At 72.3% G+C, this 57671-nt stretch carries 47 protein-coding genes and 1 pseudogene; 16 read left to right on the top strand and 32 right to left on the bottom strand.

Annotated features, from left to right (window positions below; translation table 11 throughout):
* The 15 genes from ispG to DCW30_RS23085 all read right to left on the bottom strand — a co-directional run.
* Window positions 1-1102: flavodoxin-dependent (E)-4-hydroxy-3-methylbut-2-enyl-diphosphate synthase (ispG, locus tag DCW30_RS23015; protein ID WP_129299907.1), on the bottom strand; the 1102-nt coding region annotated here is incomplete at its 3' end.
* A gap of 6 nt (window positions 1103-1108) precedes the next feature.
* Complete coding sequence (hpnH, locus tag DCW30_RS23020; RefSeq protein ID WP_062783088.1) at window positions 1109-2131, bottom strand: adenosyl-hopene transferase HpnH; 1023 nt, start codon at window positions 2129-2131, stop codon at window positions 1109-1111.
* A 5-nt stretch (window positions 2132-2136) separates the two neighbouring features.
* The gene (locus DCW30_RS23025) at window positions 2137-2790 is read right to left on the bottom strand and encodes a phosphorylase family protein (RefSeq protein WP_076683129.1); all 654 of its coding nucleotides are present in this window, start codon (window positions 2788-2790) and stop codon (window positions 2137-2139) included.
* On the bottom strand, window positions 2790-4802 hold the full coding sequence (gene shc, locus DCW30_RS23030) for a squalene--hopene cyclase (RefSeq protein WP_076683131.1): 2013 nt from the start codon (window positions 4800-4802) through the stop codon (window positions 2790-2792). The genes DCW30_RS23025 and shc overlap by 1 nt, the downstream gene beginning before the upstream one ends.
* A 104-nt stretch (window positions 4803-4906) precedes the next feature.
* The gene (locus DCW30_RS23035; protein WP_076683133.1) at window positions 4907-6037 is read right to left on the bottom strand and encodes a polyprenyl synthetase family protein; all 1131 of its coding nucleotides are present in this window, start codon (window positions 6035-6037) and stop codon (window positions 4907-4909) included.
* Window positions 6034-7440: a hydroxysqualene dehydroxylase HpnE gene (gene hpnE, locus DCW30_RS23040; protein ID WP_076688593.1), complete on the bottom strand. Its 1407-nt coding sequence runs from the start codon at window positions 7438-7440 to the stop codon at window positions 6034-6036. Before hpnE ends, DCW30_RS23035 begins: the two co-directional genes overlap by 4 nt.
* A 124-nt stretch (window positions 7441-7564) precedes the next feature.
* Window positions 7565-8515, bottom strand: a complete 951-nt coding sequence (gene hpnD / locus DCW30_RS23045) for a presqualene diphosphate synthase HpnD (protein WP_076683135.1) — start codon at window positions 8513-8515, stop codon at window positions 7565-7567.
* Window positions 8512-9411, bottom strand: a complete 900-nt coding sequence (gene hpnC / locus DCW30_RS23050; RefSeq protein WP_076683137.1) for a squalene synthase HpnC — start codon at window positions 9409-9411, stop codon at window positions 8512-8514. Before hpnC ends, hpnD begins: the two co-directional genes overlap by 4 nt.
* A gap of 365 nt (window positions 9412-9776) precedes the next feature.
* Window positions 9777-10574, bottom strand: a complete 798-nt coding sequence (locus tag DCW30_RS23055) for an ABC transporter ATP-binding protein (protein WP_062783108.1) — start codon at window positions 10572-10574, stop codon at window positions 9777-9779.
* Window positions 10567-11505 carry an ABC transporter permease gene (locus DCW30_RS23060; protein WP_062783111.1) on the bottom strand — a complete coding sequence of 313 codons (939 nt, stop codon included), beginning with the start codon at window positions 11503-11505 and terminating at the stop codon, window positions 10567-10569. The genes DCW30_RS23055 and DCW30_RS23060 overlap by 8 nt, the downstream gene beginning before the upstream one ends.
* Window positions 11506-11600: 95 nt before the next feature.
* Window positions 11601-12473 (bottom strand): glycosyltransferase family 2 protein, encoded by an 873-nt coding sequence (locus DCW30_RS23065; protein WP_076688595.1) that lies wholly within the window; start codon window positions 12471-12473, stop codon window positions 11601-11603.
* Window positions 12474-12508: 35 nt separating this feature from the next.
* Window positions 12509-13288, bottom strand: a complete 780-nt coding sequence (locus tag DCW30_RS23070) for a CDP-alcohol phosphatidyltransferase family protein (RefSeq protein WP_076683139.1) — start codon at window positions 13286-13288, stop codon at window positions 12509-12511.
* Complete coding sequence (locus DCW30_RS23075) at window positions 13266-14330, bottom strand: iron-containing alcohol dehydrogenase family protein (protein WP_076683141.1); 1065 nt, start codon at window positions 14328-14330, stop codon at window positions 13266-13268. The genes DCW30_RS23070 and DCW30_RS23075 overlap by 23 nt, the downstream gene beginning before the upstream one ends.
* Window positions 14318-15055: a phosphocholine cytidylyltransferase family protein gene (locus DCW30_RS23080; protein WP_076683143.1), complete on the bottom strand. Its 738-nt coding sequence runs from the start codon at window positions 15053-15055 to the stop codon at window positions 14318-14320. Before DCW30_RS23080 ends, DCW30_RS23075 begins: the two co-directional genes overlap by 13 nt.
* Entirely contained in the window at window positions 15052-16860 is a 1809-nt protein-coding gene (locus DCW30_RS23085; RefSeq protein ID WP_076683145.1) for a DUF5941 domain-containing protein, read from the bottom strand. The genes DCW30_RS23080 and DCW30_RS23085 overlap by 4 nt, the downstream gene beginning before the upstream one ends.
* 277 nt (window positions 16861-17137) lie before the next feature.
* Here DCW30_RS23085 and galE point away from each other — a divergent pair, with 277 nt between their 5' ends.
* The 4 genes and pseudogenes from galE to idi all read left to right on the top strand — a co-directional run bounded on the left by galE (window position 17138) and on the right by idi (window position 21203).
* Entirely contained in the window at window positions 17138-18142 is a 1005-nt protein-coding gene (gene galE, locus DCW30_RS23090) for a UDP-glucose 4-epimerase GalE (protein WP_076683147.1), read from the top strand.
* 176 nt (window positions 18143-18318) lie between these two features.
* Window positions 18319-19251 carry a cation diffusion facilitator family transporter gene (locus tag DCW30_RS23095; RefSeq protein ID WP_076688597.1) on the top strand — a complete coding sequence of 311 codons (933 nt, stop codon included), beginning with the start codon at window positions 18319-18321 and terminating at the stop codon, window positions 19249-19251.
* A gap of 324 nt (window positions 19252-19575) precedes the next feature.
* Window positions 19576-20316: pseudogene (locus DCW30_RS23100) on the top strand (class I SAM-dependent methyltransferase); the annotation flags it as partial.
* A gap of 293 nt (window positions 20317-20609) precedes the next feature.
* Window positions 20610-21203, top strand: coding sequence for an isopentenyl-diphosphate Delta-isomerase (gene idi, locus DCW30_RS23105; protein WP_062783133.1), 594 nt, complete (start codon window positions 20610-20612; stop codon window positions 21201-21203).
* Window positions 21204-21222: 19 nt separating this feature from the next.
* Here the strand turns inward: idi and DCW30_RS23110 are convergent, their stop codons facing one another.
* The gene (locus DCW30_RS23110; protein ID WP_237283323.1) at window positions 21223-21813 is read right to left on the bottom strand and encodes an ATP-binding protein; all 591 of its coding nucleotides are present in this window, start codon (window positions 21811-21813) and stop codon (window positions 21223-21225) included.
* 187 nt (window positions 21814-22000) lie between these two features.
* Here DCW30_RS23110 and DCW30_RS23115 point away from each other — a divergent pair, with 187 nt between their 5' ends.
* Window positions 22001-22753, top strand: a complete 753-nt coding sequence (locus tag DCW30_RS23115; protein WP_076683149.1) for an enoyl-CoA hydratase/isomerase family protein — start codon at window positions 22001-22003, stop codon at window positions 22751-22753.
* Window positions 22754-22770: 17 nt separating this feature from the next.
* On the opposite strand, the gene DCW30_RS23120 is transcribed toward DCW30_RS23115, so the two are convergent.
* Together DCW30_RS23120 and DCW30_RS23125 are read right to left on the bottom strand one after the other, a co-directional pair.
* The gene (locus DCW30_RS23120) at window positions 22771-23403 is read right to left on the bottom strand and encodes a DJ-1/PfpI family protein (RefSeq protein WP_062783139.1); all 633 of its coding nucleotides are present in this window, start codon (window positions 23401-23403) and stop codon (window positions 22771-22773) included.
* 7 nt (window positions 23404-23410) lie between these two features.
* The gene (locus DCW30_RS23125; RefSeq protein ID WP_062783142.1) at window positions 23411-24427 is read right to left on the bottom strand and encodes a GlxA family transcriptional regulator; all 1017 of its coding nucleotides are present in this window, start codon (window positions 24425-24427) and stop codon (window positions 23411-23413) included.
* A gap of 156 nt (window positions 24428-24583) precedes the next feature.
* Here DCW30_RS23125 and DCW30_RS23130 point away from each other — a divergent pair, with 156 nt between their 5' ends.
* The 3 genes from DCW30_RS23130 (at window position 24584) to DCW30_RS23135 (ending at window position 28205) form a co-directional block, all read left to right on the top strand.
* Window positions 24584-25474, top strand: coding sequence for an SCO6745 family protein (locus DCW30_RS23130; protein WP_076683151.1), 891 nt, complete (start codon window positions 24584-24586; stop codon window positions 25472-25474).
* A gap of 89 nt (window positions 25475-25563) precedes the next feature.
* On the top strand, window positions 25564-25719 hold the full coding sequence (locus DCW30_RS36775; protein ID WP_162933547.1) for an LPFR motif small protein: 156 nt from the start codon (window positions 25564-25566) through the stop codon (window positions 25717-25719).
* A 74-nt stretch (window positions 25720-25793) separates the two neighbouring features.
* On the top strand, window positions 25794-28205 hold the full coding sequence (locus tag DCW30_RS23135) for a Tex family protein (protein ID WP_076683155.1): 2412 nt from the start codon (window positions 25794-25796) through the stop codon (window positions 28203-28205).
* Window positions 28206-28247: 42 nt separating this feature from the next.
* Here DCW30_RS23135 and DCW30_RS23140 read toward each other — a convergent pair whose 3' ends face one another.
* From DCW30_RS23140 to DCW30_RS23160, 5 genes are all read right to left on the bottom strand, one after another.
* Complete coding sequence (locus DCW30_RS23140; protein ID WP_076683157.1) at window positions 28248-29903, bottom strand: ABC-F family ATP-binding cassette domain-containing protein; 1656 nt, start codon at window positions 29901-29903, stop codon at window positions 28248-28250.
* Window positions 29904-30430: 527 nt separating this feature from the next.
* Entirely contained in the window at window positions 30431-31474 is a 1044-nt protein-coding gene (locus tag DCW30_RS23145) for an oxidoreductase (RefSeq protein WP_076683158.1), read from the bottom strand.
* Window positions 31475-31814: 340 nt separating this feature from the next.
* Complete coding sequence (locus tag DCW30_RS23150) at window positions 31815-33494, bottom strand: BCCT family transporter (RefSeq protein WP_103557587.1); 1680 nt, start codon at window positions 33492-33494, stop codon at window positions 31815-31817.
* Between the two features lie 164 nt (window positions 33495-33658).
* On the bottom strand, window positions 33659-34939 hold the full coding sequence (locus DCW30_RS23155; protein WP_076683162.1) for a M14 family metallopeptidase: 1281 nt from the start codon (window positions 34937-34939) through the stop codon (window positions 33659-33661).
* Complete coding sequence (locus tag DCW30_RS23160) at window positions 34936-36903, bottom strand: Xaa-Pro dipeptidyl-peptidase (protein ID WP_076683164.1); 1968 nt, start codon at window positions 36901-36903, stop codon at window positions 34936-34938. Before DCW30_RS23160 ends, DCW30_RS23155 begins: the two co-directional genes overlap by 4 nt.
* A 214-nt stretch (window positions 36904-37117) precedes the next feature.
* Here DCW30_RS23160 and DCW30_RS23165 point away from each other — a divergent pair, with 214 nt between their 5' ends.
* Window positions 37118-38641, top strand: coding sequence for a M1 family metallopeptidase (locus DCW30_RS23165; protein ID WP_076688599.1), 1524 nt, complete (start codon window positions 37118-37120; stop codon window positions 38639-38641).
* A gap of 100 nt (window positions 38642-38741) precedes the next feature.
* Here the strand turns inward: DCW30_RS23165 and DCW30_RS23170 are convergent, their stop codons facing one another.
* Together DCW30_RS23170 and DCW30_RS23175 are read right to left on the bottom strand one after the other, a co-directional pair.
* Complete coding sequence (locus DCW30_RS23170; RefSeq protein ID WP_062783173.1) at window positions 38742-40199, bottom strand: amino acid permease; 1458 nt, start codon at window positions 40197-40199, stop codon at window positions 38742-38744.
* Between the two features lie 160 nt (window positions 40200-40359).
* Window positions 40360-42165, bottom strand: a complete 1806-nt coding sequence (locus tag DCW30_RS23175; protein ID WP_076683166.1) for an AMP-dependent synthetase/ligase — start codon at window positions 42163-42165, stop codon at window positions 40360-40362.
* 158 nt (window positions 42166-42323) lie between these two features.
* On the opposite strand from DCW30_RS23175, the gene DCW30_RS23180 reads away from it, so the two are divergent.
* On the top strand, window positions 42324-43073 hold the full coding sequence (locus DCW30_RS23180; RefSeq protein WP_062783179.1) for a MerR family transcriptional regulator: 750 nt from the start codon (window positions 42324-42326) through the stop codon (window positions 43071-43073).
* A 27-nt stretch (window positions 43074-43100) separates the two neighbouring features.
* Here the strand turns inward: DCW30_RS23180 and DCW30_RS23185 are convergent, their stop codons facing one another.
* The 4 genes from DCW30_RS23185 to DCW30_RS23200 form a co-directional block, all read right to left on the bottom strand.
* Window positions 43101-45284: a 3-hydroxyacyl-CoA dehydrogenase NAD-binding domain-containing protein gene (locus tag DCW30_RS23185; protein WP_076683168.1), complete on the bottom strand. Its 2184-nt coding sequence runs from the start codon at window positions 45282-45284 to the stop codon at window positions 43101-43103.
* A gap of 222 nt (window positions 45285-45506) precedes the next feature.
* Window positions 45507-46721, bottom strand: coding sequence for an acetyl-CoA C-acetyltransferase (locus DCW30_RS23190; protein ID WP_062783186.1), 1215 nt, complete (start codon window positions 46719-46721; stop codon window positions 45507-45509).
* A 57-nt stretch (window positions 46722-46778) separates the two neighbouring features.
* Window positions 46779-47921, bottom strand: coding sequence for an acyl-CoA dehydrogenase family protein (locus DCW30_RS23195; RefSeq protein WP_076683170.1), 1143 nt, complete (start codon window positions 47919-47921; stop codon window positions 46779-46781).
* The gene (locus tag DCW30_RS23200; RefSeq protein WP_076683172.1) at window positions 47918-49090 is read right to left on the bottom strand and encodes a CaiB/BaiF CoA transferase family protein; all 1173 of its coding nucleotides are present in this window, start codon (window positions 49088-49090) and stop codon (window positions 47918-47920) included. Before DCW30_RS23200 ends, DCW30_RS23195 begins: the two co-directional genes overlap by 4 nt.
* A 151-nt stretch (window positions 49091-49241) precedes the next feature.
* Between DCW30_RS23200 and DCW30_RS23205 the strand changes: the two genes are divergently transcribed.
* Both DCW30_RS23205 and DCW30_RS23210 read left to right on the top strand, forming a co-directional pair.
* Window positions 49242-49691 (top strand): 2-thiouracil desulfurase family protein, encoded by a 450-nt coding sequence (locus tag DCW30_RS23205; RefSeq protein WP_076683174.1) that lies wholly within the window; start codon window positions 49242-49244, stop codon window positions 49689-49691.
* 84 nt (window positions 49692-49775) lie between these two features.
* Window positions 49776-50963: a saccharopine dehydrogenase family protein gene (locus tag DCW30_RS23210; RefSeq protein WP_076683176.1), complete on the top strand. Its 1188-nt coding sequence runs from the start codon at window positions 49776-49778 to the stop codon at window positions 50961-50963.
* Between the two features lie 53 nt (window positions 50964-51016).
* Here DCW30_RS23210 and DCW30_RS23215 read toward each other — a convergent pair whose 3' ends face one another.
* A complete protein-coding gene (locus tag DCW30_RS23215) occupies window positions 51017-52471 on the bottom strand; it encodes a glyceraldehyde-3-phosphate dehydrogenase (RefSeq protein ID WP_076683178.1) in 1455 nt (484 codons plus the stop codon).
* Between the two features lie 58 nt (window positions 52472-52529).
* A complete protein-coding gene (locus tag DCW30_RS23220) occupies window positions 52530-53252 on the bottom strand; it encodes an endonuclease V (protein ID WP_076683180.1) in 723 nt (240 codons plus the stop codon).
* A 150-nt stretch (window positions 53253-53402) separates the two neighbouring features.
* On the opposite strand from DCW30_RS23220, the gene DCW30_RS23225 reads away from it, so the two are divergent.
* The 3 genes from DCW30_RS23225 (at window position 53403) to DCW30_RS23235 (ending at window position 55771) form a co-directional block, all read left to right on the top strand.
* Window positions 53403-53918 carry a hypothetical protein gene (locus tag DCW30_RS23225; protein WP_062783204.1) on the top strand — a complete coding sequence of 172 codons (516 nt, stop codon included), beginning with the start codon at window positions 53403-53405 and terminating at the stop codon, window positions 53916-53918.
* A 75-nt stretch (window positions 53919-53993) separates the two neighbouring features.
* On the top strand, window positions 53994-55421 hold the full coding sequence (locus tag DCW30_RS23230; protein ID WP_076683182.1) for a flotillin family protein: 1428 nt from the start codon (window positions 53994-53996) through the stop codon (window positions 55419-55421).
* Window positions 55422-55471: 50 nt separating this feature from the next.
* Window positions 55472-55771 carry a YciI family protein gene (locus DCW30_RS23235; RefSeq protein ID WP_076683184.1) on the top strand — a complete coding sequence of 100 codons (300 nt, stop codon included), beginning with the start codon at window positions 55472-55474 and terminating at the stop codon, window positions 55769-55771.
* 16 nt (window positions 55772-55787) lie between these two features.
* Here DCW30_RS23235 and DCW30_RS23240 read toward each other — a convergent pair whose 3' ends face one another.
* The gene (locus tag DCW30_RS23240; RefSeq protein ID WP_205576575.1) at window positions 55788-56897 is read right to left on the bottom strand and encodes a WD40/YVTN/BNR-like repeat-containing protein; all 1110 of its coding nucleotides are present in this window, start codon (window positions 56895-56897) and stop codon (window positions 55788-55790) included.
* 214 nt (window positions 56898-57111) lie between these two features.
* Between DCW30_RS23240 and ssgD the strand changes: the two genes are divergently transcribed.
* The gene (gene ssgD / locus DCW30_RS23245) at window positions 57112-57528 is read left to right on the top strand and encodes a spore wall synthesis regulator SsgD (protein WP_076683188.1); all 417 of its coding nucleotides are present in this window, start codon (window positions 57112-57114) and stop codon (window positions 57526-57528) included.
* Window positions 57529-57671 lie beyond the last annotated feature (143 nt).

The following is a 57671-nucleotide window of genomic DNA, read 5'->3' on the forward strand; positions in this document are numbered from 1 at the left end:
TCATCGCCTCGTCGATCAGCGTCTCCACGATCTTCGACTCCGGGACGGTCTTGATGACCTCGCCCTTCACGAAGATCTGCCCCTTGCCGTTGCCCGACGCCACACCGAGGTCGGCCTCGCGGGCCTCGCCGGGGCCGTTCACCACACAGCCCATGACCGCGACCCGCAGCGGGACCTCCATGCCCTCAAGACCCGCCGTGACCTCCTCGGCCAGCTTGTAGACGTCCACCTGGGCCCGCCCGCACGAGGGGCAGGAGACGATCTCCAGGCGGCGCTGGCGCAGGTTCAGCGACTCCAGGATCTGGATGCCGACCTTGATCTCCTCCGCCGGCGGCGCGGAGAGCGAGACGCGGATCGTGTCGCCGATGCCCTCGCTCAGCAGCGCGCCGAAGGCGACCGCCGACTTGATCGTGCCCTGGAAGGCGGGGCCCGCCTCCGTCACGCCCAGGTGGAGGGGGTAGTCGCAGGCCGCCGCCAGCTGGCGGTAGGCGTTCACCATGACGACCGGGTCGCTGTGCTTCACCGAGATCTTGATGTCCCGGAAACCGTGCTCCTCGAAGAGCGAGGCCTCCCAGAGCGCGGACTCCACCAGCGCCTGGGGGGTCGCCCTGCCGTGCTTGTCCAAGAGCCGCCGGTCCAGCGAACCGGCGTTGACGCCGATCCGGATCGGCGTCCCGGCGGCCGACGCCGCCTTGGCGATCTCCCGTACGCGGCCGTCGAACTGCTTGATGTTGCCCGGGTTCACGCGCACCGCCGCGCACCCGGCGTCGATCGCCGCGAAGACGTACTTCGGCTGGAAGTGGATGTCGGCGATCACCGGGATCTGCGACTTCCGGGCGATCGTCGCCAGCGCGTCCGCGTCGTCCTGCGTCGGACACGCCACCCGTACGATCTGACAGCCCGAGGCCGTCAGCTCCGCGATCTGCTGCAGCGTCGCACCGATGTCCGACGTCCGCGTCGTCGTCATCGACTGCACCGACACCGGGGCGTCCCCGCCCACCGCCACCGGCCCCACCTCGACGCGCCGCGAGACGCGACGCCGCGCGACGGGCCGGGCCGGCAGCTCGGGAAGGCCCAGGGAAACGGGCTCTTCAGGGGTCACGACCCCTCACCCGCGGTTTCCGGAGACCGTCTCGCGGGCGGCGCGGAGGGACTCCTTGAGGGAGCCCATCGTGGCGAGGACGGCGGTCGGTTCGTAGCCGCAGTGCGCCATGCAGTTGGCGCAGCGCGGGTCCTTGCCGCGGCCGTACTTGTCCCAGTCGGTCTCCTCGATGAGTTCGCGGTACGTGGGGACGTACCCGTCGCTCATCAGATAGCAGGGGCGCTGCCAGCCGAAGAGGGAGTAGTTGGGGATCGCCCACGCGGTGCACGGGAAGTCCGCCTTGCCTTCGAGGAAGTCGAGGAAGAGCGGCGAGTGGTTCAGCCGCCAGCGCCGGCGGTTGCCGCCCGCGAAGGCCTTCCTGAACAGCTCGCGGGTCTGCTCGACGCCCAGGAAGTGCTCTTGGTCGGGGGCCTTCTCGTACGCGTAGGCGGGCGACAGCATCATCTCGTCGACCTGGAGGTCGTCGTTGAGGAAGTTCAGGACCTCGATGATGGTCTGCGGGGTGTCGGTGTTGAAGAACGTCGAATTGGTGGTGACGCGGAAACCGCGCCGCTTGGCCTCCTTGATGGCCTCCACCGCCTCGTCGAACACCCCCTCCTTCGCCACCGACTCGTCGTGCCGCTCGCGCATGCCGTCGATGTGCACGGCGAAGGCGAAATACGGCGAGGGCGTGAACTTGTCCATCTTCTTGCGCATCAGCATGGCATTGGTGCAGAGGAAGACGTACTTCTTCCTGGCCACCAACTGGCGCACGATCTCATCGATCTGAGGGTGCATCAGCGGCTCGCCGCCGGCGATCGACACCATCGGGGCGCCGGACTCCAGGACGGCGCCCACGGCCTGGGCCACGGGCATGCGCTGCTTCAGCACCCCGGCCGGGTGCTGGATCTTGCCGCAGCCCTCGCACTTGAGATTGCACGCGAAAAGCGGCTCCAGCTCGACGATCAAAGGGAACTTGTCACGCTTTCGAAGCTTCTGCTCGGCAAGATACGTCGCTACCTTGATGGACTGGCGCAGCGGCATGGCCATCTGGCTCACCTCCGGGGGAGCAAAGAAGAACGGTGCCATTCGAAGAAAGCGGGAAGCACGGCACGGAGAACACGGAAAGCCGATATTCCACCGCGTACCGTGCCGATACGGACGAGTTCGTGCTGTGGGGTGTCCACGACCACCCGGACGGCGGCAACGGGCCGCTGCCCGGTGCGCACGGCGCCGCGCAGCGTCGCGGCGGACTCCATGTCCACCGCGATGGCCCCGGCCGCGCGCAGCCGGCCGCGCTCGGGGCCGCGCACGACGTGGTCGGACCCGACGAGCGGGCCGGTGTGCACGGTCCGGCCGGGCAGCGCCCTGCCCAGCGCCTCGACCAGCAGTCCGGCGCCGGCGCACCGCGTGGTCCCGTGGATGTCCCCGGCCTCGTCGGCGACGACGAGGTCCCCCGGCTGCATCCCGGGCGTGAGCCCCGCGCAGAAGCCGGTGGCCACGACCGCGGCGTCGCGCAGCGGCACCCTGCCGAGCGCCCCCACGACGGCGCGCTCGGCGTTGACGGGTCCCATGCCGGTGCGCAGCACGGTCATGGCGTCCGGGGCGCCGCCGCGGTCGCCCGTGCGCAGGGCGAACCGCTCGATGCCGAGCGCGCAGGCGATCAGCAGCGGTGCGGCGCCCGCCCCGCGGGCCGGGGCGCCCGCCATCAGCTCCCCTTGCCGGCGTGGGCGGAGCCGGCCGGGAACGGCTCGCCGTTGACGTACCTGCCGAGGGCGGTGAGCGGGAACACCTGGCGGTAGAGGTGGTAGTTGATGGAGAAGTCCCAGGGGAAGCCGGTGCCGGTGAAGTACGGCTCGTCCCAGGAGCCGTCGGGCCGCTGGGTCGCGGCGAGCCAGGCGATGCCGCGCTCCACGGACGGGGCATCGCGCTCCCCCGCCGAGAGCAGCGCGAGCAGCGCCCACGCGGTCTGCGACGCGGTGGACGTGCCGTGCCCCACCCAGCCCCGGTCGCGGTAGGAGCGCAGGTCCTCGCCCCAGCCGCCGTCGTCGTTCTGCACCGACTCCACCCAGCGCACCGCGCGGCGGATCGCGGCGTGCGAGGCGGGGAGCCCGGCCGTGATCAGCGCGGGCACCACCGAACCGGTGCCGTAGAGGTAGTTGACGCCCCAGCGGCCGAACCAGGCGCCGTTGTCCTCCTGTTCGGCGAGCAGCCACTCGATGCCCCGCCGGGTGCGCGGGTCGTGGGACCTGCCCTCGACGGCGAGCATCTCCACCACGTGCCCGGTGACGTCGGCGGACGGCGGGTCGATGACCTCGCCGAAGTCGCAGAACGGCAGCCGGTTGGGGAAGGGGCTGGTGTTGTCGGCGTCGAAGGCGGCCCAGGCGCCGTTCTTGGACTGCATGCCGAGGGTCCAGCGCATCCCGCGCGCGATGGCGTTGTCCACCCGGGCCTGGTCGGGGTGGGCCACCCGGCGCAGCGCGAGGGCCACCTCGGCGGTGTCGTCGATGTCGGGGTAGTTGTCGTTGTGGAACTCGAACGCCCATCCGCCGGGGGCCAGTCGGGGCTTGCGCACCGCCCAGTCGCCGGGGCGCACGATCTCCTCGCCCAGCATCCAGTCCGCCGCCCTGACGAGCTGCGGGTGGTCGGCGGGCAGCCCGGCGTCCGCGAGCGCGATCGTCGCCAGGCAGGTGTCCCACACGGGTGACTGGCAGGCCTCGATCATCCGGGCGCCGTCCTCGCGCCACACGGCGAACCGGTCGAGCGAGGCGAGGCCCGCCTTCAGGACGGGGTGTTCGAGGTCGTAGCCCAGCAGGTGCAGCGCGATGATCGAGTAGACGGCGGGCGGCTGGATGCCGCCCCAGCAGCCGTCGTTCTCCTGCCGCTCGATGATCCAGCGGGCGGCGCTGTTCATCGCCGCCCCGCGCAGTCTGCGCGGCGCGACCTTGTGGTAGACGTGCAGCGCCTTGTCGAGCCGTTCGAAGAGGCCGTCCCAGCTCGTCGCGGGGGCCAGGGGCTTGGGGGGACGCGGGACGCGCGCGTCGACGTGCAGCTCGTCGAGGGCGAAGGGCGCCGGGCGCACCGGGCGCTTGGCGGAGACGACGGTGAGCGGCACGATGGTCTGCCGCGCCCAGCAGCCGAAGTCGTAGATGTTGAGCGGGACCCACGGGGGGAAGTAGATGAGCTCCGGCGGGAGTTCGGGCAGGTCGTCCCAGCTCCACCAGCCGAAGAGGGCGAGCCAGATACGGGTGAAGACCCTGCTCTCGGCGATGCCGCCCCGGTCCCTGATCCACTCGGCGGCCCTGGCCATGTGCGGCGCGTCGGGCAGGTCGCCCGCCAGGCGCAGCGCGACGTACGCCTCGATGGTGGTGGAGAGCTCCCCGGGGCCGCCGAAGAACGTGGCCCAGGTGCCGTCCTCGCGCTGCTCGCCGCGGATGAACAGCGCGGCGGCACGCGTGGTCCGCTCGTCCCCGATGCCGAGGAACTGCCGCAGGAGAAGGTCCTCGGCGTCCATGGTCACGTTGGTCTCGAGGTCACCCTTCCACCAGCCCTCGGCGTCCTGCCGGGAGAGCAGGAAGTCGGTGGAGCGCTGTATGGCCAGGGCGGCGGCTTCCCTGGTCCCGGCCGTCGGCGCCGTCGCGGCGGGGGTGTCGATGGAATGGCTGGCCGAGGCTGCGCGGGGCGTGACCGCTCCGGTGCTTCCGTCGGTCGTCGCTGTCATGGCTTCCCCTTCGTGCAGTGCGGTGCTTACCTCTGCTGTGGGTCCGCCGTCGGCCGACGCGGTGCGCCGGCCGGCGACTGCGAGTCATATGCGGCCGATAGTGATCATCTCTCTCGTACGACGACGAAGTCGGCGAGTGCGACGAGCTGGCTCCGCACCCGGTCCGGCATCGACACGGTGTCCAGCGCCTCGATGGCGATGGTGTGCTGGCGCCGGGCCTCCTCGGCGGTCCACCGGCGTCCGCCCGCCTCCTCGATGAGGGCGGCGCGCGCGGCGAACTCCTCCTCGGAGAAGCTGTCGAAGTCGCTGCTCTTGGCGTCGGCGGCGAGCAGCTCGCCGAGCCGCTCGGACGCGGGGCCGCCGGCGGCGAGCGCGGCCACCACCGGCAGGGACTTCTTGCGCTGGCGCAGGTCGCTCCAGGTCTGCTTGCCGGTGGACTCCGGGTCGCCCCAGATGCCGAGCAGGTCGTCCACGGCCTGGAAGGCGAGACCGAGGTGGTAGCCGTACTTCTCCAGGACGTCGGCGGTGCGGTCGTCGGCGCCGCCGAGCACGGCGCCGATGGAGACGGCGCAGGCGAGCAGGGCGCCCGTCTTGTTGCCCTCCATCTCCAGGCACTCCTCGACGGTGACCCGCTCGCGGTGCTCGTAGGAGATGTCCTGCGCCTGGCCGTCGATCAGCGCGCGCGTGGCGGAGGTGAGGCGGCGCGTGGCGCGGCCCGCCTCGACGGTGCCGATCTCCAGGAGGATCTCGTTGGCGAGCGCGAAGAGGGCGTCGCCGACGAGGATGGCCTGCGCGGGACCGTGCACCTTCCAGACGGTGTCGCGGTGGCGGCGCTGCTCGTCGCCGTCCATCAGGTCGTCGTGCAGCAGCGAGAAGTTGTGCACGAGCTCCACGGCGACCGCGCCGGGCACGCCGACCTCGGGGGCGGCGCCCGCGGCCTCGGCGGAGAGCAGGGCGAGCGCGGGGCGCACCGCCTTGCCGCCGTCGCCGTCGGACGGGTTGCCCTCGGCGTCGATCCAGCCGAAGTGGTAGGCGGCGACGGTGTTCATGGGGGGCGCGAGGCGGTCCACAGCGGCCCGCAGCACCGGGGTGGCCAGGGTCCTTCCGCGTTCGAGCAGTGAGGTCACGTCCACCGTGTCGGCAGCCGTTTCGGCCGAGGGCACAGTCGGCACAGTTTCTCCTCTGATTCCGGTGCTTGTTCCCTGGGGAGCTGACCCCAGGAGGTCGAGCTTCACGCCACCGCCTCCTCGAACGCGAAGAGATGGTCACGGGGGCGGTCGAGTGCGCGGAGGGCGGCCTCGGCCGCGCTGATGCCGCTGCGCACGGCGCCCTCCATGGTCGCGGGCCAGCCGGTGGCGGTCCACGCGCCCGCGAGGTACAGACCGCGGGCCCTGGTGCGCGCCCCGGGCCTGAGCCGGCCGACGCCCGGGGTGGGCGCGAAGGTGGCGGCGCGCTCGCGGGTCACGAAGAAGTCCCGCACCTCGGCGCCGTGCGCGGCGGGCAGCAGCCGTTCCAGTTCGGGCAGGTAGCGCTCGCGGAGCGCGGCGACGGGCGCGTCGATCTCGTCCTGGGCGGCGGACTGCGACAGTGCGAGGTACTGCCCCTCGGTGAGCCCGGAGGCCTCGGTCCGGTCGAACACCCACTGGACCGGCGTGCCGAGGGCGGCGAAGAACGGCCGCTTCAGGACCTTCCTGTCGTACACGACGTGCACGTTGAGGATCGGCGCGTCGTCGATGTCGAGCAGCCGGTCGGGCTGGTCGAGTGCCCCGTCCGGGAGCAGGTCGTGGGCCTCGCGCTGCGGCACGGCGAGGACGACGGTGTCGGCGTCGATGGTCTCGCCTGGCACCTCCACCCGCCAACCGCCGCCCCCCGCGCGGGAGATGGCGCTGACGCGCGCCTTGACCTCGGTGCGGACGCCCGCGGCGTCGAGCGCCCTGCGGGCCAGCTTGTCGTGCAGGTCGCCGAGCGGCACCCGGGACCAGCCGATGTCGGCGGCGCCGGGGTCGGAGAGCAGCCCGGTCTTGAACACCATGGCGGCGAGCGCGAGCGAGGCGTCGCCCGCGACGGCGTTGAGCGTGGCGACGCCGACGAGGTCCCACAGGGCCTCGACGGCGCGCGGCGACTGGCCGTGCCTGGCCAGCCAGCTGCCGAAGTCCTGCGTGTCGAGCAGCGGGTCCGCCGGGTCGAGGCCCTTGAGGGCGAGCGCGGCGCGGCCGACCCGGGCGCGCTCGGCGAACGAGAGGTGGGGGTAGGTGGCGAGGCTCGCCGCCAGGTGCAGCGGGACGGGCAGGTCGGCGCGGCGCAGCCGTCCGAGCCGGTTGCGGTCGGCGTCGAGCACGGGTACGTCGAGACGTTCCTGCAGGGGCGCGAGGTGTGCGCCGCCGACGCGGTCGAGGAACCAGCGGTAGGCGTTGCAGCAGCGCAGGTAGACGTGCTGGCCGTTGTCGACGGTCAGGTCGCCGCGCCGGAAGGAGAAGGCGAGCCCGCCGAGCCGCGGCCGTCCTTCGAGGAGCGTCACGCGCAGTCCGGCGTCGGCGAGGGAGAGCGCGGTGGTGACGCCCGCGAGCCCGCCGCCGATCACTACGGCCGCCCCGTCGGGGCGGCCTCCGGTGCTCGCGGGCGGCTCGTCGGGCCGCATGTCGTGGCTGTTCACGCACCCTCTCCTTCGGCCGTCGCAGTCTGGGACGCCGTCGTGCGGCGGAGGGTTGCCCGCCGCTTCGCGGGGGCCGCCGAGGCCGCCGCGCCCGTGCTCCGGACGCGTGTCACGCGCGCCTCCCGAGGTGCTGGCGGGAGACATGGCGCGTGTCGAGGCCGGACAGGCCGCGCACGGCGACGTACGCCTTCTCGCGGCCGGGCAGCGAGACGCGGCCGCGCAGGACGGCCTCCGGCTCGCGCTCGATGCGGTCGAGCAGGCGGCGGTAGATGCCGGCCATGGCCGCGACGCAGGCGCCGCTGCGCCGGTCGAGCATGGGCAGCAGGCGGTACCCCTCGTCGAACAGGGCGCGTGCCCTGCGGACCTCGAAGTGGACGAGCCCGGCGAAGTCGGAGCCCGCGGGCGGCTCGGAGCCGGTGAAGCCGGCGGAGCAGCCGAACTTGGCGAGGTCCTCGGCGGGCAGGTAGGTGCGCCCGTCCCCGGCGTCCTCGCGCACGTCGCGCAGGATGTTGGTCAGCTGCAGCGCGAGGCCGAGCGTGTCGGCGTACTCCGGGGCGCGCTCGGCGTGCGGCGCCCCCCGCTCCGTGCCGAAGACGCCGAGCGAGAGCCGCCCGATGGCGCCGGCCACGCAGCGGCAGTAGACCTTCAGGTCCTCCCAGGTCTCGTACGTCTGACCGCGTACGTCCATCAGGACGCCGTCGATCAGTTCGTCGAGGCCGCTCATCGGGATGGGGAAGTGCGCGGCGGCGTGGGCGAGGGCGACCGCGACCGGGTCGGTGTCGTCCTCGCCGACCGCGCCCTCGCGGATGCGGGCGAGGAGCGCGCGGGTGTCGTCGAGCCGGTCGGCCTTGACGTCGGGAGCGAGGTCGCCGTCGCCGATGTCGTCGACGCGCCGCGAGAGGGCGTAGAGCGCGGACATCGCGCGCCGCTTGGGCGTCGGGAGGAGCCTGATGCCGTAGGCGAAGTTGCGTGCCTGCTGGCCGGTGACGGTCTCGCAGTAGCTGTACGCGGCGAGCACCGGTGCGGACAGGCGCGGGTCTGATTCCACGGACCGGCTCACCCCTCTCCTCGCAGAACCGCCCCTGCCTCGCGCAGCAGGCGAGGCTTGGTGGGCTTGGGTGGTCCGGGCAGCACGTCGTACCCCGAGGCGACGATCGCCCGGACCGCCGCCCTCCCTCCGGCGACGAACCCGGCGAGGAGCAGCTTCAGCCTGCCGTGGACGCTACCCACGAGGGGGGTGCCTTCATTCAGGAGGCGCCGGGCGCGTTCCGTTTCGTATGCGACCAGTGCGCGCACCGACGCGCCTGCGGTGGGCGCGGCCAGATCCGGCTCGCTGACGTGGAAGCGCTTCATGTCCTCGATGGGCAGGTAGATGCGGTCGCGCCGGAGATCCTCGGCGACGTCCTGGATGTGCTCGACGATCTGCAGCGCGGTGCAGACCGCGTCCGAGCGGCGGACGCGCTCGGGGGTCTCTGTGCCGGTGATGGCGAGGACGAGGCGGCCGATGGGGTTGGCCGAGAGGGCGCAGTACGCCACCAGGTCGTCGTAGGTCTCGTAGCGTCCGACGTGCTGGTCCTGGCGGTTGGCCGCGATCAGGTCGAGGAAGGGGTCGAGCGTCAGGGTCCCGCGCGCGGCGGGGGCGGCGAGCGAGCGCACCAGCGGGTGGCCCGCGTCCCCGCCGCCGAAGACCTCGCGCAGGTCGGCCTCGACGGCGTCGAGCATGCGCAGCGGGTCGCCGGCGGCGTCGGGGTCCACGCCGAGGTGGGCGGCGTGCCCTGCCGCCGGGTCCAGGTCGCCGTCGCCGGTGTCGTCGATGAGCCGGACGACGCCGTAGACCGCCATGAGGTCGTCGCGCCAGGCCCGCGGCAGGAAGAAGGGGGCCACCGGGAAGTTCTCGTCCGCGGCCTTGGCGAGGACGGCGGAAGCATCGCGGAGCCGGAGATCATCCGTAGCCATTGCCGTCACATCTCCCGTTCTACACTGCCGACCCAATACATCCTATTTCGGACACGCCGCCCTGCCTCGGCCGAGACGGTCCGTGCTCAGAGGGCGAGGCGCCGCGCCATATCGCCCCACTTGCCGCGAATCAGCACCGGTACAGCTTACGTTGTACAACCCGACCCGCATCGCCGGGGTATTCCGCACATCACAACAACACACCGATTGGCGCCAACCTTCCTTGCCTTTCCGTGAGTTGAGGGGCCGGTGGGGCGCCGGACCACGCATGAGCACGACAGGCCCCGCCGGAGTGCGCCCGGCGGGGCCTGTCGTCGAACGGGTGAAGCCCGATGGCGCAAATGGGCTACTTGCCCATCCGCCGTCTACTTGCCCGTGAACTTCTCGTACTCCTTGATGACCTCGTCGGTCGGGCCGTCCATCCGCAGCTCGCCGCGCTCCAGCCACAGCACCCGGTCGCAGGTGTCACGGATGGACTTGTTGTTGTGGCTGACCAGGAAGACCGTGCCGGCCTCCTTGCGCAGCTCGCGGATGCGGGCCTCGGAGCGCTTCTGGAACTTGCGGTCACCGGTGGCGAGCGCCTCGTCGATCATCAGGACGTCGTGGTCCTTGGCCGCCGCGATGGAGAAGCGCAGCCGGGCCGCCATGCCGGAGGAGTACGTGCGCATCGGCAGGGTGATGAAGTCGCCCTTCTCGTTGATGCCGGAGAAGTCGACGATGTCCTGGTAGCGCTCCTTGATCTGCTCGCGGGACATGCCCATCGCCAGACCGCCGAGGATGACGTTCCGCTCACCGGTCAGGTCGTTCATCAGGGCCGCGTTCACCCCGAGCAGCGAGGGCTGGCCGTCGGTGTAGACCTTGCCCTTCTCCGCGGGGAGCAGCCCCGCGATGGCGCGGAGCAGGGTGGACTTGCCCGAGCCGTTGGAGCCGATGAGGCCGATGGCCTCGCCGCGGTAGGCGGTGAAGCTGACGCCGCGCACGGCGTGCACCTTGCGGACACCGCGCTCCTCGCCGCGCCGGAGCATGCGGCTCAGGGCGGAGGTGGCGCTGCCCTTGCCCGTCCGCGCGCCGTTGACGCGGTAGACGATGTGCAGCTCGTCGGCGATGACGGTGGGGATGTGCCCCCTGTCGGTGATCTTCGCGTCCGTCTTGTCGTCAGCCACGGCCGTAACGCTCCTCAGCCTTCCAGAAGTACACGAAGCCGACCACGCCGATCACGACGGCCCAGCCGATGGCGAAGGCCCACACGTGCGGCGGCAGGTAGGAGGAGCCGTACTTGTCGATCATGGCGAAGCGGATCAGGTCCATGTAGATGGAGGCCGGGTTCCACTGGAGCACGTCGCCGACCCAGCCGGGCACGCCCTCCTTGGTCGCGAGCATCGCCGGGATGCTGAACATGACGCCGGAGGCGTACATCCAGGTCCGCATCACGAACGGCATGAGCTGCGCCAGGTCGGGCGTCTTGCTGCCCATCCGGGCGAAGATCAGCGCCAGGCCCATGTTGAAGGCGAACTGCAGGATCAGCGCGGGCAGCACCAGGAGCCAGGACAGAGCGGGGAAGATCCCGAACGCGCACATGATCACGACGAGCACGATCATCGAGAACAGCAGCTGCTGGAGCTGCTGGAGCGCGAAGGAGATCGGCAGCGAGGCCCGCGGGAAGTGCAGGGCCCTGACGAGGCCGAGGTTCCCGGAGATCGCCCGCACGCCCGCCATGACCGAGCTCTGCGTGAACGTGAAGACGAAGACGCCCGTCACGAGGAACGGCACGTAGATGTCGTGCGGGATGCCCTCCCTGGCACCGAGCAGCAGGCCGAAGATGAAGAAGTAGACCGCCGCGTTCAGCAGCGGGGTCGCCACCTGCCAGAGCTGGCCGAGCTTGGCCTGGCTGTACTGGGCGGTCAACTTCGCCTGGGAGAAGGCGAGGATGAAGTGGCGCCGCCCCCAGAGCTGGCGGACGTACTCGAAAAGTCCGGGCCGTGCGCCGCTGACGGTCAGACCGTACTTGGCGGCGAGCTCGGCGCGGGAGAGCCCGTCATCGGGCGACGGGGGCGCGCTCACCGCGACTCCGCCGTCATGCGTTGTCTCACTCACGAGTGGAAACTTTCGTCTTCAGATGCGCAGCCGGTCGGGCGTAGGCGTGGGCCAGGGACCGGGGTATGGCCCAGATGGTGTCAGACCCGAGCTTGTCAGATGACGGGAGGTCGGCCCAGTCGGGTCAGCCGCCACACCGTACGCCACTTCATGGGCCTGCGCGGGCCGCAGGGCGTGCTCCAGCCCTCCTTGAAACCGCCGAACCAGGCCTTCAGGGCGGGGCCCGAGGGACGCCGGGCGAGGGTCAGGAGCATCCAGACGCCGAGGTAGACCGGGACGAGGAGCGCCGGCAGGTTGCGGCGGGCCAGCCAGACGCGGTTGCGGGCCACCATGCGGTGGTAGACCGCGTGCCGCGAGGGGGCCGTCGTGGGGTGCAGGAGCACCATGTCGGAGCGGTAGTCGATCATCCAGCCCGCGTTCAGCGCGCGCCAGGCGAGGTCGGTCTCCTCGTGGGCGTAGAAGAACTCGCCCGGGAGCGGACCCACCTCTTCGATGACCTTGGTGCGCACCGCGTTGGCCCCGCCGAGGAACGTCGTCACGCGGGAGGAACGCATCGGGTCCGAGGCCCGCAGGCGCGGCACGTGGCGCCGCTGGGTCTCGCCCGTGTCGGGGTCGGCGATGCGGAAGCTGACGATGCCGAGCCTCGGGTCGGCGGCGAACGCCTCGCGGCAGAGCAGCGCCGTGTCGCTGTGGGCCAGGAGGCCGTCGTCGTCGAGGAAGAGCAGGATGTCGACGTCCGTGCCGCCGGGGCCGAACGCCTCGATGCCGACGTTGCGGCCGCCGGGGATGCCGAGGTTCTCGGGCAGCTCGACCGTGCGTACCCCTTCGGGGACGTCCGGCACGGGGGCGCCGTTGCCGACCACGACCACCTCGACCGGGTCGCCGTCCTGCTTGGCGACGGAGTCGAGGAGGGCGCGCAGCTCCTGGGGCCGGTTGCCCATCGTGATGATGACGGCGCCGACCTTCAGCTGCTGGGCCGAGGAGCCCGGGATGCTGGGGGTGCTCACTTCAACCTGCTCGATACGAGGATGGACACGAGGTGGAGCAGGGTCTGCAGCAGCGCGATGCCCGCGAGGACCGCCACACCGAGGCGCGAGAAGAACAGGTCGCCCCGGGCCTGGTCCACGATCGCTATGAGCAGGATCAGCAGGGACGCCTCGACCCCGAGGATGAGCCGGTGGAACTTCAGCGCGGCGGCGGCCCTGCGGGCCAGCGCCATGCCGGAGGAGCGCGGCTCGGCCGCGGACTCCTTGACCGGCTCCTTGCCCGTCTGGTGGCGGGCCACGCCGACGAGGTCGGTCTCGGCCTTGATCAGGATCGCGCCGAGGGCGGCCAGGGTGCCGAGGAAGGCCCACAGCCAGTCGATGCGTCCGGAGCCCCAGATGTCGGCGGCGCGCAGACCGAAGCCGACCAGGACCGCGGCGTCGCACAGGTAGGCGGCCACGCGGTCCAGGTAGACCCCGGACATCGAGTACTGCTTCTTCCAGCGGGCGATCTCGCCGTCCACGCAGTCGAGCAGCAGGTAGAGCTGGACCGCGACCACGCCGAGCACCGCGCCCGTGATGCCCGGCACGAGCAGGGCGGGGGCGGCGAGGGCGCCGGCGACGGTCATCACGTAGGTCAGCTGGTTGGGCGTGACCCGCGTGTTCACCAGGTGCCGGTCGATGCGCAGGGAGACCTCGCGCATGTAGAGCCGGCCGGCCCAGTGTTCGCCGCTCCGCCGGTCCTTCACGCCCGGGGGGTGGACGACCGGGCGTAGCTCAGCTACCGATGGCTTTTGCATAGTCGGCGTATGCGTCCCTGATCTGGTCGGTGGACAGGTCGAGGTGTTCGAGGATCGTGTAGCGGCCCGGACGGGTCTGCGGAGCGAACTCCACGACCTCGACGAACTCGTCCACGGTGAAGCCGATCTCCTCCGGCAGCACGGGCAGGCCGTGCCTGCGCAGCACCGAGGCCATGTACGCCGACTCCTCGCGGGCACCGCGCAGGTGCATCGCGAAGGCCGCGCCCAGACCGCACTGCTCGCCGTGGCTGGCGGCGCGCTTGGGGAAGAGGAGGTCGAAGGCGTGGTTGATCTCGTGGCAGGCGCCGGACGCCGGACGGGAGTCACCCGAGACCGACATGGCGATGCCGGTGAGGACCAGCCCCTCGGCGAGGACCTGGAGGAAGGCGTCGTCGCCGACGCCGCCGGGGTGGCGCAGCACGGCCTCGCCGGCCTGGCGGGCCATGGCGGCGGCGAGGCCGTCGATGTCCTCGCCGCGCTCGCGGGCCGCGAGCTCCCAGTCGGCGATCGCGGAGATGTTGGACAGCGCGTCGCCGATGCCGGAGCGGACGAAGCGGACGGGCGCCTCACGGATCACGTCGAGGTCGATGACGACCGCGATGGGGTTCGGCACGCCGTACGAACCGCGGCCCGCGTCGTTGTCGAGCGTCGCGACCGGGGAGCAGAGGCCGTCGTGCGACAGGTTCGTCGCGACGGCGACCAGCGGCAGCCCCACGCGCGCCGCGGCGAACTTGGCGCAGTCGATGATCTTGCCGCCGCCGAGGCCGACGACCGCGTCGTAGCGGCCCCTCTTCATGGCGTCGGCGAGCTTGATGGCGTCGTCCAGCGTGCCACCGCCCACCTCGAACCACTCGGCGCCGGGCAGCGACGGCATGAGGCGGTCCCGCAGGACCGCGCCGGAGCCGCCGCTGATGGCGATGGCGAGCTTGCCGGTCGACGAGCAGATCCGCTGGTCGGCGAGGACACCGGCCAGGTCGTTGAGCGCCCCCGGCCGGATGTCGACGACGACCGGCGAGGGGATGAGCCTCGTCAGTACTGGCACGCGATCTCCCGCCCCTTGGCCAGGTCGTCGTGGTTGTCGATCTCGACCCACTTGACGTCGCCGATCGGGGCCACGTCGACCTTGAAGCCACGGTTGACGAGCTCCTGGTAGCCGTCCTCGTAGTAGAGGTCGGGGTCGCGCTCGAAGGTGGTCTTCAGGGCGTCGGCCAGCTCGTCGGCGGCGGAGCCCTCGATGAGGGTGACGCCGATGTACTCGCCGGTGGCCTCGGAGGGGTCCATCAGCTTGGTGATGCGCCGCACGCCCTTGGCGTCGTCGACGATGACCTTCATCTCCTCGTCGGCGAGCTGCTTCACCGTGTCGAGGGCGAGGATGATCTTCTGGCCGTTGCCGCGCGCGGCGAGCAGCGTCTTCTCGACGGAGACCGGGTGCACGGTGTCGCCGTTGGCGAGGATCACGTCGTGCTTGATGGCGTCACGGCCGCACCACAGGGAGTAGGCGTTGTTCCACTCCTCGGCCTTGTCGTTGTCGATCAGCGTGAGCTTGAGGTTGTACTTCGCCTCAAGGGCGGCCTTGCGCTCGTAGACGGCTTCCTTCTTGTAGCCGACGATGATCGCGACCTCGGTGAGACCGATCTCGGCGAAGTTGCCGAGCGTCAGGTCGAGGATCGTGGTCTCCCCGTCGACGGGCACCAGAGCCTTGGGCAGCGTGTCCGTGTAGGGACGAAGACGCCGTCCGGCGCCTGCGGCAAGGACGAGGCCGATCATGCGGGTTCTCCTTCATCGTGTACGGCGGGTGCGCCGCGCTTGTGAGCGGTCACCCAGAAGCGGATGCTCTCGACGAGCACCACCAGTGCCACGGCCACGGCGAGTGCCGTGAGCGCGACGGTGAAATCTGTGGCGGGCAGCAGGGCCGCGGCCAGCGCGACCACGAGGGTCCTGCCTTCCTGGCCGCCGATCGCCCCCACCAGCCAGCGCGGGGGTGCGCCGGTGCCGCCCTTGATGCGGTACACCGTGTCGTAGTGATGGTAGGCGACCGCGGACACCAGCCCGAAAGCCGCCGGCAGCGCCCCGTTCACGTCGGCTTTGGCCGCGAGGACGAGGATCGTGCCGTACTCGGCCGCCCGGAAGAACGGCGGCGCCAGCCAGTCGAGGGGGCCCTTGAGGGGCCGCGCGAGCGCCAGGCCGCTGAGCGCGACGTAGATCACCGCACCGACGACCACCCAGGAGCTGCCGTACGAGGTGAACGCGGCCACGGCGACGACCACCGCGCCGCCGACGAAGGCGATGACGGGCGCGGGCAGCGGCCGGGGGCTCCGCAGGGCGGCGAAGGACCGGGCGAGCGAGCCGCCGTCGGCGAGGTCGGCGAGCGCCCGCGCGGCCCGGTCGGTGCGGGCGGCCTTGCGGGTCACCGAGCGCAGGACGCGGCCCGCGGTGGTGTAGCAGGCGGCGAGGGCGCAGCCGATGAGCAGGACGACGAGCGTGACACGCGGGGTGGTGACCGCGGTGAGCACGGCGATCATCGCCCAGCGCTCGCCGATGGGCAGCACGATCATCCGGCGCAGCCAGACCGTCCAGCCGACGCTGTCGAGCCTGTCGGAGAGGGCGGCGGTGGGGCTGGTGTTGCCACCGGCGGTCGCGCTGTCGGCGTTCGCCTCGTTGAAGGAGAAGTCCACGACGTGCCGGCAGGTCTGCAGGACCATCGCGCCGAGCGCGAGCGCCCAGACGTCGTCGCCGCCCCGCGCCGCGCCGAGCGCGAGCCCCGCGTAGTACGCGTACTCCTTGGCACGGTCGAAGGTCGCGTCGAGCCAGGCGCCGAGCGTGGAGTACTGCAGGGAGTAGCGGGCGAGCTGGCCGTCCGTGCAGTCCAGGACGAAGGAGAGGAGCAGCAGCGCACCGGCCGCGACGAAGCCGCCGCGCGTGCCGGTCGCCGCGCAGCCCGCCGCGATCAGGGCGGTGATCAGTGAGGCGGTGGTGACCTGGTTCGGGGTCAGTCCCCGGCGCGCGCACCAGCGGGCGAGGTAGCGCGAGTAGGGGGAGATGCAGTACGTGGTGAAGAAGCCGTCCCTGGCCTTGACCGCGCTCCGCAGGCGTACGGCCTCGTCGTCGACGGCGGCGACGGCCTGCCGGGCCTCGTTGCGGGTCTGCGGGTCGGTGGGCACGGTGGCGACGAGGGTGCCGAGGTCGGGGCGGTGCACGACGGCGGCGCCGGACTCCATGGCCGCGGCGATGTCGTCGGGGAGCGCGTCGAGGGTCGCCACGCCGCCGTGGGCCGCGGCGCTCGCCCGCAGGGCGCGGGTCAGCTCCTGGCGGGCCTCGGGCTTGGCCGTGACCGCGCCGGGCACCGCCGACGCGGCGAAGCGGGGGTCGGTGAGGGCGAGGCGCAGGGCGTGGACGTGGCCGACGAAGCGCGTGTCGACGACGGCGACCCGCTGTCCGGCCGGCACGGCGGCGAGCAGCGTCTCGGCGTCCGCCGCGTCGGAGGCGACCCGCACGTCGAAGCCGAGGGACCGCAAGTCACCTTCGAGCGGCGACCCGGGTACCGGCTGACCGGTGAGGATGGCGGTCGACAGACGAACTCACTCCTTGATTCCCGGCACGGCTCGCGCCGGGCACGTGCGTAAGGGGGCGCCCCTGGCCACACGGCCGGGCGGCACGTCGGCAGAGGCTATCGGATGCCGGGAAGCGGGCGTTCACCACCCGTTCACGCCCCGTAAGGGCGGCCTGCGAGGGCCCGGCCCTCGCGATCATCATGGTGGATGGGGGGCCGCGGCCACAAACCGCGCCCGCACCACGCCCGGCTTGCCCCAGAGCGTTCACCCGGGGCGCCGGGTCATAGGGTGGTCGCCCATGACATGGCTGATCACAGGCGGAGCGGGATACATCGGGGCACATGTGGCGCGGGTCATGGCCGACGCCGGGGAGGACGTCGTCGTCCTCGACGACGTCTCGTCGGGCGTTCCGGGGCGGCTGCCCGCGGACATCCCCCTGATCAAGGGCTCCTCGCTGGACGGCGGCCTGCTGCGCCGGATCTTCGCCGAGCACGGTGTCACCGGTGTGGTGCACCTCGCGGCCCGCAAGCAGGTCGGCGAGTCGGTGGAGCAGCCGCTGCGCTACTACCGGGAGAATCTCGGCGGCCTGACCACGCTCCTCGAAGCGGTGGCCGAGGCCGGGGTGAAGCGGTTCGTCTTCTCCTCGTCCGCGGCGGTGTACGGCAACCCGCCGGACGGGGACCTCGTCGGCGAGGACACGCCGTGCGCGCCGGTCAGCCCCTACGGGGAGACGAAGCTCGCCGGTGAGTGGCTGGTGCGGGCGGCGGGCCGGGCGCACGGCATCGCGACGGTGTGCCTGCGCTACTTCAACGTGGCGGGCGCCGCCGCCCCCGAGCTCGCGGACACCGGGGTCTACAACGTGGTCCCGATGGTCTTCGACCGCCTCACCCGCGACGAGGCGCCGCGGATCTTCGGCGACACCCACCCCACCCCGGACGGCACCTGCGTACGGGACTACATCCACGTGTCCGACCTCGCCGACGCCCATCTGGCGGCGGCGCGCAGGCTCGCGCGGGGCGCCGAGGGCGACCTCACGGTGAACATCGGGCGCGGCGAGGGCGTTTCCGTACGCGAACTGATCGACCTCATCGGCGAGGTCACCGGCGACGACAGGCCCGCGCTCGTCGAGCCCGCACGCGCGGGCGACGCGCCGCGTGCCGTGGCCGACGCGCGGCTCGCCGCGCGGGAGCTGGACTGGCGGGCCGGGCGCTCGGTGCGCGAGATGGTCGAGTCGGCGTGGGCGGGGTGGTGTCTGCATCACCCCGAGGCGCGCCGCGACCGCTCGGGAGCATGGGGCGGCTGAGGCCGCAGGGCCCTGACCTGCACACCTTCCCTTGACGGCAACCGTTGCCATTTTCGCAGGTCAGGGCAGGTGACAACGGTGTTCAATGCCGCGTTGCCAATACCCCCCGCCCGTAGTTCACTGAAGCCGCGCGACCACCGAACGGCAGACCGATGAGCGACGCGGGAGGCGGCTCCATGGGGGCTGGGCACGATCACGGACACATCCACGGGACGACGGGGACCGCGGCCAACGCCCACAAGGGCAGGCTGCGGGTGGCGCTCGCCATCACGATCACCGTCATGCTCGCGCAGGTCGTGGGCGGTCTGATGGCCGACTCCCTCGCGCTCGTCGCGGATGCGACGCACATGGCGACGGACGCGCTCGGGCTCGGCATGGCCCTGCTCGCGATCCACTTCGCGAACCGCCCGGCCACCGGCAACCGCACCTTCGGCTACGCCCGCGCCGAGATACTCGCCGCGCTCGCCAACTGCCTGCTGCTCCTGACCGTCGGCGGCTACGTGCTGTACGAGGCGGTCGAGCGGTTCATCACGCCCGCGCAGACGCAGGGCACCCTGACCATCTGGTTCGGCGCCTTCGGCCTCGTCGCCAACATGGTCTCCCTGACGCTCCTGATGCGCGGCCAGAAGGAGAGCCTCAATGTGCGCGGCGCGTTCCTCGAGGTGGTGGCCGACACGCTCGGCTCCGTGGCGGTCATCGTCTCGGCGGTCGTGATCATGCTCACCGGATGGCAGGCGGCGGACCCGATCGCCTCGCTGGTCATCGGCTTCATGATCGTCCCGCGCACGGTGAAGCTCCTGCAGGAGACCCTGAACGTCCTCCTGGAGTCGGCGCCCCAGGGCGTCGACATGGCGGAGGTGCGGTCCCACATACTCGCCCTGCCCGGCGTCGAGGAGGTCCACGACCTGCACGCCTGGACGATCACCTCGGGCATGCCCGTGCTCTCCGCACACGTCGTCGTCAGCTCCGGCACGCTCGACTCGCTCGGCCACGAGAAGATGCTCCACGAGCTGCGGGACTGCCTGGGCGACCACTTCGACGTGGAGCACTGCACCTTCCAGCTGGAGCCCAGCGGCTACGCGCGGCACGAGGCCGGGCTCTGCCACTGAGAGGCCCGGCCGCCGAGGAGCGCGGCCACCGGAGAACCCGGCCACCGGAAACCGGCGGGCGCCCCGGCCGCGGGCGGTGCTACGGTGACCGGGCTCCTGACACACGGGAGCACCGGTACCTCGGAGGTGGGTTGATGACTGTCGTGACGTGTGCCGCCCCGCGCGGCGACATGTGCGTCCTCACTCACCGGGCCCGCGCCTGACCTCTCGTACGCCTTCGTACGCCACGTCCGCGGGTCCCTCATCCAAGGGTTTCCCACGTTGACCGACAACACGTCGTCCGACAACACCTCGATCGACAACGCTCCGATCGACGGCTCCTCGATCGATCACTCCGCGATCACCGACGCCTTCTTCGCCCTGCACCACGGCCTTCCGCGGCAGGGTCCGGGCTCCGACGACACCACCCGGCGGCTGCTCTCCCTCGCCGGCGAGCTGCCCGAGCGGCCGCGCGTGCTCGATCTGGGCTGCGGGCCCGGCCGGGCCGCGCTGCTGCTCGCGGCCGAGGCGGGCGCCGAGGTGACCGCCGTCGATCTGCACGAACCGTTCCTCGACGAGCTGCGCGCCGCGGCGCTGCGGCGCGGGCTCGACGGTTCGATCACCGCCACCAGGGCCGACATGGCCGAACTTCCCTACGACGACGGGTCCTTCGACCTCGTCTGGGCCGAGAGCTCGGCGTACTCCATCGGCTTCGACACCGCCCTGCGCGCCTGGCGCCGGCTGCTCGCGCCCGGCGGCGCGCTCGTCGTCACCGAGTGCGAGTGGACCGCCGCTGAGCCGTCCGCCGCGGCGCGCGCCTTCTGGGAGTCGCACTACACGCTGCGTACGGGCGCGGACAACGTCCGGGCCGCCACCGCCGCCGGGTACGCCGTGCTCGGCGTGTACGCGCAGCCCGAGTCCGACTGGGAGGAGTACTACGGCCCGCTCGTCGCGCGCGCCGACGCGGCGGACCCGGGCGGGCCCGGGATGACCGAGGCGCTCGCCGCGACCCGTGCGGAGATCGCGATGCGGCGCGAGCACGGGACGGAGTTCGGGTACACGGGCTACGTCATGCGGCCGGTCGACGCCGGACCCGCGGGGCCGGAGACCGCCGGGACCCCGGCGGCGTAGGACGGGCCGGGCCCCGGTCATTCCGCCCGGGGCCCGGTTTTCGGCCCGCTTCGGGGACGCGATCCGGCCAAGCTTCGCGGTCCCCGGCGACGGCTTGGCGGGGGTGCCCGTGCGGGCGCCCGCGTCAGCAGCGCCCGCCGCGTGTCCCGGCGTGCTTCCGCGCGCCGGGACATGCGGGCCCGCACGTGCCTGGAGCATCAGGAACGTACGGCAGACTTGAGGCTCGAAGACCGAAGCGAAGGATGGGTATGCCGATCACACCTGCCACCGCGGCGAACAGCTCGTCGAACGGCACCGGAGAAGCGATCTTGCTGGAACTCGTCGACGAGGACGGCAGGACGATCGGCACCGCGGAGAAACTCGCCGCGCACCAGGCGCCGGGGCAGCTGCACCGGGCCTTCTCCGTCTTCCTCTTCGACGAGCAGGGCCGCCTCCTGCTCCAGCAGCGCGCCCTCGGCAAGTACCACTCCCCCGGCGTCTGGTCGAACACCTGCTGCGGCCACCCCTACCCGGGCGAGGCGCCGTTCGCCGCGGCGGCCCGACGCACGTACGAGGAGCTGGGCGTCTCGCCCTCGCTGCTCGCCGAGGCGGGCACCGTGCGCTACAACCACCCCGACCCCGACTCCGGCCTCGTCGAGCAGGAGTTCAACCACCTCTTCGTGGGGATGGTCCAGGCGGCGCTGCGCCCGGACGCCTCCGAGGTCGGCGAGACCGTGTTCGTGACCCCCGAGGAGCTGCGGGAGCGGCACGAGAAGGGCCCGTTCTCCGCGTGGTTCATGACCGTGCTCGACGCGGCGCGGCCCGCGATCAGGGAGCTGACCGGGCCGTCCGCCGGCTGGTAGCCGTCAGGACCGGCAGTCGTCAGAAGGCGCCCGCGGGGCCGAGGCCCGAGTGGCCCGGCCCCGCGGGGCCGTAGCCGTACGGGCTCTCCGACGGGTCCAGGCCGCTGACGGCCTTCAGGGGCAGGGCCGCCCAGATGACCTTGCCCCCGCTCGCGGTGTGCTCCACGTCGCAGGCGCCGCCCGCCTCCCGCGTGACCTCGCGCACCAGGAGCAGTCCGCGCCCTCCCGTCTGCCCGTGGTCGGCCACCAGGGCCGTCGGGCGGTAGGGGTGGTTGTCCTCCACCGAGACCCGCACCCACTCGGCGCCGACCGCGACCTCCACCGCGAGCATCGGCGAGAGCAGGGCGGCATGGCGCACCACGTTGGTGACCAGCTCGGAGACGATGAGCAGCAGCCCCTGCATGGTGTCGTCGGAGACGGGAACGCCCTGCCGGTACAGCAGGTCGCGCACCGCGCGCCGCGCCTGGGGCACGGAGACGTCGACGGCGGGCGCCGTGAAGCGCCACACCCCCTCGTACGGCACTCGCGGGCCGTCTCCGGGAAGTGGACCTGGGCTCCTCCCGCCGTTCTCCATCGTCCGGTCGCCGCCCTCGCGCTCGATAGTCACCACACGTCGAGTGTTGGGAACGCTTGTGTCCGGGCCGCCATACTGACGAGAAGTCAGCGATTATCGACGCGATTCGATCGGCACCGCCATGTGATGCCGCTTTCATGACTGTTCTCGTCGTTTCCATGCCGTATTCGCAGATTCTTCAGGTTGTACGAGGCCGACGGGACGGACGGATAGCATCCGGCGCATGGAGCCGCAGCTGAGGCACACCGTCACGGACGGTGTCGCGACCGTCGTCATCGACCACCAGGCCAAGCGCAACGCCATGACCGCGGACATGTGGCGCCAGGTGCCGCCGCTCCTCGCGGGGCTCGCCGCCGACCCGGCCGTGCGCACCCTGGTGCTCACCGGCGCGGGCGAGACGTTCTGCGCCGGCGCGGACATCTCCGCGCTGCGGGAGTCGGCCGGGGAGGCCCAGGACCTCGCGGTGCGGGCCGAGGACGCGCTCGCGGCCTTCCCCAAGCCGGCGCTCGCGGCGGTCCGCGGCTACTGCGTGGGCGGCGGCTGCCAGCTCGCCGCCGCCTGCGACCTGCGCTTCGCCGACGAGGGCGCCTCCTTCGGCATCACGCCCGCGAAGCTCGGCATCGTCTACCCGGCGTCGTCCACGCGGCGCCTGGTCTCCCTGGTGGGTCCCGCGACCGCCAAGTACCTTCTGTTCTCGGGAGAGTTGATCGACGCCGAGCGGGCCTCGCGCACCGGCCTGGTCGACGAGGTGCTGCCCGCGGGCCAGTTGGGCAAGCGGGTCGCGGAGTTCGCCCGCGTCCTCGCGGCGCGCTCCGGGCTCACGCAGGCGGCGGCGAAGGAGTTCGCCGCCGGGCGCACCGACCGCGACGCGTACTGGCGGGAGCAGGCGCGCGGCAGCGGCGACACCGCGGAGGGTGTCGCCGCCTTCCTCGAACGCAGGCAGCCGCACTTCACCTGGAGCGCCCCCGCCGGCTGAGCGGCCGAGGCGTCCGGCTACTGCCCGAAGCGGCTCCCCTCGCGGAACCGTGCCACCAGGTGCGCGGGCGCCTTCTCCGGGGAACCGGCGTCGTAGGGCGGCTGCGGGTCGTACTCGGTCATGAGCTGGACGGCCTGCGCGTGCTCGTCGCCCGCGATCCGTCCCGCCAGGGCGAGGCCCATGTCGATGCCGGAGGAGACACCGGCCGCGGTGACGTACTTGCCGTCGAAGACGACCCGCTCCCCCGTCGACTCGACGCCGAGCCCGTCCAGCTCGGTCAGCGCCAGCCAGTGCGAGGTGGCGCGGCGGCCCTTGAGGAGTCCGGCGGCGGCGAGCGCGAGCGACCCCGTGCACACCGAGGTCGTCCAGGTCGAGGTGGCGTCGACGGCGCGGAGCCAGCCGAGGAGCGGTTCGTTCTCCATCTGGTCGCTCTGGCCGGGGCCGCCGGGCACCACCACGATGTCCGGGCGCGGCACCTCGGCGAACGACTTGCCGGCGATCAGCGTGAGGCTCCCGCTGTCGTCGTGGACCGGCCCCGCCTGCTCGGCCACGAAGACGGTCTCGGCGCCGGGCAGCGGGGAGAGCGTCTGGTACGGGCCGATCGCGTCCAGGGCGGTGAAACGCTCGTACAGGGCAATGGCGATCTGCATGGTGTCCTCATCGGTCGGCGTGGGCGGTGATCGTGCGGGTCGGAGCGGCGGGTGCCGCCGCGGGTGGCACGGGATGGAAGCGGCGGCGGTACTCCGCGGGGGCCGTGCCGAGCGCCTTGAGGAAGGCGCGGCGCATGGCCTCCGGAGTGCCGTAGCCGCAGGCGCGCGAGACCTCCTCGACCCCGTCGGAGGTGTCCTCGAGGAGCCGGCGGGCGTGCTCGACGCGGACGCGGTCGACGTACTTGCCCGGCGTCAGGCCGGTCTCGGCCTGGAAGGCGCGGGCGAAGTGGCGGGGCGAGAGACTCGCGCGTGCCGCGAGCGCGTCCACCGAGAGGTCCTCGTCCGGATGCTCGGTGATCCACTGCTGCACCTCGCGCAGCGGTTCGCGCCGCGCGGTCTGCGCGGAGAGCTGGACGCTGAACTGGGCCTGGTTGCCCGGACGCCGCAGGAAGACCACGAGGTGGCGGGCCACGGTCAGCGCCACCTCGCGCCCCAGGTCCTCCTCCACGAGCGCCAGGGCGAGGTCGATGCCCGCGGTGACCCCGGCGGACGTCGCGACATGGCCGTCGCGGACGTAGATCGGGTCGGGGTCGACCTCGACGCCCGGGTGGTCCCTGGCGAGCTTGGCGCAGTACGCCCAGTGCGTCGTCGCCCTGCGCCCGTCCAGCAGGCCCGCCTGGGCGAGCCGGATGGCGCCGGTGCAGACCGAGACCAGACGCTCGGCCCGCGGGCCGTGCTCGCGCAGCCAGTCGATCAGCGCCGGGTCCTCCGGGCGCGTGCCCATGCCGCCGGGCACGAGCAGCGTGTGCGGCACGGGGGCGTCGGGCAGCGCGTGGTCGGGGACGAGCGTGAGGCCGCTCGACGTGCGGACCAGCTCGCCGTCCAGCGAGGCGGTGCGCACCAGGTACGCGGGCCCGTCGCCGCCGTGGGCCAGGCCGGCTCCCGTGAAGACCTCCACCGGGCCCGTGACGTCGAGGCTCTGGACGCCGTCGAAGAGGACGACCAGAACGGTTCGCTGCTCCATGCCCTCGATTCTTGGACCCCCGCCCGATGGCCGCAATGACGAGCAGCCCACCATTCCTGCCATGGCGATCCTCGCCCTCTCCCGCCTTTCCTGCCCTCGCGCGGGTACAGGGACCGGACCGGCGACGCCATACCGGCCAGTAGGTAAGGTGCTCCCATGACCTCTTCGACGACCTCGCCCGCGCCCGCCGCGCCGCACCCGCGCGCCGGACGCCGCTGCCACAACGTGCTCAACGCGCTGCACTCGTCGCACTACTTCTCACCGGACGTGACGCGTGAGCTGGCCGGGCTCGGCATCACCCACCCCAGCGCCGTCAACTTCGCCGTGCGCGCGGCGGCCCTGGGAGCCGTCGGACCCGGGGTCGTGACCGCCGCCTTCTACAACTACAAGCACGAGCTCGTGGCCGCGCACGTGCCCCACATATGGCGCATCGCCTCGCCCGAGGACGTGCTCGCGGCCCGGCTGCGCGGCGTCGACGCGACGCTGCGGCGCCTGCTCGGCGACGACGCCGTCGCCTCGCCGGAGATGGCCGAGGCCGCCGGGCTCGCGCTGCACGCCGCCGAGGCCTGCACCCGCACCGCCCGGCCCCTGTACTCCGCCCACGCCGACCTGCCCGTGCCGCAGGAGCCGCACCTGGCGTACTGGCACGCCGCGACGCTGCTGCGCGAGCACCGCGGCGACGGCCACGTGAGCGTCCTGCTCGGGGCCGGACTCGACGGCCTGGAGGCGCTGGTCACCCACACCGCCACCGGCAAGGGCACCCGCCCGAAGTGGGTCTTCTCCACCCGCGGCTGGGACAAGGACGAGTGGCGCGCCGCCGAGGAGCGCCTGCGCACCCGCGGGGTGCTCGACGCCGAGGGCGAGCTGACCGAGGCCGGCGTCGCGCTGCGCAAGGAGATCGAGGCCGAGACGGACCGTCTGGACCGCGCGCCCTACGAGCACTTGGGCACGGCGGGCGTCGAACGCCTCACGGAGCTGGGCACGGTGTTCACCGGAGCGGCGCTCCAGGCCGGGGCCTTCCCCGCGGACCTGATCGGCAAGCGCTGAGACACGCCCGGCATGGTCCGGCCCGACCGAGGTACCCGCCCGTTTCCTGGCCGCACATGGGCGCGCCCGGAGACGAGAGGGAGAACCTCATGTTCCGTGCCATAGCGGACGTACTGCGTCAGATCGTCGGCGCCATCGCCACCGTCGTCACCCTGCCGTTCCGGGCGCTGGCCCGGCTGTTCGGCGGAGCTTCCCGTTCCACCGGCCGGAGCGGGGGGCGCGCCGGGCGGGCCCGCCGGGTCTGACCGCCCGTTGTCACAACCACCTGCCACAATTGCCGGGCAACCCAGCGAGAAGGCGGTACCGGAACGTGGCAGCTTTGAAGACGCCCACTGCGTCCTCCATCGAAAGCAGGATCGCCGAGGAGCTCGGCGTACGGGAGCGGCAGGTGAAGGCCGCCGTCGACCTGCTCGACGGCGGTTCGACGGTGCCCTTCATCGCGCGCTACCGCAAGGAAGCGACCGAGATGCTCGACGACGCGCAGCTGCGCACGCTCGAGGAGCGGCTGCGCTATCTGCGCGAGTTGGAGGAGCGGCGCGCCGCGATCCTCGACTCGGTCCGTGAGCAGGGCAAGCTCACCGACGACCTCGAGGCGCGCATCCGCGAGGCGGACACCAAGGCGCGCCTTGAGGACATCTATCTCCCGTTCAAGCCGAAGCGGCGCACCAAGGCGCAGATCGCCCGCGAGGCCGGTCTCGAACCGCTGGCCGACGGGCTGCTCGCCGACCCCTCGGTCGAGCCGCGGGCCGCGGCCGCCGCGTTCGTCGACGCCGACAAGGGCGTCGCGGACCCGCAGGCCGCCCTCGACGGGGCGCGCGCGATCCTCGCCGAGCGGTTCTCCGAGGACGCCGACCTGATCGGCGAGCTGCGCGAGCGCATGTGGGTGCGCGGCAGGCTGGCCGCGAAGGTCCGGGAGGGCAAGGAGGAGGCGGGCGCGAAGTTCGCCGACTACTTCGACTTCGCCGAGCCCTTCACCGAACTGCCCTCGCACCGCGTGCTCGCCATGCTGCGCGGCGAGAAGGAGGACGTCCTCGACCTCGTCCTCGAACCCGAGGAGCCCACGGAGGGCCCCTCTTCGTACGAGGGGATCGTCGCCCACCGCTTCGGCGTCGCCGACCGCGGGCGCCCCGGCGACAAGTGGCTGCAGGACACCGTGCGCTGGGCCTGGCGCACCCGCATCCTGGTCCACCTCGGCATCGACCTGCGGCTGCGGCTGCGCACGGCCGCCGAGGACGAGGCCGTGCGCGTCTTCGCGTCCAACCTGCGCGACCTGCTGCTCGCCGCGCCGGCGGGCACGCGCGCGACGCTGGGCCTCGACCCCGGCTTCCGTACGGGGGTGAAGGTCGCCGTCGTCGACGCCACGGGCAAGGTCGTGGCGACCGACACGATCCACCCGCACGTGCCGGCCAACAAGTGGGACCAGTCGCTGGCCACCCTCGCAGCGCTGGCAAAGGCGCACGAGGTCGACCTGATCGCGATCGGCAACGGCACCGCGTCGCGCGAGACCGACAAGCTCGCCGCCGACCTCATCGCGCGCCACCCCGAGCTGAACCTCACCAAGGTGATGGTCTCCGAGGCGGGCGCCTCCGTGTACTCCGCGTCGGCCTTCGCCTCGCAGGAGCTGCCCGACCTGGACGTGTCGATCCGCGGCGCGGTCTCCATCGCGCGGCGGCTCCAGGACCCGCTCGCCGAGCTGGTGAAGATCGACCCCAAGTCGATCGGCGTCGGCCAGTACCAGCACGACCTCTCCGAGGTGAAGCTCTCGCGCTCGCTCGACGCGGTCGTCGAGGACTGTGTGAACGGCGTGGGCGTGGACGTGAACACCGCGTCCGCCCCGCTGCTCGCCCGGGTCTCCGGCATCGGCGCGGGCCTGGCGGAGAACATCGTCGCGCACCGCGACGCCAACGGCCCCTTCAAGAGCCGCAAGGGCCTTAAGGACGTCGCCCGGCTCGGCCCCAAGGCGTACGAGCAGTGCGCGGGCTTCCTGCGCATCCGCGGCGGCGACGACCCGCTGGACGCCTCCAGCGTGCACCCCGAGGCGTATCCGGTGGTGCGCAAGATGGTGAAGGCGACGGGCGGCGAGGTTTCCTCGCTGATCGGCGACACGGCGGCGCTGCGCTCGCTCCGCCCCGACGACTTCGTGGACGAGGTCTTCGGTCTGCCGACCGTCACGGACATCCTCAAGGAGCTGGAGAAGCCCGGCCGCGACCCGCGTCCCGCCTTCAAGACGGCCACCTTCAAGGACGGCGTCGAGAAGATCTCCGACCTGGCCTCCGGCATGGTGCTCGAAGGCGTCGTGACCAATGTGGCGGCGTTCGGGGCGTTCGTGGACGTGGGTGTGCACCAGGACGGTCTGGTGCACGTGTCCGCCATGTCCAAGACGTTCGTCAAGGACCCGCGGGACGTCGTGAAGCCCGGCGACATCGTCAAGGTGAAGGTCATGGACGTCGACATCCCGCGCAAGCGGATCTCGCTGACGCTGCGTCTCGACGACGAGGCGGGCCCGGCGGGCGCGGAGCAGCCCCGGCGCGGCGGCGGCCGTCCGCCGCAGCAGCGCCAGGGCCAGGGTCAGGGCCAGGCGCCCAGGCAGGGGCAGCGCGGGGGTCAGGGCAAGCGCGGCGGCGGCCAGGGAGGCGATCGGCGCGGGCAGCGGCAGGGGCCGCCGCCCGCCAACGACGCGATGGCCGAGGCGCTGCGCCGGGCCGGGCTGGTCGACCCGAAGCGGCGCTGACGCCCTTGCGCCACCCGCCCTCGCGGCCCGAGGGGGCGGAGGTCAGAGTGACAGCTCGGTCACTGTGCCCTCCGCCACCTCAAGGCGGCGTGTGACGTGCACGGCGTCCAGCATCCTGCGGTCGTGGGTGACGAGCAGCAGGGTCCCCTCGTAGGAGTCGAGGGCCGACTCCAGCTGCTCGATCGCCGGCAGGTCGAGGTGGTTGGTCGGCTCGTCGAGGACGAGGAGGTTGACGCCCCTGCCCTGGAGCAGGGCCAGGGCGGCGCGGGTGCGCTCGCCGGGTGAGAGCGTCGCCGCCGATCGCAGGACGTGGTCCGCCTTCAGGCCGAACTTCGCGAGCAGCGTGCGGACTTCGGCCGGCTCGGTCTCGGGCACGGCCGCGCAGAACGCGTCGAGCAGGGACTCCTGGCCGTGGAACAGCGCGCGGGCCTGGTCGACCTCCCCGACGAGGACGCCCGAGCCGAGGCCCGCGTGCCCCGCGCTCAGGGGTACGCGTTCGAGCAGGGCGCCGAGCAGCGTCGACTTGCCCGAGCCGTTCGCGCCGGTGATCGCCACGCGGTCCGCCCAGTCGATCTGCAGGGTCACGGGTCCCAGCATGAACGCGCCGCGGCGCACCTCCGCGTCCCGCAGCCCCGCCACGACGGCGCCGGAGCGGGGGGCCGCGGCGATCTCCATGCGCAGCTCCCACTCCTTGCGGGGCTCGTCGACGGCGTCGAGCCGCTCGATCATGCGCTGCGTCTGGCGGGCCTTGGCGGCCTGCTTCTCGGTGGCGTCGCTGCGGAAGTTGCGCCCGATCTTGTCGTTGTCGCCGCCGCCCGCCCTGGCCTTGCGGCGGGCGTTCTTGACGCCCTTGTCCGCCCAGGAGCGCTGCATCTGGGCACGGCCCTCCAGCGCCGCCTTCTTGTCGGCGTACTCCTCGTACTCGTCGCGGGCGTGCCTGCGGGCGACCTCCCGCTCCTCCAGATAGGCGTCGTAGCCGCCGCCGTAGAGGTTGATCTGCTGCTGGGCCAGGTCCAGTTCGAGGACCTTGGTGACGGTGCGGCTGAGGAACTCGCGGTCGTGGCTGACGACGACCGTGCCCGCCCGCAGGCCCTTCACGAAACGCTCCAGGCGGTCGAGGCCCGCCAGGTCGAGGTCGTTCGTCGGCTCGTCCAGGAGGAACACGTCGTAGCGCGAGAGCAGGAGGGAGGCGAGGCCGGCGCGGGCCGCCTGGCCTCCGGAGAGCGACGTCATCTCCTGGTCGAGGCCCACGGCTAGGCCGAGGGAGTCCGTGACCTCCTCGGCGCGCTCGTCGAGATCCGCGCCGCCGAGGGCCAGCCAGCGCTCCAGGCTGTCCGCGTACGCGTCGTCCGCGCCCGGGGCTCCGTCGACCAGGGCCTGGGTCGCCTCGTCCATCACGCGCTGGGCCTCCGCGACGCCGGTGCGGCGGGCCAGGAAGGCGCGGATAGTCTCGCCGGGGCGGCGGTCCGGCTCCTGGGGCAGATGCCCCACGGAGGCGGTGGGCGGCGACAGCCTCAGCTCGCCGCCCTCGGGGGTCTCCAGCCCGGCGAGCAGCCGCAGGAGGGTGCTCTTGCCCGCCCCGTTGGGGCCGACGAGGCCGATGACGTCGCCCGGGGCGACGACGAGGTCAAGGCCGGAGAAGAGGGTGCGGTCGCCGTGGCCGGCGGCGAGGTCTTTGGCGACGAGGGTTGCGGTCATCAGGGGGGTCATTCTACGGGGGCCCGCCTCTGCCCCTCGGGCCGCATACGCCTGGCCGGCCGCACTCCGGGCCGGGGGCCGACTGCCCCGTCAGCGCGGCGCCCGAACCACCTGACCGCCGCTCCGCGGCGAACGCCGCCCACCCACTCCGCCCGTCGTCGCGGCGGCGCAAGCGTAGGCAGGAGCAGCGGAGCAACCGGGGGCTGTTCGCGCGGGGGCCGATGCCCGCGGGGTATCGGGCGGGCGGGTGGGAAGGCGTCCCGCACGGAGCGCCGGGACCGCCCGTTCGGGGCGGACGACCGCGGAGTATCAGTCGGGCCGGTGGGAAAGCATCCCGCGCGCAGCGCCGGGACCGCCCGTTCGGGACGGATGACCGCGGAATATCAGTCGGGCCGGTGGGAAAGCATCCCGCGCGCAGCGCCGGGACCGCCCGTTCGGGACGGATGACCGCGGAATATCAGTCGGGCCGGTGGGAGAACATCCGGCGCGGAGCGCCGGGGCTGTTCGCGCGGGGCCGAGGCCCCGGATCAGAGCCCCCCGGAGGAAGACGTCGACGTCACGAGGACACTGGTGGAGGTCCGAGCCACCACGTACGAGTTGCCCTTCGTGCTCCGCGCGGCCAACGGCACGCGATGCTCCCCCGGCTCCAGCACATCGTCGAAGACCTCGTGGACGTGCGTCCGCGACAACCGGTCCATGCGGTACGCGATCAGCCGCACCCGGCACGTCGATGTGACGGAGAGCCGCGCCGCGTCCCGCCCGGCGGCGAGCCGGGTGAGCCGCCGCTGCTCCGTGGGGCTCCGGTCGAGCGCGTACTCGATCTGCGCCACCAGCAGCGGCACTATCGGCGCGAGCCCGTCGACGTAGGCGACCCGTACCCCCGCACCCTCGAAGGCGGCCCGCACGGACCGGCGGGTCTCGTCGGACACGGTGCGCCCGAAGGCGACCGCCCCGTACGTGCGCAGTTCGTCCGGCGGCACGTCCGCCGCGTCGGCGGCGATCTCCGCGCCGATGCCGATGGTCCGCAGGGCCGCGGCCAGCTTGGCGAGGAGCGCGACGCGGGCCCCGATGAGCAGGACCCGGCGGCGGGCCTGCGGTTCGTCGGCCGCGAGCAACTGCCGCAGCGCCTCGCGGTACTCGGGGCCGCTGAAGCGGAACGGCCCTATGCCGTGGTACCCGTTGAGCTGGAGGTCGACCGGTTCCCCCGTCTGCCAGGCGAAGTCGCGCCAGACGAAGTCGTCGGCGCCGTCCCCGGCCTTCTCGATGACCGCCGTGACGGCGCCGCACTCCAGGCCCTCGCACTCGGGGCAGCCGTATATGACGTACCGGTTGTCGCGCAGCGGCGCCTCCGCCTCCAGCAGGAGCCGGCGGACGTGCGCGGTGAATATGGCGGGCGGGATGTCCGCGGCCAGCGGGGACACCGCGTCGAGGTCGGAGAGCCGGAACAGCAGGGGGCGGCCGTCGACGATGAAGTCGACGAAGTCACGGTGCACTTGGTAGTCACCGTTGGCGAGGACCCCGCCTGCCCGCATGGCCGGCGCCAGACCGAAGGTCGCGTACTCGGCAGACATGCTGTGAGTATCCCCACCGAGGGTGTGATGTGAGCACGGCACGGCGCTTTCCCCGCACATTCCGCCGACGTCGCGGGGCGGGTGGGGGTCGTGTGTCGATGGTGCGTGGTGAGGTCCCGCCTGACCAGCGTCGTGTGGGGACGACGTGCGCGCCGCCGGCCGGCCGGAGCGGCGTACGCATGGTCGATGGCGTACGCGCGCACGCCCGACTGGACGGGCACGCGCGACTGGCTGCGGCCGGGCACGCGCGACTGGACGGGCACGCGCCGCGGGAGGCGGCACGCCGACGCGCACCGCCTCCCGTGTCCGGCCCGAGCCCGCGGCCCGACCTCGTCCGGCCTCAGCGCGTCCGCGCCGAATCGTTGTCCGACTCCGGGCCGTCCACGTCCTCGTCCGTGGACGGGCCGATCCGGATCTCGAAGTCACCGTCGTACTGCTCGTGGCCCGCGATCACGGCCTTCTCGACGGCTTCCGTGCCGTGCTCGCCGCGCACGATCAGCGGGTCGTGGCGCAGGTCGCGCATCAGCGACACGCACATGCCGATCATCACGAGGGTGAACGGCGCCGCCACGAGGATCGTGAGATTCTGCAGACCGGTGAGCGCGTTGCCCGAACCGTCGCCGATGAGCAGCATGATGGCCGCCACGGCGCCGGTCACGATGCCCCAGAAGACCACGACGAGCCGGCTGGGTTCGAGTGCGCCCTTCTGCGAGAGCGTGCCCATGACGATGGACGCGGCGTCCGCTCCCGAGACGAAGAAGATGCCGACGAGGATCATCACCAGCAGGCTGGAGACGGTGGCGATCGGGTACTCGTGGAGCAGTCCGAAGAGCTGCGCCTCCGCCGTCGTCTCGTCCTTGAGGCCGCCCCGCTCGGAGACGGTCATGGCGCTGCCGCCGAAGACCGCGAACCAGATGAGGCTGACCGTGCTCGGCACCAGGATGACGCCGCCGACGAACTGGCGGATCGTACGGCCGCGGCTGATGCGTGCGATGAACATGCCGACGAAGGGCGTCCAGGAGATCCACCAGGCCCAGTAGAAGACCGTCCAGCTGCTCAGCCAGTCGGCGACTCCCTTGCCGCTCGACGCCTCGGTGCGGCCGATGAGCTGCGGCAGGTCGCCGAGGTAGGCGCCGATGGAGGTCGGCAGCATGTCGAGCATGATGACCGTCGGGCCGGCGATGAAGACGAACACCACGAGCAGCAGCGCGAGCACCATGTTGATGTTCGACAGCCACTGGATGCCCTTCTCCACCCCGGAGATGGCGGATGCCACGAAGGCCAGGGTCAGCACGGCGATGATGACGACGAGCAGGCCGGTGCCCGCTTCGTCCATCCAGTCGAGCACCTCGATGCCGCTGCCGATCTGCAGGGCGCCGAGGCCGAGGGAGGCCGCCGAGCCGAAGAGCGTGGCGAAGATGGCCAGGATGTCGATGACCCGGCCCCAGGCGCCGCGCGCGTGCTTCTTGCCGATGAGCGGCTCGAAGACGGCGCTGATGGTCTGGCGCCGGTTGCGCCGGAAGGTGCTGTAGGCGATGGCGAGGCCCACGACCGCGTAGATCGCCCACGGGTGGAGCGTCCAGTGGAAGAGGGTGGTGGCCAGCGACGTCTCCATCGCCGCCGCCGAGTCCGCGGGGTCGGTGCCGGGCGGCGGCGAGGTGAAGTGCGCCAGGGGCTCGCTCACGCCGTAGAACATCAGGCCGATGCCCATGCCGGCGCTGAACATCATGGCGACCCAGGAGACCGTGCGGAACTCGGGTGACTCGCCCTCCTTGCCGAGGGTGATCTTCCCGTACCGGCTGACGGCCAGCCAGAGTGCGAAGACGACGAAGCCGGTGGCGGCCAGCATGAAGAACCAACCGCCGTTGTGCATGAGCCCGTTCAGCATGTCCGTGGAGACATCCTGGAGCGTGTCCGTCGCCACCGCGCCCCAGACCACGAACGCCAGGGTCAGTACGGCGGTGACGCCGAACACCACCCGGTCCGTCTGTGGGGACCGGCCGACGGGGGCGGGTGCCATGATGTCCGGCGACCCTCCCCCGTCGTCCGCCTTCTGCTGTTCATGCGTCACAAGTGGCACCTTTCAAGGGGTCGATCGTTGTCGTCGATCGTTTGTCGTCGGCCGTTTTCGGTCGACAGTTTGTTCTTGATACCCCCTACCACATGTGACCTACATCTCCCCCCTCAACAGCCCATGTCGGGCCGAGCTGTGACCATGTGGTAAGTCGCCCGCTCGTCGAGGAGGAGCGGCACGAGGGCCCTGGCCGACTGCCGGAGCGGGACGTACGCGCCGGACTTCTGGCGCTTCACCCGCACCCCGTGCAGCGCCAGTTCGTCCTTGATGTCGGCGTACTGGGCGGCGGTCAGCCGGTAGCCGCAGGGCGGGTCGGCGATGACCTCTGACGGCTGGGCCGGGTCATTGTCGGCGCCGCCGACGTAGACGGGGCCGTGGTCGCGGTAACCCTCGGCGCGTGCCGCTCCGGTGGCGCGCTCCAGGCGTGCGCGGTGCTCGCCGGTGTAGTCGAAGAGACCGTCGAGCGCGGAGAGTTGGGAGGTGACGCGGCGGCGGTTGTTCAGCGCCTCGTCGTTCTTCTCCGCGTCGGTGAGCGGGTCGACGCGGCTCTCGATGAGCAGGCCGGCGGCGTGCTTGATGCCGGACATGTTGCGCAGGATGCGCTCCTGGCCGTCGCCCGCGGTCTGCTTGATGGGCTCGCCGGTGACGGGGTCCGTCCAGATGCCGTAGGTGCCGGTCGTGTGCCCGTCGCTCTCCGCGGCCGGGCGTACGTACGCCTTCGACAGGGTCCGCGCCTCCCGGTGCACCACCTCGTCGGTGTTGAGGTTGCGCGGCCAGAGGTCGAAGAGGTCCTTGTCGTAGTACTTGGGGGTGGACCCGTACTCGTGCAGGTCGTAGATGACGTCGGGCCGGTGGTCGCGGATGACCGCGGCCATGGCGCGGGCCTCGGCGGTCGCCAGGGAGAGGTGGTCGCGGTTGATGTCGAGGCCGTCGGAGTTGCCGCGGGTGTCGGCGGCGCGGCCGTCGGGGTTGGCCGTCGGGACGACCAGGAGTGTGGTGCGCTTCAGGTACTCCCGGGTGGCCCGGTCCTTGGCGTAGGCCAGGTCGCGGATGGTGGTCAGGCAGGCCTCGCGCCCCGACGGCTCGTCGCCGTGCTGGCTGCAGATCAGCAGCACGGTGTTCTTCGTCCGGCGTTCCCCGATGCGGACCAGTTGGAGCGGGCGGTCCTGCTTGGTCCGGCCCAGCCGGGAGACGGACATGCGGTCGCTCGCCTTGTCGACCGTGGCCAGGAGCCGCTGCTCCTCGGGCTGGCTGGTCCAGCGTGCGCCATCGGACTCCTCGAACCCGGTGCGGGGCGGGGTCGCGGTCGCCTGGGCCGGCACGGTCAGGAACGGCGCGGCGAGGGCGGCGGTGGCGCAGGCCAGCGTCAGGGTGCGGATGCGCGGTGTCATGAAGGACTGCCTCCCGGTACGGGGGTGAGCGGACGCGGCGGAGCGACGCCGTCGAGACGGGTGTCGCGGGGGATCACGGATGCGGAGGTCCGGAACGTGCTCGCGCCGCCGGCCAGCGGCACCTTCGCGTGGGTGCGGGCGAGGTCGATGGTGAGCGCCGGGGTGTCGGCGGGGGGCTCGATGAGGTTCTTGTCGGTGCCCGCGACGATCAGCGCGAGGCGGTGCCCCTTCGGCACGACGTGGTCGCTCGCGGCGAGGTCCACCGTGATGGTGTGCGGCCTGCCCGGGGTGAGCGGACGCCCGCGGTGCGGGTCGGCCCAGGTGCCGAGGTCGGCCCAACCGCGGCTGAAGATGGTGTGCTCGACGGCAGCGGTCCTGGCCCGGGTCTGGCGGTAGCAGGAGCTGTCGCCCGTGGTGCTCGGTCCCCAGCAGTCGCGTTCGGCGAGCGTGGTGATGCCCTCGCCCGGGGCGGCGTAGTCGCGGATGGTGGCGGGGCCGAGGTCGACGAGGACGGCGGAGAGATGGGCGGTGCGGGTCGTCGGGGTCGCGGTCACCGTCACCGTGGAGGAGCCGGACAGCCGCAGGTCGCGGGCGAGCGGCCGGGTGACGAAGCCGGCCTTGGCAGGTGTCGGCGTGTCGATCCGCTCGGCCCAGTCCGTCTCGCTCAGCTTCGGGTCGTCGGTGAACGTCTCCGTGCCCTTGGCGCGGCGGGTGCCCAGCGTGCCGACGCCCGGCGCGTCGCCCTCGGCGGGCCGCAGCGTGACCGTCTCGGTGGCGCGCGGGGGCCAGACGCGGTCGGTGGTCCATCGGTCGGGGGCGCGCTCGATGTCGGCCATGGGCTCGCGGTCCACGCCGTTGTCGTATCCGAGGAGTTCGTGGTCGAACCAGCGGTGCAGGGTGCGGACCCAGTCAGCCCTGCGGAAGTCGAAGGGGTCGACGTGGCCGGCCTGGCTGAGCCAGATCTTGCGGTCGACGCCGTTCTCGGCGAGGGCGTCCCACCACTGGCCGAAGTGCTTGGCGCGGACGTTCAGGTCCTGCATGCCGTGGACGACGAAGACGCTGGCCCGTACCTTGTCGGCGTCCGGGACGTGGTCGCGCTCGCTCCACAGGCGGGTGAAGTCGCCGCTGCGGGGCGCGCCGTCGATCAGGCGCTGCCGCACGGCGCCGCAGCGGGCCCGTGCCTCGGGGCTCTCCACGGCGTCCGAGAGCCATTCGGGGCCGCTGTCGTAGAGCGGGGCGCCCTGCTGGAAGTAGTAGTCGTACCAGGAGGAGATCGCGCCGATCGGCACGATCGTCTTGAGCCCCTTGACGCCGGTGGCGGCCACGCCCTGCGCGACGGTGCCGTCGTAGCTCTTGCCGATCATCCCGGTCCTGCCGTTGGACCAGGACGCCTTCGCGCGTTCCTGGCCCGTGCGGCTGGTGTAGCCGCGGGCGCGGCCGTTGAGCCAGTCGACGACGGCCTTGGCGGACCGGACGTCGGAGCGGCCGCCGACGTCGACACAGCCGTCCGAGCGGTTCGTTCCGGCCAGGTCCACGGCGACGTAGCCGTAGCCGCGCGGGACGAAGTAGTTGTCGTAGTAGAGCGGGAACCGCACGGGGTTCCCCTGCGCGTCGTAGGTCTTCTTCTGGCTCTCGTTGCCGCGCCCGCAGCAGGCGTAGTACGGGCTGGCGTCCATGATCACGGGTATGCGGCGGCCCGTGCGGTCGAGTTCGCGGGGCCGGACGATGTCGACGGCGACGCGGTCGGTCCTGCCGTCGGCGTCGCCGTCGAGCCGGGTGTCGACCCACACGGACTCGCGTATCGCGTTCTCGTACGCGTACATGGGCTTGCTCTCATCGGGCGTACGGGGGCCGGCGGCCCCCTGTGCCGCGCCCGGGGTCATGAGCGTGGCCATCAGGGCGGCCAGGGCCGCCGTCAGCAGCGATCTCCAGAGGAGGCGGGTGCGTCGCGCACGTATCGGCATGGCGCGGAAGGTACACCGGCCGACTCCTGAGCGACAGGGGGCGGGACGTGCCTGTCAGGTGCTCGGGGCATCGAGACACATGTCGGCCGAATGGCGATCGTGTGACAGCAGAGGCCATGGACATGACGCGTGGCGCACGGGCTGAATAGGCTCGGCGACCAAGACGCACAGGATCTTGGCCTCTGTGACTTGCGACGACGACTTGGAGCTTGACGTGCACCGCAGACTCATCGTTCCGGGAGCGATCGCGGCCTCCCTGCTGCTGGCGATCCCGGCATCGGCCGCTGACTTCACCCCCGGGGCTTCGGGCATCGGCGACCCCTACTACCCGGCGAGCGGCAACGGCGGATACGACGTCGCGCACTACGACCTGCGGCTGAAGTACCAGCCCGGCACGGACCTCCTCGAGGGCACGGCGACGATCAACGCCCGCACCACGCAGAACCTCTCGCGCTTCAACCTCGACTTCGGTCTCACGGTCTCCGAGGTGCGGGTCAACGGCAAGAAGGCGAAGTTCGCCAGGACCGGCGACCAAGAGCTGGAGATCACGCCGGCCGCGGGGCTGCCCAAGGGGGCGGACGTCACGGTCGTCGTGCGCTACGCGGGCAAGCCGTCCGAGCTGAAGGTCAACGGCTACACGGCCTGGCACCGGACGCCGGACGGCGGTGTCGCCGCGCAGGAGCCGGAGGCCGCCGTGTGGTGGTTCCCCTCCAACGACCACCCGCTGGACAAGGCCACCTACGACGTGTCGGTCTCCGTGCCCGACGGCACGCAGGCGATCTCCAACGGTGTGCTCCGGTCGCAGAGTTCGAAGCTCGGCTGGACGCGGTTCAACTGGCGCTCCAACAAGCCGCAGGCCAGCTATCTCACCACGCTCGCGGTCGGCAAGTTCGACATCACGACCGACAAGACCGAGGGCGGTCTGCCGGTCATCAACGCCTACAGCAAGGACCTCGGCGACAACGCGGGCGCCGCGCGCGCCAGCATCGAGCGGACCGCCGAGGTCGCCGAGTGGCTGGAGACGGTCTTCGGCGAGTACCCCTTCAACGCGCTCGGCGGCTACGTCCCGAACGTCAAGAGCAGCTACGCCCTGGAGACCCAGACGCGGCCGTTCTACAGCCCCGCCGCGTTCAACAACGGCTCCAACACCTCCATCGTCGTCCATGAGCTGGCCCACCAGTGGTACGGGGACAGCGTCTCCGTGCACGGCTGGAAGGACATCTGGGTCAACGAGGGATTCGCCCGCTACAGCCAGTGGCTGTGGTCGGAGAAGGAGGGCGAGGGCACCGCGCAGGAACTCGCCGACCACGTGTACGCGCAGCGCCCGGCCGACGACCCGTTCTGGACGGTGAAGCCGGGCGACCCGGGCCCGGACGACCAGTTCCACACCGCCGTCTACGACCGGGGCGCGCTGGCCCTCCAGGCGCTGCGCAACGAGATCGGCGACGAGGCGTTCTTCGCGATCCTCAAGGGCTGGCCGAAGGCACACGCGTACGGCAACGCCAAGGTCGGCGACTTCGTGAAGTACGCCGAGAAGACCTCGGGCAAGCCGCTCGCCGGCCTCTTCGACACCTGGCTGTACCAGCCGACGCGCCCGGAGGCCCCCGCCGCGAAGGCCGCCGGCCTGACCCGCTCGTCCGCCGCCCACACGGCCGAGCCGAAGTCGTGGAAGAAGATCGCCGCCACGAACACCGTCCATGACCACGGCCACGAGCACGAGCACGGCCGCAAGCACTGACGTCCCCGCCCGGACGACGCGGTGGCGCCACCCCGGACCATGGATCTGTGTGATCCCGTGGTCCTCGGGGTGGCGCCACCGTGGGCGTCGGCGCTGACGCCTACTTCGTCAGGGCGTCCCTCTCGCGGTCGGCCTTGCGGCGGATCGCGTACCAGCCCACGACCAGGGCCGCGGCGACGATCGGGATGAGGAACAGCGTCTTGCGGCCGACCTCGGGGTCCTTCCACATCAGGCCGAGCACGGCCACCAGGAAGACGATCGTGACGATCTCCGTGACCGGGTTGCCCGGCAGGCGGAACTTCGGGCGCTCGAAGGCGCCCTCCTTGGAGCGGCGCACGAACGCCAGGTGGCAGATCATGATGATCACCCAGGTGCTGATGATGCCGAGGGACGCCACGTTCAGGACGATCTCGAAGGCCTTGCTCGGCACGATGCTGTTCAGGGCGACACCGAGGACGCCGACGCCCGCGGTGAGCAGGATGCCGCCGTAGGGCACCTGGCTCTTGTTCATCCGGGCGGTGAACCTGGGGGCCGAGCCCGACATCGCCATGGAGCGCAGGATGCGGCCCGTGGAGTACAGGCCCGAGTTCAGCGAGGACATGGCCGCCGTCAGGACGACGAGGTTCATCACGTCACCGGCCGCCGGCACGCCGATCTTGGACAGGACCGTCACGAAGGGGCTCTCGCCCGCCGAGTACACCGATCCGGGGAGCAGCAGCGCGAGGAGGACGACCGAGCCCACGTAGAACAGGCCCACGCGCCACATGATCGAGTTCACGGCGCGCGGCACGATCTTCTGCGGGTCGGCGGTCTCGCCCGCCGCGACGCCGACCAGCTCCAGCGAGGCGTAGGCGAAGACGACGCCCTGCATCACGATCACGACGGGCATCAGGCCGTTCGGCAGGAACCCGCCGTTGTCGGTGATGACGCTCAGACCCGGCGTCTCCCCGCCGACCTCGTGTTGGCTGACCAGCAGGAAGATGCCGATGAGCATGAACGCGATGAGCGCCGCGACCTTGATGATCGAGAACCAGAACTCCATCTCGCCGAAGTACTTCACCGAGATGAGGTTGATGGCCAGGACCACCGCGAGGGCTATCAGCGCGAGCACCCACTGCGGGATGTCGGTGAAGAAGCTCCAGTAGTGCGTGTAGAGCGCGATCGCGGTGATGTCGGCGATGCCGGTGGTCGACCAGTTCAGGAAGTACATCCAGCCGGCGACGTAGGCGCCCTTCTCGCCGAGGAACTCACGCGCGTACGACACGAACGAACCGGACGACGGACGGTAGAGCACCATCTCGCCGAGGGCGCGCACGACGAAGAACGCGAAGATGCCGCACACGAGGTACGCGAGGGCGAGCGCGGGGCCCGCCGAGTGGAGGCGGCCACCCGCCCCGAGGAAGAGTCCTGTGCCGATCGCGCCACCGATCGCGATCATGTTGACGTGACGGGCCTTGAGGTCCTTGCTGTAACCGGCGTCGCCCGCGTCCGCGGGGGCCTGGCTGGCATCGGTGCGGGATGCGTCCAGGGCGGCCGAGTCTACGGCTTCCTTGCTCACGTGGGGGATCTACTCTCTGGTGCCCGGAAGGATTCCGGGGTCCGGAATGTGCTCCGGCCCACGACACCCCTGACGCGCGCGGACCGACGGGACACCTTCCCCCACCGATTCCCGATCACGCGGTGGCGCACGTCACATAGCGGAACTTCTCACATGCTGATCAAGGGGTGTACAGACCCTCGATGACCTGCTCGTACTTGGCGCGGACCACCCGGCGGCGGAGCTTCAGGGAGGGTGTCAGCTCCCCGGTGGCGGGGCCCCACTCGTCGGCGAGGAGGCGGTGGCGCTTGACCTGCTCGGTGCGGTTCAGGCGCGCGTTGGCGGCCTCGACGGCGCGCGCGACCTCCTCCCGTACGGCCGGGTGGGAGACGAGGTCGCCCTCGACGCCGCGCGCGGCGGCCCAGGCGGGCGCCACCTCGGCGTCGAGGACGAGCAGGGCCACCAGGTAGGAGCGGCCGTCGCCGTGCACCAGGGCCTGGCCGATGAGCGGGTGCTCCTTGAGCGCGTTCTCCACGAGGGCGGGCGAGACGTTCTTGCCCGTCGAGGTCACGATCATCTCCTTCTTGCGGTCGGTGATCCAGACATAGCCGTCCGTGTCGACGCGGCCGATGTCGCCGGTGGCGAACCAGCCGTCCTCGTCACGGGCGTCGTCGACACCGCCGTCGGCCCGCAGATAGCCGTCGAAGACGGTCGCGCCGCGTACGAGGAGCTCGCCGTCCTCGGCGGCGCGCACCTCCACGCCCTCGATGGGGCGGCCCACCGACCCCAGGCGGAAGGCCCCGGGGGCGTTGGCCGTGACCACGCCGGAGGTCTCGGTGAGACCCCACGCGTCCATGATCACCAGGCCGAAGCCGGCCCAGAAGCGGGACACCTCCGGCGGCATCGGCGCCGAGGCGCTCGCGGTCCACACGAGCCGGTCGAACCCGGCGAGCGCGAGCAGCGGATCGAGCACCCGCTCCTTGGCCTCGGCGTAGGCGGCCCGCAGCGGCGCCGGCGGCTCCTCGCCGCGCTCACGGCAGGCGAGGTGGGCGCGGGCGGTGTCGCCCGCCTCCTCGATGACGCGGCGCCGCTCCTCGGGCAGCGCGGCGAGGGCGGCCCGCACGGACGCCGCCAGCTTCTCCCACACGCGCGGGACCCCGAAGAACTGCGACGGGCGCAGCTCGCGCGCGGTGGCCGCCACCTGGGCGGGGTCCGCGCAGAGGTGGACGTGCCCGGCGCGCAGGACCGGCAGATAGATGCCGAGCAGCCGCTCGGCGATGTGCGCGAAGGGCAGGTAGCAGATGTGCCCGACGTGGTCGGGGACCTCCACGATGGTGTCCAGGGCGATGCCGTTGAGGAGGATGTTGCGGTGGCTGAGCCGGACGCCCTTGGGGTCGCCCGTGGTGCCCGAGGTGTAGACGACGGTGAGCGGGTCGCCGGGGCGGCACTCGCGCCAGGCCTTCTCGAAGGCCTCGGGGTCGTACCGGCGGCTGCCCGTGGCGTGCAGCGAGCCGTACGTGCGGTGCTCGCCGGCCTCGGCCGCCTCCACGACCACCAGGCGGCGCAGCGGGGCGGTGTCGTCGGCCAGGAGCGGTTCCCAGCGGGGCAGCTCGCCGGCGCCCTCGACGATCGCGACGCGGGCCCGGCTGTGCCGCACGATGTGGGCCACCTGCTCGGGGGCGGCGGTCCCGTACACGGTCACCGGGACGGCGCCGATGTGCACCAGGGCGAGGTCGCTGAGCCAGTGCTCGGGGCGGTTGCCCAGCATCATCAGGACGTGCTCGCCGCGCTCGACGCCCAGCGCCGTGTACCCGGCGGCCAGGACGGCGACCTCGCGGCGCGCCTCGCGCCAGGTGAGCGTCGACCACTCCTCGCCCGTGCGCCAGGACAGCGCGGGCAGGTCCCCGTGGTCCTCGGCGTCGCGGAGCAGCAGGGCGGGGAGCGTGGCGTCGGCAGGGTCTCCGGGGAGTCGCAGGATCGTGGTCATGACCGCCTCCTGGTGCCATCGGGTGGCCCGGAGGGTTTCACAACACTGGTGTGCCAGCAATACTGTTGCACCGCATTGGCACACGGTGCGGGGGCCGCATCGACGAGACGACCGCGGGGAGACGTCCCCCGAGCCGACCGGGGAGGCAGGGCGCCGCCATGACGACCGACACCGAGGACGTCGCGACCGCGGCCGGCGAGCCGACCCTCACGGTCGACGAGCTGGCCGCGCGCGCGGGCGTCACGGTCCGCACGATCCGCTTCTACGGCACCAGGGGCCTGCTGCCGCCGCCGGTCATCGGCCCGCGCCGCGTCGGGCACTACGGCCAGGACCACCTGTCGCGGCTCGCGCTCATCGAGGAGCTCCAGCACCAGGGCATGACGCTCGCCGCGATCGAGCGCTATCTGGAGCAGCTTCCGGCCGACCTGAGCGCGCACGACCTGGCCATCCACCGCGCCCTCGTGGCGTCCTGGGCGCCCGACTCCGCCGAGGAGGTCCCGCGCGCCGAGCTCGATCGCAGGGCGGGGCGCGCGCTGGACGAGGGGGACCTGGAGCGGTTGGCGGCGATGGGCGTGGTCGCCGCGACGGGGACGCCGGGCACGTACCGCGTGGACGTGGGGCTGCTCCGGCTCGGGGTGCGGCTCCTCGACGTGCCGATCGCGCACGAGACGATCCTCGCCGCCCGCTCGGTGCTCATGGAGCACACGCGCTCGGCGGCGCACGAGCTGTCCCGGCTCTTCCGGGACGAGGTGTGGGACTCGCGCCGCGAGGGCGGGTCGGACCCGGAGCACGTCGCCGCGATGCGGTCGCTGTCGGCCCATATGCAGCCGATGGTGGTGCAGGCGCTGGTGACCGCCTTCCAGCGCTCGCTCAAGGAGGAGCTGCGGGAGTGGCTCAAGGAGTCCTGAGCCACCCCCGCACGGGGCGGCGCGGGGTCAGCCGTCGCTGAACTTCTCGCCGCTCGAAGCCTTCTCGACGAGCAGCGCGGGCGGCGTGAACCGCTCCCCGTAGGTGTCGGCGAGCTCACGCGCGCGTGCCACGAAGCCGGGCAGGCCCCCCTCGTAGCCGTTGATGTACTGGAGCACGCCGCCCGTCCAGCCGGGGAAGCCGATGCCGAGGATGGAACCGATGTTGGCGTCGGCGACCGAGGTCAGCACGCCCTCTTCGAGGAGGCGCACGGTGTCGAGCGCCTCGGCGAAGAGCATCCGCTCCTGCATGTCCTGGAACGGGATCCGGTGTCCGGGCTCGGTGAAGTGCTCGCGCAGGCCCGGCCAGAGGCGGTCCCGCTTGCCGTCCACGTACTCGTAGAAGCCCGCCCCCCCGCTCCTGCCGGGACGCCCGAACTCGTCCACCATGCGGTCGATGACGGTGTCCGCGGGGTGGACCGTCCAGGCGCCGCCCGCCTCCTCGACGGCCCGCCTCGTCTCGTCGCGGATCTTGCGGGGCAGCGTCAGGGTCAGCTCGTCCATGAGGGAGAGGACCTTCGCGGGGTATCCGGCCTGGGCGGCGGCCTGCTCGACGGAGGCGGGCTCGATGCCCTCGCCGACCATCGCGACGCCTTCGTTGATGAAGTGCCCGATGACGCGGGAGGTGAAGAAGCCGCGCGAGTCGTTGACCACGATCGGCGTCTTGTTGATCTGGCGCACCAGGTCGAAGGCGCGGGCCAGCGCCTCGTCGCCGGTCCGCTCGCCCTTGATGATCTCCACGAGCGGCATCTTGTCGACGGGCGAGAAGAAGTGCAGCCCGATGAAGTCGACGGGGCGGGTGACGCCCTCCGCCAGCGTGGTGATGGGCAGGGTGGAGGTGTTGGAGCAGAGCAGGGCGTCCGGCTCGACGACGTCCTGGATCTCCTGGAACACCTTGTGCTTGAGCGCGGTGTCCTCGAAGACCGCCTCGATCACCGCGTCACAGCCGGCGAGCGCCCGGGGGTCGGCGGTCGGCGTGATGCGGGCGAGCAGCGCGTCGGCCTTCTCCCGCGTCGTACGGCCGCGCTGGACCGCCTTGTCGCAGAGCTTCTCGGAGTAGCCCTTGCCCTTGGCCGCGGCCTCGGCGGAGACGTCCTTGAGGACGACCTCGATGCCCGCGCGGGCGCACGAGTACGCGATGCCCGCGCCCATCATGCCCGCGCCGAGCACGGCGACCTTGCGCACGGTCCTCGGCTCGATGCCCCGGGGCCGGTTGGCGCCGGAGTTGACGGCCTGGAGGTCGAAGAAGAACGCCTGGATCATGTTCTTCGCGACCTGGCCCGTGACCAGCTCGGTGAAGTACCTGGCCTCGATGGTCTGCGCCGTCTCGAAGTCGACCTGGGAGCCCTCGACGGCCGCCGCGAGGATGTTGCGGGGCGCCGGGTAGTTGGCGCCCGCGGTCTGCTTCTTGAGGTTGGCGGGGAACGCGGGCAGGTTCGCCGCGAACTTGGGGTGGGCGGGCGTGCCGCCGGGGATGCGGTAGCCCGGCCGGTCCCAGGGCTGCCGCGACTCGGGGTTGGCGTCGATGAAGGCGCGGGCCTTCTCCAGCATCTCTTCGCGGGTGGCGGCCACCTCGTGGACGAGGCCGTTCTCCAGGGCCCGCCGCGGGCTGTACTGGGTGCCCTGGAGCAGCACCTTCAGGAGCGCGTCCGTGATGCCCATGAGGCGTACGGCGCGGGTGACGCCGCCGCCCGCGGGCAGCAGGCCGAGCGTCACCTCGGGCAGGCCGATCTTGGAGCCGGGGGCGTCGAGGGCCACGCGGTGGTGGGAGGCGAGGGCGATCTCGTAGCCGCCGCCGAGGGCCGCGCCGTTGATGGCGGCGACGACGGGCTTGCCGAGGGTCTCGATGCGGCGCAGCGCGCTCTTGATGGCGCTGCCGGCCTCGAACGCCTGCCGCGCGTTCTCCGGGCCGATCCTGATCATGTCCTTGAGGTCGCCGCCCGCGAAGAAGGTCTTCTTGGCGGAGGTGTAGATGAAGCCCCGGATGGCGTCCTCGTCGGCCTGTACGGCGGCCTCGGCGCGGTCGGCGATGGCCGCGATGGAATCCCTGAACGCCTGGTTCATGGTGTTCGCGGACTGATCGGGGTCGTCGAGGACGAGCGTGACGACGCCGGTGTCGTCCTGTTCCCAGCGGATGGTGGTGCGCTCGGTCATGTTCTTGTCTCCGTGAGGTCTGGTGAGGGCTGGGCGGGGTCCGGGGTGGGTGGCTGGGGTCTCTCGGCCGATCGACCGCCGGAGAGGGCCGGCCGCGCGGTCCCCGCGCCCCCGGGAGGCGCGGCGGAGCCGCTGCTTCAGGGGAGCGGGGAACTGCGCGAGCGACCACGACGGACCCGCGGTCGACAGCGCGCCCCCGCCCCGACGGCGCGGCGCGTGGCGCTACAGCCGCTCGACGATGGTCGCGATGCCCATGCCCCCGCCCACGCACAACGTGGCCAGCCCGTACCGCAGGTCCCTCCGCTCCAGTTCGTCCACGAGCGTCCCGAGGATCATCGCCCCGGTGGCGCCCAAGGGGTGCCCCAACGCGATCGCGCCGCCGTTGACGTTGACCTTGTCCAGGGACAGGCCCATGTCCTTCACGAAGCGCAGGACGACGGCCGCGAAGGCCTCGTTGATCTCGACGAGGTCGATGTCGTCGATGGTGAGCCCGGCCTTGGCGAGCGCCTTGCGGGTCGCGGGCGCGGGCCCGGTGAGCATGATCAGCGGCTCGGAGCCGGAGACCGCCGCGGAGACGATCCGCGCGCGCGGGGTGAGGCCGTGGCGCTCGCCGACCTCCTTGGTGCCGACGGCGACCAGTGAGGCGCCGTCGACGATGCCGGAGGAGTTGCCCGCGTGGTGGACGTGGTCGATCCGCTCGATCCAGTGGTACTTCTGCAGCGCGACCGCGTCGAAGCCGCCGAGGTCGCCGATGTCCTTGAAGGACGGCTTCAGCTTGGCGAGGGAGTCGGCGGTGGTGCCGGGGCGCAGGTGCTCGTCGTGGTCGAGGACCACGAGGCCGTTGCGGTCCTTGACGGGCACGACGGACCGCGCGAAGCGGCCCTCCTTCCAGGCCGTGGCGGCCCGCTCCTGCGAGAGCGCCGCGTACTCGTCGACGTCGCGCCGGGAGAAGCCCTCGACGGTGGCGATCAGGTCGGCGCCGATGCCCTGGGGCGCGAACTCCGTCTCGAAGTTGGTCATGGGGTCGGCGAACCAGGCGCCGCCGTCGGAGGCCATCGGCACCCGCGACATCGACTCGACGCCGCCCGCGAGGACCAGGTCCTCCCAGCCCGAGCGGATCTTCATCGCGGCGAGGTTGACCGCTTCGAGGCCGGAGGCGCAGAAGCGGTTCTCCTGGACGCCGGCGACGGTGTCGGGGAGGCCGGCGGCGATGGCGGCGATGCGCGCGATGTCGGAGCCCTGGTCGCCGACCGGGCCGACCACGCCGAGGACGATGTCGTCGATCGCGGCCGGGTCGAGGCCGGGGAAGCGGTCGCGGATCTCGTGGATCAGGCCGACGACGAGGTCGATCGGCTTGGTGCCGTGCAGGGCGCCGCCGGCCTTGCCGCGTCCGCGCGGGGTGCGGATCGCGTCGTACACATACGCTTCGGTGGTCACGCGTTGAGCCTTTCGCGGGTCTTCGGGAGGGGGAAGGTCGGTCCGGGAGGGTGCGGGTCAGCCGAGGAGGGAGCGGCCGATGATCTCCTTCATGATCTCGGTCGTGCCGCCGTAGATGGTCTGGATGCGGCCGTCCGTGAAGGCCCTGGCCACGCGGTGCTCCGCCATGTAGCCGTAACCTCCGTGCAGTTGCAGGCACCGGTCCGCGACACGCTTCTGGAGTTCGGTCGCCCACCACTTGGCCATGGAGGCGTGGACGGCGTCCAGTTCCCCGTTCGAGTGATCGACGACGCACCGGTCGAGGAACGTACGGGTGACGGCGCACTCGGTGGCCATCTCCGCGATCTCGAAGCGGATGTGCTGGAGCTTGGCCAGCGGCCGTCCGAAGGCCTCGCGCTCCTTCACGTACTCCGTGGTGATCTCCAGGAGGTGCTCGGCGGCGGCGATGCCCGCGACGGCGATGCCCATGCGCTCCTGGGCGAGGTTCGTCATCAGGTGGACGAAGGCGCCGTTCAGGTCGCCGAGCAGGTTCTCCTTCGGCACGCGTACGTCGTGGAAGAACAGCTCGGCGGTGTCCTGGGACTTCTGGCCGATCTTGTCGAGGTTGCGGCCCCGCTCGAAGCCCTCCATGCCGCGCTCGACGACGAGCAGGGAGAGGCCGTGGGCGCCGCCCTGGGGGGACGTCTTGGCGACGACGATGACGAGGTCGGCGAGGATGCCGTTGGAGATGAACGTCTTGGAGCCGTTGAGCACCCAGTGGTCGCCCCGGTCCTCGGCGCTGGTGCGGACGGCCTGGAGGTCTGAGCCCGCGCCCGGCTCCGTCATCGCGATGGCGGTGATCAGCTCCCCCGAGCAGAAGCCGGGCAGCCAGCGCCGCTTCTGCTCCCCGGTGGCGAGGGAGGTGAGGTAGGGGCCGATGATGTCGTTGTGCAGGCCGACCGCGAGCCCGGCGGCGCCGGCGCGCGTGAACTCCTCGGCGAGGACCGCGGAATAGCGGAAGTCGGCGTTCCCGCCGCCGCCGTACTCCTCGGGGACGGCGAGCCCGAGGAGCCCCTGCCTGCCCGCGGCCAGCCAGGCGTCGCGGGAGACGATGCCGTCCTTCTCCCACTGCTCGTAGTGCGGGAGCACCTCCTTGGCGAGGAAGGTGCGCACGGTCTCGCGGAACGCGTCGTGCTCGGCGGAGAAGATCTGCCGTTTCATGGGTACGTGGTCTCCTGGTCTTCCGGCGGCGGGGGCGGCGGGGAGGGCGCGAGGCCCGGCACGCCCCAGTCCCCCGCCACCTCCGCGGTGTGGGCGCCGGGCCGCGCGGGGCCGCGGCGGACCTCGGTGGGGGTGCGGGAGAAGCGGGGCGCCGGGGCGGGCTGGGTGATGCCGCCGTGGTCGGTGAAGGTGCCGCGGGCGGCGAGATGCGGGTGCGCCGGGGCCTCGCGCAGCGACAGCACGGGGGCCACGCAGGCGTCGGAGTCCCCGAAGAGGGCCGTCCACTCCTCGCGGGTGCGCTCCTTGAAGCGGGCGGCGACGGCGGCGCGCAGCTCGCCCCAGCGGCCGGGGTCGTTGCGGGCGTCGGCCGCCTCGCCGAGGCCGAGGAGCGCGGCGAACTCGTCGTAGAAGCGCTGCTCCAGGGGGCCGACGGCCATGTGGCCGCCGTCGGAGGTCTCGTAGGCGCCGTAGAAGGGGCAGCCGCCGTCCAGGAGGTTGGCGCCGCGGCGGTCCTGCCAGCTGCCGGCCGCCAGCATGCCGTGGATCATCGCGGAGAGGTGGGCGGCGCCGTCGACGATCGCGGCGTCCACGACCTGGCCCTCGCCGTGCACGCGCGCGTGGTGGAGCGCGGCGAGGGCGCCGACGACGAGGTAGAGCGCACCGCCCGCGTAGTCGCCGACGAGGTTGGCGGGGACCACGGGCGGCCCGCCCGGGTTGCCGATCATGCCGAGGGCGCCGGTGATCGCGATGTACGCGATGTCGTGCCCGGCGCGCCGGGCGAGCGGCCCGTCCTGGCCCCAGCCGGTCATCCGGGCGTAGACGAGGGCGGGGTTGCGGGCGTGGCAGGGCCCGGGGCCGACGCCGAGGCGTTCGGCGACGCCCGGCCGGTAGCCCTCGACGAGGACGTCCGCGCGCTCGACGAGGTCGAGGACGCGGGCGACGCCGTCGGCGGTCTTCAGGTCGAGGATCACCGAGCGCTTGTTGCGGTTGGTGACGTCATACTCCGGGTTGATGGCGAGGCCGCCTCCGCCGGGCCGGTCGACGCGGACGACGTCGGCCCCGAGGTCGGCGAGGAGCATGGCCGCGAAAGGGCCGGGCCCGATGCCCGCGAGCTCCACCACGCGCACCCCGGCGAGCGGGCCGTGAACGCGCTTGCCTGGTCCTGCCATTGAGCCCCCAGCGCTATGACACAAGTGATGTAACACCAGTGATGCTAAGAACGTGTTCCACCGCGCACAAGCCCTTGACGAGCAAGCGCTTAGCCAATTCGGGCCACGGCCCCCCGCCGGGGGCCGTTCACAGGCCCCCTAGCCTGGACATATGGAACCGATACTGGTCAGCGCCTGCCTGCGGGGAGTCCCGTGCCGCTACGACGGCCGGGACAAGGCGTCGCCCGAGCTCGACGCGGCGCTGGCGGGCCGCGACGTCGTGTCGTTCTGCCCGGAGGCCGCAGGCGGCCTGCCGACGCCGCGCCGCCCCGCCGAACTGTCCGGCGGCGACGGGCACGCCGTCCTCGACGGCACGGCGCGGGTGGTGGAGGACACCGGACGCGACGTGACGGCGGCGTTCGTGGACGGTGCGCACCGCGCGCTCGCGGCGGCGCGGCACGCCGGATGCACGCGGGCGCTGCTGATGCCGCGCAGCCCCTCGTGCGGGCGCGGATCGGTGTACGACGGCTCGTTCGCCGGGGAGCTCGTGGCGGGCGACGGCGTGACGGCGGCGCTCCTGGAGCGGCACGGCGTCACCGTACGGGTGGCGCCCGGCGCCTGACCGACGCGGGGACTGGCGCCCCGGGCGTCGTGGGCTAGCCTCGGCCACCGACATCGGCGCGACACGCACGGCGGAGAGGTGCCCATGAGCAGTGAGACCAAGGAACGCCCGTACGACATCGTGCTCTTCGGAGCGACCGGCTTCGTGGGGGTGCTCACCGCGGAGTATCTGGCCGCGCACGCGCCCGAGGGGCTGCGGTGGGCCGTCGCGGGGCGCGACACGGGCAAGCTGGAGCGGCTGCGGGAGCGCCTCGCGGAGCGCCACCCGGAGTGCGCGAAGCTCCCCCTGGTGCGCGCCGACGTGGCCGACACGGCGTCGCTGGAAGAACTGGCGGGCAGCGCCCGCGTGGTGGCCTCGACCGTCGGCCCGTATCTGACGTACGGGCAAGAGCTGGTCGCCGCCTGCGCCGACGCGGGCACGGACTACGTGGACCTGACGGGCGAGCCGGAGTTCGTCGACCTCATGTACGTGCGGCACGACGCCCGCGCGCGGGTGACCGGCGCCCGGCTCGTGCACACCTGCGGCTTCGACTCGGTCCCGCACGACCTGGGCGTGTACTTCACGGTCAAGCAGCTGCCGGAGGGCGTCCCGCTGCGGGTCGACGGCTTCGTGCACACCACCGCGCGGTTCTCCGGCGGCACGTTCGCCTCCGCGCTCAACCAGCTGGGCCGCGGCCCGCAGATGGCGGCGGCCGCGAAGGAGCGGCGGCGACACGAGCCGCGCCCGGCCGGCCGCACGGCGTACGCGCCGCCCGGCACGCCCCGGTACGCGGCCGAGGTCGGCGCGTGGGCGCTGCCGCTGCCGACGATCGACCCGCGGGTGGTGCAGCGCTCGGCGCGCGCCATCGACCGCTACGGCCCCGACTTCCGCTACCGGCACTACGCGGCCGTCAGGACGCTGCCCATGGCGCTCGGCGCCCCGATCGCCCTCGGCGCCCTCGTGGCCGCGGCCCAACTGCCGCCCGTGCGACGCTTCCTGTCCGGGCGGCTCAAGCCCGGCGACGGGCCGAGCGAGGCGCAGCGGGCGGCGGCGCGGTTCTCGGTGCGGTTCGTCGGCGAGGGCGGCGGCAGGCGGGTCTTCACCGAGGTGTCCGGGGGCGACCCGGGGTACGACGAGACGGCGAAGATGCTGGGCGAGTCCGCGCTCTGCCTCGCCCTGGACGACCTGCCGGCGGAGGGCGGCCAGCTCACCCCCGCCGTGGCGATGGGCGACGCGCTCCTGGCCCGGCTCGACGCGGCGGGGCTGCGGTTCCGCGTGGCCGCCGTGCGCTAGACACGCCTGAAGGGGCGCCCCGCGCGCGGGGCGCCCCTTCGTGGGCCACGGGATCAGGCCACCGGTACCGGGTAGGTCGGGTACTCGACCCCGGAGACGTACTGCACGACGCGGATGACCTGGCACGAGTAGCCGAACTCGTTGTCGTACCAGAGGTAGAGGATCGCGCTGTCGCCGTCGACCTTGGTCGCCCCGGCGTCGACGATCGACGCGTGGCGCGAGCCGATGAAGTCGTTCGACACCGCGTCCGGGGCGCTGGTGAAGTCGATCTGACGCTTCAGCGGCGAGGTCAGCGACACGTTGCGGAGGTAGTCGAGGACCTCTTCGCGCTCCGCCTCGCGGCCGAGCGTCAGGCTGAGGATCGCGATGGAGACGTCCGGCACGGGCACGCGGATCGAGCTGCCGGTGATGGGCGCCTTGAGGTCGGGCAGCGCCTTGGCGACGGCGGAGGCGGCGCCGGTCTCGGTGATGACCATGTTGAGCGGCGCGGAGCGGCCACGGCGGTCGGCCTTGTGGTAGTTGTCCAGCAGGTTCTGGTCGTTGGTGAACGAGTGGATGGTCTCCACGTGGCCGCGGAGCACGCCGTACTCGTCCGCCATCGCCTTCAGCGGCGGGACGATCGCGTTGGTGGTGCACGAGGCGCACGACAGGATCTGCTCGTCCGGCTTGATCGTGTCGTGGTTGACGCCGTGCACGATGTTCGGGACGTCGCCCTTGCCGGGCGCGGTCAGGACGACCTTGTCGATGCCGGGGCGCAGGTGCTGGGAGAGGCCCTCGCGGTCGCGCCACTTGCCGGTGTTGTCGATGAGGATGGCGTCCTTGACGCCGTACGCCGTGTAGTCGACCTCGGAGGGGTCGTTGGCGTAGATGACCTTGATCTCGTTGCCGTTGGCGATGATCGTGCTGTTCGCCTCGTCGACCGTGATCGTGCCCTGGAACTGGCCGTGGATGGAGTCGCGGCGCAGCAGCGAAGCCCGCTTGACGAGGTCGTCGGCGGCCCGGCTGCCGCCCGGGCGCACGACGATGGCGCGCAGCCGCAGGCCGTTGCCGGAGCCGGCCTTCTCGATGAGCAGCCGGGCGACGAGGCGGCCGATGCGGCCGAAGCCGTAGAGGACGACATCGCGTCCCCGGCGGCACTCGATCTTGTTCTCACCCGTGGCGCCGGCGACGGCCTCGGCGGTGAACTCCGCCACGGAGAGCCCGCGGTCGTCGCTCTTGTACGTCGCGGCGAGCATGCCGAGGTCGATCTGCGAGGGGCCGAGGTCCAGGGCGGTGAGGGCCTGGAGGAACGGCAGCGTCTCGGTGACCGAGAGCTCCTCGCCGGCGATCTGCCGGGCGAACCGGTGCGTCTTGAGGATGCTGACCACCGACTTGTTCACCAGGGAGCGGCTGTGCAGCAGGACCGTGACGTCCCGCTCGCGGTGCAGCTTCCCGATGAGCGGGATCATCGACTCCGCGATCTCCTCGCGGTTCTTCCAATTGGTGAACGAGTCGTCATTGACAGTCACAGGAGTATCTTTCGAGCTAGGCGGCGCTCATATGGTAACCCGGTCGTCTTCGCGCCTCTCAACCGGCCGCTCCCGGCGGCCGTGAGGGGCTCCGGCCGGCCGCCGCACGCAGGGCCGAGCGGCACAGCGCGTCCGCGCGGCGGGTGGACTCCGGCAGCCGGTAGCGGGGTGTGAGGCACAGCGTGTGCGCGCAGGCCTGGTCGAGGGTCACCCGGTGGCCCGCGGAGACGAAGACCGGCTTCACGCCCTCGCGGGTGCGCAGCGCGCGCCCGACCTCCTCCGCGCCGTCGAGCAGGGGCGAGGCGCTGCCGCGCGGCGCGGCCGGGGCCTCGTGGGTGAAGGTGAAGGGGTTCTTGGCCACGCCCATCGTCGGCAGGCCGGTCAGCACGCCGAGGTGGCTCGCGAGGCCGAAGCGGCGCGGGTGCGCGACGCCGTAGCCGTCGCAGACGACGACGCCGGGGTCGGCGGTGAGCCGGGAGAGCGCGGCGAGCACGGTGGGGATCTCGCGGAAGGCCAGCAGGCCCGGCACATAGGGGAAGGCGACGGCGCCGACCGCGGTGGCCTCCTCGACGACGTCGAGCGTCGCCGCGTCGAGGACCACGACGGCGGCGGCCACCACGTCCCGCTCGTCGTCGTAGGCGACGTCCACGCCCGTCACGTGCCCGGTGCCGGGCGGCGGCCCCGAACCGTCGAGGAGGACGCGGGGCCGCAGCTCGTCCTGGACGGCCAGCGCCGTCTCGTCGTCGGTCGGCCACGCCTCGGGAAGTCGGTAATCGATCACGGGGCGGCAGCCTAGCGGGGGCCGCCCGTCCCGCCCACCGGCATCAAAGACGCGTAAAGATTGCCGGAATCCGGCAATGCGGGTGCCCGTCCGCGCATGACAGCCTCGGTCTGCACCGAGGCGGACCGCGATGGACGGGGGAATGGACCGATGACGATCTTTCTGGGTCTCGGCATCGCGGGAATCGTGCTGCTCGTGCTCTCGCTCGTCCTCGACGGGGTCCTCGAAGGGCTCTTCGACGGCGCGGGCGTCCTGGACGGTCTCTTCGACGGCCTCCTCTCGCTCCCGGTGATCGCCGGGTTCGTGTCCATGCTCGGCTTCGGCGGGGCGATCGTGCTCGGCACGACCGGCCTCGGCGCCGGAGCCGCCACCGCCGCGGGCGCCCTGGCCGGCGCCGGGGCGGGCTGGCTGACCTGGCGGACGACCCGCGCCCTGATGCGCGACCAGACCGCGGCCACGCCGCGCGGCGACGACCTCGTGGGCGCCGCGGGGTCCGTGGTCACCGCGATCCCGGCCGACGGCTACGGCGAGGTGCTGCTGCCCCTCGCGGGCCAGCGCGTGAAGTTCGCCGCCCGCAGCTCCGCCGCCGTGGCGCGGGGCACCGAGGTCTGGGTCGAGTCGGCCCTGACGTCCACCTCGGTCGCGGTGCGCCCCGTGGAGCGCTGAACCCGGGCGACACCGCGACCGCCCACCACCATGTAACCGATCTGCCGTCCCCGGGTGGCAGGGGGGAATGCGCATATGAGTCCAGTCCTGACCGCCGTCGTCGGAGTCGTCGTACTCCTCGTCCTGTTGGCGCTCGTCGTCATCACCCGTTACAAGGTCGCCGGGCCCAGCGAGGCCTTCATCGTCACCGGGCGGCGCGGCAAGAAGTCCACCGACCCCGACACCGGCCGGGTGATGACCGACAACAGCGGCCAGAAGGTCGTGGTCGGCGGCGGCGTCTTCGTCGTGCCGTTCGTGCAGCAGAAGTTCACCCTCGACCTGTCCTCGCGGCACATCCCGATCGCGGTGCGCGGCGCCGTCACGCTGCGCGGCGTCAAGGCGAACCTCGAAGGCGTCGCCATCGTCAAGGTCGGCGGCACCGAGGACTCCATACGCGCCGCCGCGCAGCGGTTCCTCGTGCAGCAGGACGGCATCGTCGGCTTCACCCAGGAAGTGCTCTCCGGGGCGCTGCGCTCGATCGTGGGCCGGATGTCGGTGGAGGACATCATCCGGGACCGCGCCGCCTTCGCCGGGCAGGTCGCGGAGGAGGCCGAGGCCAGCCTCTCCGGGCAGGGCCTGGTGCTCGACGCCTTCCAGATCCAGGACATCACCACCGAGGGCTCCTACCTGGAGGACCTCGGGCGCCCCGAGGCCGCCCGCGCCAAGCAGGAGGCGGACATCGCCGAGGCGGTGGCGCGCCGCGCCGCCGAGCAGGCGCGGCTGAAGGCCGAGGAGGAGATCGCGATCGCCCAGCGGACGTTCTACCTCAAGCAGGCCGAGATCAAGGCCGAGACGGACGAGGCCGCGGCGCGCGCCGGCGCCGCGGGGCCGCTCGCCGAGGCGGCCAGGCAGCAGGACGTCCTGACCGAGCAGGAGAAGGTCGCCCAGCGCCAGGCCGCGCTGACCGACCGCGAACTGGACACCAAGGTCCGCAAGCCCGCCGACGCCGCGCGCTACCAGGCCGAGCAGGAGGCGGAGGCGCGCAGGATCAGCCTGGTCAAGCAGGCCGAGGCCGACGCCGAGCGGGCCCGTCTGACCGGTGAGGGCGAGAAGGCGCAGCGCGCGGCGCTGGCCGACGCCGTCCGTCTGGAGGGCGAGGCCGAGGCCGCCGCGATCGGCGCGAAGGGCTCCGCCGAGGCGGAGGCGATGCGCAAGAAGGCCGACGCGTTCACGCGGTACGGGGACGCGGCGATCCTGCAGATGCTCGTCGAGGTCCTGCCCAGCGTCGTCGCCAAGGCGTCGGAGCCGCTGAGCGCGGTCGACAAGATGACGGTGATCTCCACGGACGGGGCGAGCCAGCTGTCGCGTACGGTCGCCGACAACGTCGCCCAGGGCATGGAGCTGCTCACCTCCACCACGGGCGTCGACCTGGCCGAGCTGCTGAAGGGCCTCACCGGCGGCGGCAGCGGCTCCCCGAAGCCGGCCGGGACCCCGCCGAACGGCACGATCAAGATCGGCGACTAGCCGGTCCGCTCCGCGAGGCCACCGGCCCCACGGCCGGTAGCCTCGCGATCATGTTTGTTCTCGAACTCCGCTACACCGTGCCCCTCTCCACCGTCGACGCACACCTGCCGGCGCACGTCGCCTGGCTCGACGAGCTCTACGAAGCCGGGGTCGTCATCGCGTCGGGGCGCAAGAACCCGCGCGACGGCGGCGTGCTCATCGCCGTCGCGCCGGACCGCGCCCGCGTCGAGGAGATCGTCGCCTCCGACCCGTTCACGCGGGCGGGGGTCTGCGAGTACCGCGTCACCGAGTTCTGTGCGACGAGGACGGCGCCGGCGCTGGCCTCCTACCAGGAGCGGCTTCCCGCGTGACGCGCGGCGCGGGTGGTCAGCCGCGCTCCAGGCGGGCGATCCGGCCCTTCTCTCCCGCCGCCCAGCAGCCCTTGGCGCCCGCGCAGTCCACGGTGTCGTAGGAGCCGGGGTCGACCGTGCGCCAGGTCCGGCCGCCGTCCGACGTGACGTCGGTGCCGGTCGGGCCGACCGCGAGGGCGGTGGCGCGGCTGTGCGGGAGGAACGCGACGCCCGAGCGGTAGGCGGCCGGCGGCTGCCCGGCAGGGCGCCAGGTGCGGCCGCCGTCGCGGGTGGTGGCCGCCGCCTTCGGCGACGCCTGGTCGGCGCGGTGGTCGCCGCCGACCGCGATGCCGTGCGTACGGTCGCGGAAGGCGAGGCCGAAGACGCCGCGGGCCGGGTCGCCCGCCGGGGCCGGCACGTCGGTGGCCCGCCAGGTCAGGCCGCGGTCGGCGGAGTGCAGGACCCGTGCGCGGGCCGCGCCGCCGGTGGCCAGCCAGACGTCCCGCGGGCCCGAGCCGACCAGGCACTGGCCGCTCGCCGCGAACGCCGCCTCGCCCTGCTGCGCCGCGGGCATGCCGGTGTTCGGCAGGACCTTCCACGAGCGGCCGCCGTCGGCGGTGGACAGGATGCGGTACCTGCCGTCGACCGGGTCGCTCACGGCCAGGCCATGGCGGCGGTCGAAGAAGGTCATGCAGTCGTAGAACGCCCGGGAGTCGGTGTTCCGGAAGGACTCCGTCCAGGTCGCGCCGCCGTCGTCGGTGCGCAGCACCCGGGAGGCCTCGCCCTCGCCGATGGCCAGCACCACCGCGCGACGGCCGTCGAAGGCCTCCACGTCCCGGAACTCCAGGCTTCCGGCGCCGGGCGGGGACACATCGCGCCACGTCCGGCCGCCGTCGGAGGTGCGCAGCACGGTGCCCTTGGCGCCGGCCACCCAGGCCGTGTCACGGCTGACGGCGGCCAGTCCGCGGAACCGCGCGTCGCTGCCGCTCTCCTTGAGCTGCCAGCTCAGACCCCCTGCGAAGGGGTGCTCCTGGCCTCCGGTGCGCGCCTGCGCGGGGGCCGTGAGCACGGCTCCCGCGAGCGCCGCCCCGCACAGTCCCGCGAGCACCGTGCGCCTCATCGACTTCGACTTCCCCTTGGGCCTCATGGCGGGCGAAGCTAGCCGACGCGCCGGGGCTCGTCCAGATGGCCTGAAGGGGTCCCTCGCGCGGTGGCCGGCGGGAACCGCCGGGGCCTCCACGGTGTCGCGGTGACAGAGGTCACTCGGTCCCACTCGCTCCGCGTGTGCACGGATTCCGTCATTCCGTCGTCTATCCAAGTGTCGACCCCAGTCGTCCAGCAGTTCAGTGAGGGAGCAGGCGTTGTCCACCGTCATCGAGCAAGCCGTAGAGGCCCGCCTGGTCGCCGCCGCGCCGCGGATGCAGACCATTCCCGCGACCCTGCACTACGACCGGCGCGACCCCTTCGCCGTACGGATGGGCTTCCCCGCCCCGGCGACCCTGGAAGGCGTCGAGGTCAGCTGGACGTTCGCCCGCGACCTGCTCGTCCAGGGCGCGGAGCGCGCGGCGGGCGACGGCGACGTCCGGGTGCGCCCGTACGGCTTCGACCGCACGGTCGTGGAGTTCCACGCGCCCGAGGGCACGGCGATCGTCCACGTCCGCACCGGGGAGCTGCGCGGCTTCCTGCACCGCACGACGGTCCTCGTGCCGCTCGGCCAGGAGCACCGCCACGTCGACCTCGACGCGGACCTGGCCGCGCTGATGCGGGACGCCTGCTAGCCGCCTCCCCCGTCACCTCCGCCGGGCGAGCGGGCGGCCTCGGCGGCCCGCCTCGTGCGGCAGCGCGGACCGCGAGGGTGGAGGTCGGGCCCTCCGGTGAACCTGTCCCGCTCCGGGCTCCACGCGAGCGGAAAGAGCCTGGC

The sequence above is a fragment of the Streptomyces alfalfae genome (assembly GCF_004127445.1).
Taxonomy (GTDB): Bacteria; Actinomycetota; Actinomycetes; order Streptomycetales; family Streptomycetaceae; genus Streptomyces; species Streptomyces alfalfae.

What these genes read in the sequence shown, in the direction of transcription:
- idi (WP_062783133.1), top strand. Translation starts at nt 20,610, where the DNA reads ATGCCGATCACACCTGCCACCGCGGCGAACAGCTCGTCGAACGGCACC.
- DCW30_RS23145 (WP_076683158.1), bottom strand. Translation starts at nt 31,474, where the DNA reads ATGTCTGCCGAGTACGCGACCTTCGGTCTGGCGCCGGCCATGCGGGCA.
- DCW30_RS23200 (WP_076683172.1), bottom strand. Translation starts at nt 49,090, where the DNA reads ATGGCAGGACCAGGCAAGCGCGTTCACGGCCCGCTCGCCGGGGTGCGC.
- DCW30_RS23175 (WP_076683166.1), bottom strand. Translation starts at nt 42,165, where the DNA reads ATGACCACGATCCTGCGACTCCCCGGAGACCCTGCCGACGCCACGCTC.
- DCW30_RS23230 (WP_076683182.1), top strand. Translation starts at nt 53,994, where the DNA reads ATGAGTCCAGTCCTGACCGCCGTCGTCGGAGTCGTCGTACTCCTCGTC.
- DCW30_RS23150 (WP_103557587.1), bottom strand. Translation starts at nt 33,494, where the DNA reads ATGGCACCCGCCCCCGTCGGCCGGTCCCCACAGACGGACCGGGTGGTG.
- DCW30_RS23205 (WP_076683174.1), top strand. Translation starts at nt 49,242, where the DNA reads ATGGAACCGATACTGGTCAGCGCCTGCCTGCGGGGAGTCCCGTGCCGC.
- DCW30_RS23195 (WP_076683170.1), bottom strand. Translation starts at nt 47,921, where the DNA reads ATGAAACGGCAGATCTTCTCCGCCGAGCACGACGCGTTCCGCGAGACC.
- DCW30_RS23070 (WP_076683139.1), bottom strand. Translation starts at nt 13,288, where the DNA reads ATGCAAAAGCCATCGGTAGCTGAGCTACGCCCGGTCGTCCACCCCCCG.
- DCW30_RS23240 (WP_205576575.1), bottom strand. Translation starts at nt 56,897, where the DNA reads ATGAGGCCCAAGGGGAAGTCGAAGTCGATGAGGCGCACGGTGCTCGCG.
- DCW30_RS36775 (WP_162933547.1), top strand. Translation starts at nt 25,564, where the DNA reads ATGTTCCGTGCCATAGCGGACGTACTGCGTCAGATCGTCGGCGCCATC.
- DCW30_RS23080 (WP_076683143.1), bottom strand. Translation starts at nt 15,055, where the DNA reads ATGATCGGCCTCGTCCTTGCCGCAGGCGCCGGACGGCGTCTTCGTCCC.
- hpnC (WP_076683137.1), bottom strand. Translation starts at nt 9,411, where the DNA reads ATGGCTACGGATGATCTCCGGCTCCGCGATGCTTCCGCCGTCCTCGCC.
- DCW30_RS23210 (WP_076683176.1), top strand. Translation starts at nt 49,776, where the DNA reads ATGAGCAGTGAGACCAAGGAACGCCCGTACGACATCGTGCTCTTCGGA.
- DCW30_RS23160 (WP_076683164.1), bottom strand. Translation starts at nt 36,903, where the DNA reads ATGCCGATACGTGCGCGACGCACCCGCCTCCTCTGGAGATCGCTGCTG.
- DCW30_RS23115 (WP_076683149.1), top strand. Translation starts at nt 22,001, where the DNA reads ATGGAGCCGCAGCTGAGGCACACCGTCACGGACGGTGTCGCGACCGTC.
- DCW30_RS23095 (WP_076688597.1), top strand. Translation starts at nt 18,319, where the DNA reads ATGGGGGCTGGGCACGATCACGGACACATCCACGGGACGACGGGGACC.
- DCW30_RS23025 (WP_076683129.1), bottom strand. Translation starts at nt 2,790, where the DNA reads ATGGCGGGCGCCCCGGCCCGCGGGGCGGGCGCCGCACCGCTGCTGATC.
- DCW30_RS23180 (WP_062783179.1), top strand. Translation starts at nt 42,324, where the DNA reads ATGACGACCGACACCGAGGACGTCGCGACCGCGGCCGGCGAGCCGACC.
- hpnE (WP_076688593.1), bottom strand. Translation starts at nt 7,440, where the DNA reads ATGCGGCCCGACGAGCCGCCCGCGAGCACCGGAGGCCGCCCCGACGGG.
- DCW30_RS23140 (WP_076683157.1), bottom strand. Translation starts at nt 29,903, where the DNA reads ATGACCGCAACCCTCGTCGCCAAAGACCTCGCCGCCGGCCACGGCGAC.
- DCW30_RS23225 (WP_062783204.1), top strand. Translation starts at nt 53,403, where the DNA reads ATGACGATCTTTCTGGGTCTCGGCATCGCGGGAATCGTGCTGCTCGTG.
- DCW30_RS23130 (WP_076683151.1), top strand. Translation starts at nt 24,584, where the DNA reads ATGACCTCTTCGACGACCTCGCCCGCGCCCGCCGCGCCGCACCCGCGC.
- shc (WP_076683131.1), bottom strand. Translation starts at nt 4,802, where the DNA reads ATGACAGCGACGACCGACGGAAGCACCGGAGCGGTCACGCCCCGCGCA.
- DCW30_RS23235 (WP_076683184.1), top strand. Translation starts at nt 55,472, where the DNA reads ATGTTTGTTCTCGAACTCCGCTACACCGTGCCCCTCTCCACCGTCGAC.
- DCW30_RS23125 (WP_062783142.1), bottom strand. Translation starts at nt 24,427, where the DNA reads ATGGAGCAGCGAACCGTTCTGGTCGTCCTCTTCGACGGCGTCCAGAGC.
- DCW30_RS23120 (WP_062783139.1), bottom strand. Translation starts at nt 23,403, where the DNA reads ATGCAGATCGCCATTGCCCTGTACGAGCGTTTCACCGCCCTGGACGCG.
- hpnH (WP_062783088.1), bottom strand. Translation starts at nt 2,131, where the DNA reads ATGGCCATGCCGCTGCGCCAGTCCATCAAGGTAGCGACGTATCTTGCC.
- galE (WP_076683147.1), top strand. Translation starts at nt 17,138, where the DNA reads ATGACATGGCTGATCACAGGCGGAGCGGGATACATCGGGGCACATGTG.
- DCW30_RS23155 (WP_076683162.1), bottom strand. Translation starts at nt 34,939, where the DNA reads ATGACACCGCGCATCCGCACCCTGACGCTGGCCTGCGCCACCGCCGCC.
- DCW30_RS23185 (WP_076683168.1), bottom strand. Translation starts at nt 45,284, where the DNA reads ATGACCGAGCGCACCACCATCCGCTGGGAACAGGACGACACCGGCGTC.